Consider the following 57671-nt stretch of genomic DNA (forward strand, 5'->3'; position numbering starts at 1 on the left):
TCGCGCCGCTGGCGCATCGCGTCGCCATCGACATGCCGCGTTTCGGCTTCTCCACCTCCGAAGCGCTGGAGCGCGGGCGGGACGTCGACACCGTCCGTGGCTTCCTCGGCAGCCAGGGCCCCTCGGCGTTGTTCGACCTGCCCTGGATGCCGATCTATCTGGCCTTCATCTACTTCCTTCATCCGATGCTCGGCGCGTTGACCTTCGCGGGCGCGCTCGTCCTCGTCGTGCTCACCGTGGTCAGCGAAGTCATGACCCGCCGTCTCATCGTGTCCACGCGCAAGGCGGCGACGGAACGCAACGGCATCGCCGACTGCAACGCGCGCAACGCCGAGGTGCTCAAGGCGATGGGCTTCGCAGGCCGCGCCGTCGGCCGCTTCAACGAGGCCAATGCCGAGCATCTCGATCTGCAGACGAAGGCCAACGACATCACCGGCGGGTTCGCCGCGGTTTCGCGTGTGCTACGCATGGTGCTGCAGTCGGCCCTGTTGGGGCTCGGCGCCTACCTCACCATCAAGGGTGAGCTTTCGGCTGGCGCCATCATCGCGGTCTCGGTCGCCTCGGCGCGCGCGCTGGCCCCCGTCGATCTCGCGATCGGCAACTGGAAGGCCTTCATCGCCGCGCGGATGGCCTACCAACGGCTGCGCGAGACCGTCATCGCGCTCGCCTCCGCCGACGAGCCGATGCGGCTGCCCGATCCGACCGCCCGTCTCTCCGTCGAGAAGATCACCGTGGCGGTCCCCGGGACCGGACAGGTGGTGCTGAGCGAAGTCGCCTTCGAGCTCGAGGCCGGCCAGGCGCTCGGCATCATCGGCCCCAGCGCCGGCGGCAAGACCACGCTGGTGCGCGCGCTGACCGGCATCTGGCCGGCGCTGCGCGGCAGCGTGCGGCTCGACGGCGCCGACCTGACCCAGTGGCGCGAGGACGACCTCGGCAGGCACATCGGCTATCTCCCCCAGGAGGTCGCGCTGATGGACACTACCATGGAGGAGAACATCTGTCGCCTCGAGCGCCAGCCCGACTCCCGCAAGGTGATCGCGGCCGCCAAGGCGGCCGGCGTCCACGAGATGATCGTCAGGCTGCCGGAGGGCTATCGCACCAGGTTGGGGCCGCAGGGCTGCGCGCTTTCCGCAGGTCAACGCCAGCGCATCGCGCTGGCGCGCGCGCTTTACGGCAATCCCTTCATGGTGGTGATGGACGAGCCCAACTCCAATCTCGACGGCGAGGGTGAGGCGGCGCTCACCGCGGCGATCGAGGGCATCCGCGCTCGCGGCGGCGTCGCCATCGTGATCGCGCACCGCCCGAGCGCGCTGGTGGCGGTCGATCTCGTCGCCATCGTCCAGGCCGGCCGCATGGTCGCCTTCGGCAAGAAGCAGGACATCATGACTCCTGTCCTGCAGCCTTCCGCGCTAACCCCGGCCGGCACGATTCCCGTAGAAGCCCAAATGCGGAGGCCTGCATGATCAACGTCCAGGCCACCCGCAAGTCCACCGTCGAGACTGCCCCCGGCCGCGAGGACTACGAAGAGAAGCAGGATCGCAGCCGCCGCTTCGTGCCGCTGATCTTCTTGCTCATCGTCGGATCCTGCACAGCCTACCTCAAGAGCTTCCTGCCAATGAAGCTGGGGGCCAGCGAGGACCGTGAAAAGGTCCGCGGCTCGGGCGAGGAGGAGAACCTGAAGGAGGACGCGCTCGCGGCGGCCGAGGAGCCCGCGGAGGAGCAGCCTGAGCCGCCCCGGTCGTCGGGCTGGACCGAGGAGGGCAGGATCGTCGCGCACGCCGAGGAGGAGCGCGCCGTAGGCGGCGGTGCGACCGATTTCAGCGCCCAGGCGCGCACCGACAAGCCCGAGCTGAACAACAAGGGGTCCGGCGCGAGTCCGAAGGTCGCCAACGACAACCACCGGCCTCGCCAGGAGGACTCCGGCTCCGGTGGTGGCAGTGGCGGTGGCGGAGGAGGTGGCGGCGGAGGAGGTGGCGGCGGCGACAGACCGCGCGACCCGCCGGCGCCGGATCACCGCAACCGCGCGCCCCGCGTCTCCGGCGCGGTGCATCTTCCCGACGTGGTGGCCTGCCACGGTCTGGCGATATCGATGGCGGCGCTGCTGGCCGGCGCCACCGATCCGGACGGCGACAATCTGACCGTGGTCGGCATCTTCTCCTCCTCCGGCTCCCTGGTCCGCACCGAGGACGGCTGGGAATTCGACCGCGCGCCGAACATGCTCGGCGAGGTCAAGCTGACCTACGCGATCAGCGACGGCTCCCACATCGTCATGCAGACAGCCTACTTCAATGTGGTTGAGGCGCCGCCCATCGTCGGGACCGAGAGCGACGACATCCTGCTCGGCACACAGTGCGCCGAAACCATCGCGGGACTCGGCGGAGACGACAACATCGACGCCAGAGGCGGCAACGACCGGATCTCGGGTGGGGCCGGCGACGACCATATTTTGGCGGGCGCGGGCCACGACGTGGTCTATGCGGGCGACGGCAACGACACCGTGTTCGCGGGCACGGGCAACGACGTGGTGTTCGGCGGCACCGGCGACGACCGTCTGTGGGGCGACGAAGGCGACGACACCCTGCTGGGTGAGGAGGGAGACGACCACCTCGACGGCGGCGCGGGCCGCGACATTTTGCTGGCGGGAGCCGGCGACGACACCCTAGAGGGCGGTGACGGCCACGACCATCTCGACGGCGGCGAGGGCGCCGACCGGATGTCCGGCGGGAGCGGCAACGACATCATCGCCGACGGCGGCGGAAACGACGTCGCCACCGGCGGCGCGGGCAACGATATCGTAATGGCGGCCGCCGATGCCGCGGACGACGGCTTCGCCGGCGGCGCCGGCGTAGACACGCTGGACTATTCATCGGCTACGCGTTCGATCAGGGTGGATCTGGGCTCGGGTACCGCCTCCGGCACTGACATCGGCAACGACGCGATCGCGGAGTTCGAGATCGTCATCGGCGGCGCGGGCGACGATACCCTCACGGCCGCTGGATCGGCTTCGGCCTCGATCGACGGCGGCGGCGGAAACGACGTCGTGGCCGGGGGCGCCGGCGACGACACGCTGACCGGCGGGACTGGCAACGACACGATCTCGGACGGCGGCGGATCTGATACGGTCGCCGGCGAGGCCGGAAACGATCTGGTTCTCGCTGGGGCCGATGCCGCGGACGACAGCCTCGACGGCGGTGCCGGGACCGACACCCTCGACTATTCCTCGGCCATCAAGAAGATCGCCGTGAATCTCGCCTCGGGCCGAGCCTTCGGTGAGGATATCGGAGAGGACGCGATCGCAGAGTTCGAGATTGTCGTCGGCGGCGCGGGCGACGACGTCATGACGGGGAGTGCGGGAGCCGACACTCTCGCCGGCGGGGCCGGCAACGACATCATCGCCGACGGCGGCGGAGCCGACAAGGTGGACGGCGGCAGCGGCGACGACGTCGTGCTGGCGTCGGCCGACGGCACCGACGACGCCTATGATGGCAATTCGGGTCAGGACACCCTCGACTATTCGGCGACCACCGTCACCGTCACGATCGATCTGCGCAGCGGCACCGCCGTGGGACGTGAGATCGGCAAGGACCTGATCGATGGCTTCGAGGTGATCATCGCGGGCTCCGGTGACGACGTGATCATCGCCGGCAGCGGCGCGGTGGTCCTGACCGGCGGCGCCGGCGATGACTGCTTTCAGTTCCAGCGCGGTGATGACGGCGCTCAGCAGCAGGACGTGGTCAAGAAGATCACCGACTTCACAATCGGCGACAAGATCGTGGCCGCGACCTATCAGATTACGATCAAGGAAGGCTGCGACGCCGAGGAGCAAGTCGCTGACCTGTTTGAACAGATCTACCTCGACGAGAACCACGGCGGCCACAATCGCCAAGTGCGCTTCCGCTTCGAGGAACTCGCCGAGGGCAAGTACACCGCCATCGACGTCGATTACGGCAACGACGACGCAGACGGCATGACGATCGAAGTCGCCGGTCACCACCATCTGCAATTCTCGTCGATTCATTCCTGAGGTGAAGCCATGAAGCATGTCGCTGCATCTGAATTCGCCCGCTTGGAGCATCCGGCTATCGACGCGCCCCGCGAACGGCCGTTGCGGCTGTGGCCGCGCATCGTCGCCGGCCTCGTGCTGAGCGCGCTACTGGTCGCCGGTTGCGGCGGCTGGGCCGCCTGGGCGATGTTGGAGGGCGCGGTGGTCGCCGCCGGAACGGTCAAGGTCGACCAGAACCTCAAGGAGGTGCAGCACCGCGACGGCGGCATCGTCAAGACACTGTCGGTGCGCCAGGGCGACCAGGTTCGCGAAGGCCAGGTGCTGGCGACCCTCGATGACGTCCAGATCAAGGCCGAGCATCTGATCGTGCGCGCGCAGCTGGTCGAGGCGCTCGGGCGCCGCGCCCGCCTGGTGGCCGAACGCGACAACCTGACGTCCGTCGAGTTTCCCGGCGACATGCACGCGTTATTCCCTTCGACCGCCGGATCGGTGATCCACGGCGAGGCCCGTCTGTTCGCCGGCAACAAGACCGCGCGCGACAGCCAGAAGGAACAGCTCGAGCTCAGCATCGCCCAAACCGGCGAGGAGATCAGGGGCATGGCGGCCCGCCTCGCCGCCAAGGAGGAGGAAGGTAAGCTCGTCGGTGCCGAGCGCGAGAAGCTGCAGTCGCTCTTCGAGCGCAAGATCGTCGAGTACCAGCGCGTTTATACCTCCCAGCGCGACTACGCCCGCATCATGGGCGAGCAGGGCGAGATCCAGGCGAGCATCGCGCGCGCCAAGGTGAGGACCAGCGAGATCCGCGTGCAGATCATCGCCGTGGACCAGAACGCCTCGACCGAGGCCCAGAAGGACCTGCGCACAGTGGAGGCGCGCATCGCCGAGCTTCAGGAGCGCAAGCTCGCCGTCGAGGACCGGCTGTCGCGCACCGAGATACGTTCCCCGGCGTCCGGCTACATCAACGAACTGTTTGCCTACACGGTGGGCGGCGTCATCACCCCGGCGGCCAAGATCGCCACCGTGGTGCCGGAGAACGCCGACCTCAAGTTCGAGATTCGCATCTCGCCGGCCGACATCGACCAGGTGAGGGTTGGACAGCCGGCGCGCATCCGCCTCTCCGCCTTCAACCGCGCCACCACGCCGGAGCTGAAGGGCAAGGTCGCGATGGTGTCGCCAGCCTCGGCCCGGGATCCGTCCAACGGCCAGGAGCACTACATCGCCCACGTCCGCCTGCTTCCGGCCGAGGCGGACCTGATCCAGCACAAGGGACTGAAGCTCGTTCCCGGCATGCCGGCGGAGGTCTTCGTCTCGACCCAGGAGCGCACCGCGGCCTCCTATCTGGCCAAGCCCGTCATCGACCAGATGACACGCGCCTTTCGGGAGCGCTGAGGCATGACGAATTTCCCCGCCGACACACCGAGGAAGGCATCGACGCCGAGGTGGCCGCCGGGGTTCCTTACGTTAACCTTTCAGCGAAGGGGAGCGTCGGGAGCCGCGAACCGGCGACATTCGGCGGGGGTTCGGAGGCCTTCCGGCCCAGCACCGCAGCCCGGGCATCTTGCCACACCTCCGGAATATCCAAGGACGGATTCCACGAATTGGTATTTTCTTTCGGGCTCGGGGATTTTTCTTTCCTCGTGAATGCCTTGGAACCGTCGTTCTCCACCGGCGGAAGTTTTAATGATGGCTCTTTTGGGTGGGTTTGATGAGCGATATTACGATCGCGATTGTCGAGGACCAGCCTTTGATGATGACGGCCCTCACGACCTTTCTTTCGGCGTCGACCGATTTCAAGATCGTCGCCTTCGGCGTCACCGCCGCCGACATGATCCGGCTGGCCCGTTTCCATGTCCCCAGGCTGATGATTCTGAGCCCCTCCGTCCCCGACGAGACCTACGACGCCATCCGCACGATCCGCAACGTCCTGCCTGCGATCAAGATCGTCGCCTACACCTCCCAGCACGGCGTCGACCATGCCGTCCGGGCGCTCGACGCCGGCGCTCACGGCTACGTCCTCAAGCGCTCCTCGGCCGACGAGTTGATGGCCGCCGTCCGGGCCGTGCTGAAGGATGAGACCTATATTACCCAGGGCTTTGCGGTCCGGGTGATCGACGCGCTCCGCAACACCGACGTCCGCCACCGCGTCGCCGAGGCCATCAAGCTCAGTCAGCGCGAGGGGCAGATTGTCCGGCTGCTGCTGCGTGGCATGACGAACAAGGAAATCGCCGCGACGCTTCGCATCACCGAGAAGACGGTCAAGCACTACATGACCGAGCTGATGCAGAAGATGCAAGCCAGGAACAGGGTCGAGGTCATCATCGCCGCCCAGAGGATGTCCGAGTACCGACTCCAGTCGCTCGACGCCTGAAACAGGAAAAGGATTCGCGCTGCCCGCTCCGGCCGGTTTAGTCCTTCGCCCGAATCCTGTTCGTATCGCTCCCGGCAGCGGACACCTACCCTGCAGCGTCGGAACCGGAAATTCCGGGCCGAAGAAGGCGATATGCGCCGACAAGACCGAGCCCGATCGGAGATCCCGTTTTTCGTCTGGAAAACGGGATCTCTCTCTCGTATCGATCAAACTGCAGAAGTCTCGTTTGCTGGAGAAATAACGCGTTCGGTCCTGGTCGGGTTGCTATCCCGACGTTGCTGAACTGGCTGCCCGTTCGGGTGTAGATGCCCGTACCGGCGTTGAGCTTGATCGAATTCTGACGATCGATCGGCAGCGCGACAGTAAAACCCGTACGCATGGTCTCTTGTTCGTTGTCGCCCTTCTTGCCGTCTACGGTGGTGCGGAGGCTTCTGAAATAGGTGCCATCCAATGAAATCCATGCGCCGGAGAGTGAAACCCCAGCGCAGGAGCTAGGCCAAGGAAACCGTAAACTCGGAATGCCGTCTGGGGGAGCGTAGGTAGCGGTCTCCCGCTAACAATTCCCCCGAGGGGGATCCGAGCCTGCCATGGCGGGCTCATAGCTCAATGCCAGCAGACGATCGCCCTTAACCGCGACCATCCGCAACGGCATGTAGGTTAGCCAACCGCTTAAGTCACGAAGGGCGAAGTTCGCTCGGCAGTGGCGCGTCAGGCGTCGGCGATCAGTGAGGCGATGTCCTCGAGCGGACGCCGGCTGAAGTCCTTCGCGAGCTCCCCTAAGATCTTGTCTCTCAGGTCGCGATTGAAGTGCTTGCGCATCTCTCCCAGGATTCTGGGATCGGAGACGACGACCAAGTGTTCGATGGTTCCGTCAAGGCTGAGCTTGTTCAGGAAAGCCGCCGTCGCTGCCGCGAAGTCGTCCTCGACGAGCCGCCTCCCGTCGGGGTTGGCTGAGCCGGAACGATGCCGCGCACCCAAGCCCGAGTGGGCGGACTGAGGCGGAGCCGCCGTGATCTCGACCAAGTGGACCCCAGGTTTCACGCCTGTATTGTGGAACAGGCGGATCGTCTCGCCGTCAGCGACAGCTACTGTCGCACCGGTAGGCAGAATCATCGAAAGACCTCCCGTTCACGATCCCGCACTGACACGGCGGGCTATGTACTTGTCAGCCGGCGTGTTGCTGCGTCTCTTAAGCTCCCGGCACGGAACTCCTCAGAGCAGGGCAGTACAACGATCGCCGTAGGAAGCGGCGCGGCGCGCACGGCGATCTTGGCGGCCGAGAAGTCGGTGTGCTGGGGAACGCCTTCCCGGCCGGTCGACGATCACTCGAAGATTGAGTCCTTGGCGGTCGAAAGGAAAATCACCTCTCGCTATGGAGTCGATAGCCGACCGTTATCGGAATGACTGAAAGACGCTTGGCGCCGCGGCGGGACTACGGCGCTTCCCTCTGCGAGCACTCGCGCAAGCGGTCGCCGGAAGCCCCGCCTTTGCCGAAGCTTGTTCGAAGGCAGATGGAAGCTTCGGCCCGGATGCCTCGGTACTCGTCGCGACATTGGAAGCGCGCGCACCCTTCGCGATGTCGGGACGACCGGCGCAATGTTCCGCGGCGTTTGCCCGGCGTCGTCTCGACGCGGGTCGGCTACGTCAAGAACTTCGCCCACCGCAACCGCGCTACGCACGCGGCAGCGATGGAGATCGCGTCCGGTTCGACCAAGACGAGCTTCAGCGACCGGAAAGAGTTCTTCTGCCAGATTTCCCGCGCGCCGTGGTCCCCGCCCTTAGGGGAACGTCAGGCCGAATGCAGCCGGATCGGGCTGCTCGCCTTTCCGGGGGACCAAGAAGCGTTCCAACCCACCCGGCACGAAGCTGAGCAGCAGGGTCGCCTGGTCGCCGACCACCTCGATCGTATGCGGCACACCGCGGGGAAGAGCCGCGTAGGCGCCTGGTCCCACCTCGATACGGGCATCGCCGACCCGCGCGATTAGCTTCCCTTGCACCACGTATAGTAGCTCGTCCTCGCGCGTGTGGGTGTGTAGCGGCGGTTCTTCCCCGGCTCGCACCGTCCACAGGACAGTGCCATATTCGCCTCCGGACTGGCTGCTCTCCACCTTCATCTCGACGCTCGAGCCTCCGCTCGAGGTCACTGTCTCGCCGCCGTGCGGCACCGTGAGAACCGGCTTGTGAACTGACATTGTAACCTCCTGATTGCGCGTCGGATGAGCCCGGCACCGTGCAAGCATGGAATTCCGTGCGGCGAATTGGAAATGACGTCACGCCATGAAATCAATAGCTGCGCGTCATGATGGCGGTTCGCTTTCCGCATCGGACTCGCGTGCATCCGACGTTGACTGCTCGAGCAGCTCGGTCAGCATCCTGATGGCCTCCGTTGGCTTCAGGACTTCGCTCACGTAGCTGTTCGATCTTCTCATGCAGCAATCTGAGCTTCGCCCTACATTGATCCGGTAGTCGCTCCCTGCGGCTTTGCGATCGATATCTTGCTGCTTGTTCTGGCTTAGCATGATGATCAGCGCTGCGTTGCCGCCTGGGCGCGCGGCGTGCCGATAACGGTCGGCTATCGACTCCATGGCAAGAGGTGATTTTCCATTTTTCGGTGCTGGACCCAATCTTCGTGCCGTCGTCGCCCGCCCGCGTGTACAGGCCGAAGTTGGCGTACTGTTGGACGATCGCAGGCCAGGAGTTTCCCAGATGCTGATCAAATATTCATCCGACATTTCCTTTCCCGGCGAGGTCGAGAGCCCTCTGCCGGAGGATGTCGTCGTGCTTGCGGGCCGCGCCGGCGTCGCGCTTGGGGTGCAGCGCCCACTCGGCGTGAGAGTGCGGAGCGTCAGCGGTCACGGCAGCGGTGTGATCGCGTCCAGGCGCGTGGAGATTCCGGTCGTCGGGGGCTACGGCGAGATCTCCGGGGTCCTGTTCCGAACCGCCCCACGGTCAAGCACGCGCCGCGTGGCCTTCGCCCGCGGTTCGGAGGGGGAGAGGTCGATCGGGGACGTGGCGCAGTTCGTCGTCCACGACATCAACAACCTTCTCGCCGTGATCAGCGGCGGCCTGCGGCTGCTCGAGTGCCGGAGCGACGCCGCTTATCGAGAGGCGATCGTTGGCAAAATGCAGGAGGCGATTACGCGAGGCGTGTCGCTCAGCCGCCAGCTCCTCGATACTGCGCGACCATGCCGCAAGTCGATCGACGGCTTTGTCGCAGGCAGTCGTCTCGCAGCGATCGCGGGTACGCTTGACTGGGCGTTGCGCCCGGACATCACTGTCCGCACCGAGATCGCGCCTGACTTATGGACCTTCAATGCCGACCCGGAAGAGCTGTACTTTGCGCTCCTGAATCTCTGCCGAAACGCAGACGATGCCATGCCGGCCGGCGGCACGATCACCGTCGCGGCGCGGAATGTCGAGCCGTTTAGCGCGGACCGCGGGTTCATTGAGATTGTCGTCGCCGACGAGGGGGAGGGCATGTCTGAGGAGGTCCTGTCGCAGGCGTTCCTTCCGTACTTCACGACAAAGGCGGCTGGCGGCGGCAGCGGACTCGCGCAGGTTCGGCGCTTCGCCGAAGGGCGGAGCGGTGCGATCAGTATAGAGAGCGAGCGAGGTGGCGGCACGCTGGTCCGCCTCTGTCTCCCGCGTGTCGACGATGCGGGGGGCCGGAGCAGCTTTGTCGGTACGCGGATCACGCGCACGCCGTCATCCAAAACTCCCCGCGGTCAGTGACTACCGCGGTGTGGCGGGAAGGCCGGAGATGCGGAAAAGCGGGAACGCGCCCGCGGGGGCTTCCCATCCGGCGAATCACCGTGAATGCGACGTATGGTCGGGCCACTTCGACACCGAATCGACTACATCGCGGCACTCTAGGAACGAGATAAGACTATGTTTTCCGTGATTTTCGAAGCCCTCCCCCATAAAGGGAAGTGGGATAACTACCTCGACAACGCCAACATGCTGCGCCCCGAGCTGGAGCAGGTCGAGGGCTTCGTCGACAACATCCGCTACAAGAGCCTGACACGCGAGGGCTGGATCCTTTCGCTTTCGAACTGGCGGGACGAGAAGTCGCTCGTCCGTTGGCGCATCCGCATGCGCCATCACGAGGTCCAGCAGAAGGGCCGCGATGAAATACTCGCAGGCTACCACCTCCGCGTCGGTCAGATCACTGCCGACAATAAGGTGCCCGTGGGTTACGCCCTCAGGGAGCAGCGGCTCGATGAGACCGAAGTCGGGGAGGGGCTGACAGTCACGCTGATCAACGCGACGCGCCCCGCGGAGTGGAAGCAGACCGACAATCCGTACGACTGCGCGGAGTGGCTCGGACTGAACCCTTGGGCCGCCGACTTCACGTCCTGGGACATCTTCGAAGCAGTGCTCACGCCTGGCGACCTGATTCTGCTCATGTCCTGGAAGGACGCCGCCGCAGCGCAGGCTTACGAGGACGCTTCCGCGCCGGATGACAAGGCAAGGGTTCGTAGAGTGCGGATCGTGCGCGACTACGGGAAATACGACCGTCGCGAGGCACCTCAATACTTCGAAGATGCCAAGGGCGGCGAGACCCTCCATGCCTGACGCCGCTCCGTCGGGAAGGGCCATGCTGCCACGAGAGTTCGACTCTGGGTTCGCTATGCCGCCCAGTCTCGCGTTTAGCCAGGCTTGGTAAGAAACAGACGATTGGCGGTTGACGAATTATCGTTGAGGCTTGCTCCGCTAGCTGTCGCACGATTGATTTCTGCACTGACGAAGGTGACGAACATGGGTACGCGGCGGCGCCGCCGCCCGTTCGGTACTCGCCCATCTCGCATGCACTAACCTGGCTCTCAGAAACTCCTGAAAGCGTGTCCGTGCGTCCTAATCAATAGGCCGAGCCGTTCCAACCTGCGCAGGCAAGTCGCATCTACTTCCCATGATCGCGACGTGCCTGTCACGCCGTCGATTGCAAAGGCTTGTCTCTATCGACAGTCGCACCTTGACGGAGAACATAACAACCCATGGAGCTTCATCAGGTTCGCTACTTCCTCGCCGTCGCGTCCACGCTCAACTTCACCCGCGCGGCCGAGCAGTGCAATGTCACGCAGCCCGCGTTGACCAAGGGGGTGCAGAAGCTCGAGCAGGAACTCGGCGGCCAGTTGATCTACCGCGAACGCCAGCTCACCCAACTCACCGATCTTGGAAAGGAGGTCCTTCCGATGCTCGAGCGCACACTGGCCTCGGCAGAGGCGGTGCGTCGCCGAGCCCAGGAGTTCCAACGCAAGGACGTTGCGCCACTGAAGATCGGCCTTGCCCCCTCCATCTCGGCGTCGCTCGTCCTCGATCCGATCGCGGAGATCGCAAAGTTCGTTCCTGGACTTCACGTCGAGCTGCGCGAGGGCGCGGCGAAGAAGCTCGTCGACCTCTTGCTTGAGGGTGAGATCAACGTCGCAATGGTTGGGGACGTGCAGGATGTGCCCGCCCGCATCGATGACTGGTCGCTGTTCGAGGAGCGCTACGTTGTGGTTCTCGCGCCGACGCACCGGCTCGCAAATCGTCCCTCGATCGGCATCGACGACCTCCGCGAGACCATCTTGCTCGAACGCGCCGACTGCGACGTGGCCCCGAAGATCCAGAAATCGTATTTCCCCGAGAGCCCGCCCCAGCTTGGCCACTGCAGCGGTCACGACCTGCACCTGCAGCACATGGCCGCGGCCGGCCTTGGCGTGATGCTCGCGCCCGAGCACATGCCGCGCCTTCCGACGCTCAAGACCATCCCGCTCGAAGGCAACCTGGTTTCACGGGAGGTACGCCTACTGGCTGTGCAAGGGCGCCGCTACTCCCCGGCGCTGGACGCATTCGTCAAGGTCGCGCGGCTTCGCGACTGGTCGGTCGAAGCCCCCGACCGGGGCGTGCCGCACGCAGCGGTCCCGGTGGTGTCGAGGGCGCCCGCATGACCACGACACGCACGCCGACGGCCAGCCGCTTCCAGCCAATCGATCCTCAGCCCGATGACTCCCAACCGATGTTAAATCAAACCAACAAGACACTCGCCCGGATTCGCACCGAGTTGTTGACGACGTTCAGCGCTGCGGATTGGGAGTCATACAACCACCTCGTGCGCTGGCTCCGAGATACAGACGTGGCATCGCACGCTCTGAAGGTTGGAGATGACGCGCCGAGCTTCCTCCTGCCGGACGCTGATGGCCGTCTCCACTCCTCCGAACGGCTGCGCCGCAAAGGACCCCTCGTCCTGAGTTTCTTCCGAGGCGGCTGGTGTCCTTTCTGCACCGCTGAGCTTTGCGCCCTGCAGGCTGCAAAGGATGAGTTCGAGAGCATCGGTGCGACCCTCGCAGTGGTGACACCCGAGACGAGGGACTTCCCGCGGCAGCTCAAGCGGAGCCTAGGCTTGGACCTGAAGGTGCTCTCCGACGTCGACTATGGCGTTGCCATGTCGTATGGCGTGCTGTTCCGGGTGCCCGACGAGACCAAAGCGCACTATTCCGGGCTAGGATTCGACTTCGGCGCCCGGCACGGGTCACCGGAGTGGATGTTACCTATTCCCGCGACCTATGTGATTGACGCGGAAGGCCGGATCCGCAGCGCATTCGTCGAGCCGGACTTCACGATACGAGAGGAGCCGACGCAAATCCTGGCCTCGCTGCGCCAGGCCGCTTCCACGTCCGAGTGAGGGCAGTAGAAGGTGGGGAGCAATATCCGGGCAAACCTGGCGATGAGCCAGTTTGAAGTGCCCTTCGACGACCGCGCACTCGCAGTTGCCTACTACGACGTAAGACGGTCGGGTCGGCGCTCACAGCGCTCACGTACGACGATATCTTCTGCTTATCGAATACATGTCCAAAGAGAATTTCTAATTTTGTCGGCCGAGTCCGATCTTTAGGGCTGGCTAGGCCGAGCGCGCGGTTGGCCACACAGCGATTGAAGCAATGATTGAAGCCGTTTCACTGGATCAGAGTGCACAGCGCGCGAGCGGTAGAGGAGATCCCCATGAAACTATCGAGGATTATCGGCCTCGCTGTTGCCGTCTCCCTGGTCACCGGCGCCGTGGCAGCGCTCGCGCAGATCAACGGAGCGGCTCCGGCCGGCCCGACCGCGAACGTGGTAGACGGCGCTGGGCACCTGCGCGTGCCGGCGGACTACCGAACCCTCTACCAAGCGCTCGGCACCTGGGCGATTGCGGCTGAGAGCGGCCAGGGCTCGAATGAAATCCACGCCGTGTACGCATCCCCGGGGGTGATCGACGGCTACCGGAAGACGGGGCATTTTCCGGACGGCGCCGTTCTGGTGAAAGAAGTCTTCGCGACTTCGACCAACGAGATGACCACCGGCACGGTAAGCCACGCCGACAAGCTCAAGGGCTGGTTCGTCATGGTGAGAGACAGTAAGGGAACGCACCCCGGCAACCCGTTGTGGGGCGACGGGTGGGGATGGTCGTGGTTCGACGCGGACAAGCCGCTCAAAACCACCTCGACGGACTATCGTTCCGATTGCCAGGGGTGCCACCTGCCTGCCACGGCCACGGACTGGATTTATGTGAATGGATATCCCGTGCTGCGTCACTGACTGACGTTCAGAGTAAAAACGAGCGGATGGAGTTCGACGTGTCCCTCTCGGTCTATGACATCACGGTCCCTGTCATGGTGCACGGAGTGAACGTGATGGACGACTATCTCGACCACGCCCAAGCACTCGAGCGGACCAAGGGATATGAGCCTGGAAGGATCCTTGGCGAGCGGCTCGCGTCCGACATGCTGAGTTTCGGAGAGCAGATTTCTGTAAGCTGCAATAAGGTCGACGCCCACATGGCGAAGCTGATGCAGCGCGACGCGCCTGCTCCCCACAACACCCTCATGATGTACCCGGCACTGAAGGGGCGGCTCCTCGAGACGCGCGGCTTCCTGCAAAACGTGCGGCCGGACGAGATGGACAACGCGCAGTCCCGCACATACGAACTGACACCGCCTATCGTGCGCGGGTGGTTCGGTGGCGACGACTACATCCGGCACCTGGTGCTGCCCGACTTCTTCTTCCACATCGCGATTGCGCACGCGATCCTTCGGCACCTCGGAGCGAAGATCGGGAAGCGCGACTACCTCGGCAACCTCAGTCAGCAGAGCGGAGGTGACTACTCGTGAGCGGCAGGCGCGGTGCGCGACACGAGCCGAAGCCTTCAAGGTTCACGCCGGAAATTGCATACTGATGGGTGGCGTCGACGGTCTGACGGCGGCTCAGCGCCGCTGGTTAATGCTCTGCATCTTGCTTGGACTTGGTCTAAGTTCCCTCGGAAGCGCGATCGTGAATATCGCCTTGCCAAACATCTCGCGTTCATTCGCAAGCAGGGACGCCGCGACCGTTTGGGTCGTGAATGCCTATCAGCTTTCGGCAACGGTCTGCTTGTTGCCCGTTGCAAGTCTGGTCGAATCACTCGGTCTGAAGCGCGTTTATACCGCCGGCCTGGCTATTTTTGTTTTCGCGTCGTTGGGTTGCGCGTTCGCTCCAACATTGCCGATGCTGGTGAGTGCGCGCCTAATTCAGGGTGCCGGGGCAGCTGGAGTTTCTGTGGCCGGCATGGCATTTGTACGCGTGATTTATCCGCATCACATGGTCAGCAAGGGCTTCGCGTTAGTCGCATTAGCAGTGGCGATACCTGGAGCATTGGGCCCCACCATCGCGGCGGCAGTACTTGCCGTGGCAAAATGGCCCTGGTTGTTCTTGGTGAATGTGCCATTCGGCCTCACTGTTCCACTATTTATTGCTGCTGCACCACCAGACGTTCGGGTTGCGCGCTCTCTCGATCTGATCGGGACCGCTCTCAATGCGCTGGCGTTCGGGCTTTTCGTCGTCGGTGTCGGCACGCTGGGTACTGGCGATGGGCGCATTGCGACGGGAGAGATCGTGGCAGGTCTCTTCTGTCTCAGTCTCTTCGTTCGACAACAGCTCCGGCACCCTATGCCAATGTTGCCATTCGATCTTTTCCGTATACCTCTGTTTACCCTATCGGTGTGGACATCCGTCTGCTCCTATGCCGCACAAATTCTGGCTTACGTCTCCTTGCCGTTTCTATTTGAGACGAGGATGCATCTTTCGGCCGTGGAAACAGGTCTTCTTCTGACAACCTGGCCGTTCATGACTGCAGTCACGGCCCCAATTGCCGGCCGCTTGACGATCCGCCACCCCGCTTCGGTGATCTGCAGCATTGGTTTGGCGTTGTTGGCGGTCGGTTTGCTCCTGATGATCTTCTTGCCGACATCTCCGGCGAGATGGGATGTCGTATGGCGACTGGCTCTTTGCGGTATCGGCTTTGGTCTTTTTCAGACCCCGAACAACACGGCGATGATGACGGTTGGACCCGTAGGGCGCAGCGGGGCCGCAAGTGGGATGAATGCCTCGGCTCGCTACGTCGGATGGTCACTTGGTTCCGCGTTGGTCTCGCTGATCTTCGGCTTGGGCGGAGACCAAGGCGCCGTCTTCTGTCTGGTCGCCGGAATGGCCTTCGCTCTGACGGGAGTCGCTACCAGCAGCGCTCGTCGGTTCAGATAGCGTCCAAATGCGGGACGCAGCACCTCGTCGGAGGTCGTCCGGCGATATCTGCGCCATGTGCTCGCTGCTGCAGACAAACGTGGCTTGCGACAAGTCGCCGCAAAGCTCGTGGCTCGAGATCAACGATCAGCCATGACGCTCCGCTGAACACGGCTTCCGGTAAGTTCAGGGTGTCTGCCAGATTTAGTGAAGTATCGAATTCGGTTGAATTCCGTGCTTTCTAAGTTGCGTCCGCTTTCGCCATGACCGGTGTCAGGGTCATCGAGGCCGCAAAGGCGCCGCCGATCGAGGTCGCGGCGGCTATGGCGAGGCCGACTTCGTAGCCGGACGAGAAAGACGCGACGCCGGCGGCAAGTGCCACCCCGGCGAGCTGCGCAATCCGGCTCGCCGCATTGTTGATGCCGGAGGCGAGTCCTTCGTCGGCCTGATCCACACTCGACATGACCGACGCGGTGAGCGGCGCCACGAGCACAGCGAAGGACAGGCCCAGTAGGGTCATAGGTCCGATCACGCCGAGCATCAGGGATTCTTTCTCGCCAAGCGCCATCAGGATATAGGCGAGTGCCGCACCTAGCGGTCCCGCGATGAGCATGGCCCGCGCGCCAATCTTGTCTGCCAGCCGGCCGAAGAGATTTGACAAGAGCCCCACGCCAAGCGTGAAGGGTAGGAATGCGAGCCCAGCGTCGGTCGACGACAGGGCGCGGCGATCGATGAGCTCAAAGGGGAGCAGAAAGAACATGATCGAAACCCCCGCGTAGACCATCAGGGTGACAACGTTCAGCCCGAGGAAGGCGCGGTTCTCCGCCAAGCGAGGTGGCGTCATCGGGTGTTCGCTTCCGCGCTCCCAGAGCGCGTAGAAGGCGAGCCCGATAATGCCAAGCCCGGTGACAATCACGAGCACTGTGCCCGACGGGGCTGAAGCGTCCGCGGCGGCCTGAACTTCACCGCGGCCGATTTGGCTAAGCGCCCAGGCAAGCGCCCCGATCGCCGAAGCGAGGATCGCGGCGCCAATCACGTCGAATCCGCGCTGAATGCGACCATCCTTCGGCGCAAAGACCAGCAGAACTCCCACTGCCACGAGCGCGAGCGGCGGGTTGATCCAGAACACGGATGGCCAGCCAAAGGTCTCGGTGAGCCAGCCGCCCAGGACAGGACCTCCGGCGGTGGTGAGAGCCGACGCTGCGGCCCATACGCCGATCGCTCGGTTCCGCTCCGCGCGCGGATAGGTGGCCCCGATCAGGGCGAGGCTGGCGGGGGTAACGATCGCTGCGGCTACCCCCTGCGCGACGCGGGCAGCGATCAGCCAGGCGGGCGAAGGCGCCATCGCGCAAGCCGCGGATGTCAGACCGAACAGCACGCAACCGAACCAGAGCATGCGCGCCTTGCCATAAACATCCGCGAGGGCGCCGCCGATCAATGTCAGCGAGGCGAGCGCCAGCATATACCCGTTGAGAACCCATTGAACCGAGGCAAGGTCCGCCGCCAAATCTGAGCGCAATCTCGGTAACGCAACTGGCAACGCTGTCGCATCGATGAACGCCATCGAGGACGCGAGCACACAGGCCGCGAGTACCATGCGCCGGCACCGAGGCGGCGCTTCCCGACCGAGCTCTCGCGGGCAAGGTTCTGCGTCGATAACGCCGCGGCTGCATCCCTCTACAAACGGCTGCGCCTCGTTGCGACACGCTCGCCGTCTCTGGTTCGCAGGATTGGTCATTCGAGTCTTATTTCGGGTTGAAAGTGGTTCCGACAGCCGTCTCATACGGTGGCGGTCGGACCCCGGTGAAGGAAATTATCTCTCGCCATAAAATCGATAGATAATCGTTATTGCCTTGCCGCGCGGCGGCATGCCGTCGCGGCGTTCGCAACTTGCCTTGATTTACCAATGGCAGAGAAGACCGTCGCACCACTATTCCCCGCTGCAATGGAAACCATACATGCCGGCTATTGGAGAATGTTACTCCGCGCTGCCATCAATGGGTACCGCTCGCGGATTTTGTCGAGGGCTGGACAACTGAGATCGTGGAGGCGCCGTCCCATCTTCGCTTTCGGAACTACCTCATGGTCGCTGGCAAGCGATGCCGAACCGGCTTTTGTCGCTGGAACGTATCCAGCAAAGGAGCAAATAACTGAGGAGACAACTCACATGAAGGCAATCGCCGTAACGGACCAGGCCGCGGGAACGGCCGGGATGAAGCTGGTGGAGCGGCCCGAACCGCGGCCAGCGATAAACGACATCGTCGTTCAAGTTCATGCATCGGGCTTCACTTGGGATGAGCTGACGTGGCCCCCGATGTGGACCGATCGCCTCGATCGTGACCGAACACCGTCGATCCCTGGGCACGAGCTGGCCGGAGTCGTCACCGCTCTCGGTTATGGCACGACGGGATTGTCAGTGGGACAGCGGGTGTTCGGCCTGACGGACTGGTATCGCGACGGCACCTTGGCGGAGTATGTGGCCGTCGAGGCACGCAACCTTGCGCCGCTGCCGGGCGACGTCGACTTCACGGTGGGCGCGAGCCTGCCGATGCCGGGTCTGACTGCGTGGCAAGGACTGTTCGTGCACGGCCACCTTCAGTCGGGGCAGACCGTCCTTGCGCACGGTGCGGCTGGCGTCGTCGGTTCGATGGTGACGCAACTCGCACGTGAGGCCGGCGCCTACGTCATCGGCACCGGACGCGTTGCCGACCGTCAGGCGGTGCTCGACTTCGGCGCGAATGAGTTCGTCGACCTCGAGAACGACGCTCTGAAAGATGTCGGTGGCGTCGATCTGGTTTTCGATATCTTCGGCGGCGACATCGCGAAGCGGTCCGCAAGCCTGATTCGAGCGGGAGGAGCGCTGGTGACCATCGCCGGGCCGACCGAGGCGCGGCCCGCCGACGGCTTGGCGATCGACTTCGTTGTCGAGTCCGATCGCGCCCAACTGGGTGAGATCGTCCAGCGTCTGCGGGACGGACGACTGCGGACGAACATCGGCACCGTCTCGACCCTCGATGACGCCATCGCCGCCTTCAATCGGACCGAGCGACGCAAGGGGAAGACAATCGTTCGCGTTCGCCCGTGAGAACTTGGGGCGGAGAACGGTTCCGCGCTCCTCGTCAGCACGGCACGCATCCACGTTTAGGCGTCGTTCGGCCGTGGCCTCCGGCGGCGCGGCGCGGGCAGGAGGCGACGGCGGTTCATGGCAAGCCTGCTTGAGGTTGAATTGATGTTGCGAAAAGTGATCCGCGAACGGACACGGCAGTTCGGCTTCGGCTGCCGGCCAATGAGCCCGCGCGCCGCGAAGCGCGCCACCTGACATGACGGCCAGGTCGTGAGCAGCGCGTCCCTGACCCTGACCGATCGCGGCCTGGCGCTCTCCGAGCCTAAGGCCGTCGGAGCGCAGGGCAGCACCAAGGTGCTCGCCGCGTCGAGCCTGGGCAGCTGCCTCGTGTTCGTCAGCGGCGCCGTCGTCACGGTCGCGCTCGCGGCGATTGGCCGAGACATGCGCCTGTCGCCGCTTGACCTGCAGTGGGTCATGGACGCCGAGCTCCTTCCGCTCGCGGCCCTGACCTTGGTAGGCGGCGCTCTGGGTGATCGGTTCGGACAGAAGCGGATATTCCTCGCGGGGATCGCTCTCTATGGCCTGGGCGCGGCCGTAATTGCTTTCGCGCCGAGCTTCGCGCTGCTCATCGGCGGCCGCTTCCTGCAAGGTTTGGGCGAAGCTGTGATCCTGCCCAACGGCCTTTCCGTGCTCGGGCGGGCCTTTCCCGCCGACAAGAAAGCCCGTGCGATCGGCATCTGGTCCGCCGCCGCAGCGGTCGCCAGTGGCGTCGCGCCCGCGATCGCGGGCGCGATCATTGATCACGGATCCTGGCGGACGGCCTTTCTGATGCTCCTGCCCATCGTCGCCGGCGCGTTGGCCTTCGGCACGGCGTGGATACCCAAGGACTCCTCGCCCAGCTACGTCCGGATCGACGTCTATGGCGCGGTCCTTTCGACAGTCGGGCTCGGCTCGTTGGGCGCGGGGCTGACGAGCCTGACCAACGGTGCCGGTCCGACCCTTTGGCTGCTCATCACTCTGATCGTCGGTCTGGGCGGCTTAGCCGGCCTTATCGTCACACAGCGGCGGCTAGGCGAGAATGCCATGCTGCCCCCGTCGCTCTTCGCCTCGCGGTCGATCGTCGGCGCGAACCTGTTCACCGCACTCCTCTACGGTCCGTTCACGGTCATGCTAACCTTGATCCCGTTCGTGATGATCCGAGGCGCGCACCTGCCGACGCTGGTGGCGGGCCTAGCCTTCCTTCCTCTGCAAGTGCTGATTACGGTGGTCTCGCCGCTCGCCGGTATGCTCTGCCGCGTGTCCGGCAGGCGCCTGCCATTGTTCGCCGGCAGCGCCGTCGTCGCCTTGGGTTGCATCATGGCGCTCCGTATCGGTCCGAACGCAACCTATTGGGCGGACATCTTCCCCAGCATCCTGTTGTTGGCGCTTGGCATGAGCCTGGCGATCGCGCCGTTGACGACGCTCGTCCTCACCTCCGTCGAGTCCGATCGAGTCGGAACCGTGTCTGGTGTCAACAGCGCAGTCTCACGCGCCGGGTCGCTGTTCGCTATCGCATTGCTCGGCGGTGTGCTGCAGCAAGGCGGTCATCATCTGTTTTGGGGATTCCACATGGCGATGGTTGTCGCCGCCGTCGCCTGCGTTCTCGCCACGCTCGCGGTGTTCATCATCGAGCCGGGGGCCCCACGTCGACTTCATCCCGCGAGACTGACCGTTCGGTGTCGGCAATCAGCAGGCCGGCAAGGTCGAGAGGGAACAATGAAGAACGAATACCAAGCTCTAGGCAGAAGGAGAAACTCATGAAGATCCGGACCATTGTCGCTGTCACCTGCGCCGCCTTCTCGATAGCCGGCCCGATCCGCGCCCATGATCGCGAAGCGGAAACCGTCGCGAAGAAACTCGAGGCGGCCATTCCCAATGTCCCTGGCAAGTCGCTGCTCGCCCTGGAGGTCGATTACGCGCCGGGCGCGGCATCCCCGCCCCATACCCACGCGAAGTCGGCTTTCATCTACGCTTATGTCATCTCGGGCGCGATCGAGTCGAAGGTGAACGACGGCGAGAAGCGCATTTATCGGGCAGGCGAAGGCTGGTCGGAGCCGCCGGGTGCAACCCATTCGATCAGCCGCAACGCGAGCAAGACGAAGCCGGCGAAGCTGCTCGCTGTTTTTGTCCTCGACACCAATGACAACCCTCTGACGACACCCCTCAAGTAACGTACTCACTGAGCCTGGCACGAATTCACGGTGAAGATATCGGCCGCGAGTTTACCTCGGCCGCTATCCGCCGTGTCACCGAAAGCGGAAAATATGCTTCACGTGAATGACCGCATCGACGCTGTTGAAAATGCATTTGCCCGAGACGTCGTCGGCGGCTTATCCGCTGATGTGAAGACGCTGCCGAGCCGTTGGTTATACAACGAGCGTGGATCTGAACTTTTCGAAGAGATAACGAGGCAGGATGAGTATTATCTGACCAGAGCCGAAACGTCGATCTTGCGAGAGCGGCAGCGTGACATCGCCGATTTTGTAGAGCCTGGCGCGGTTCTCATCGAGTATGGTGCGGGAGCCGGCGTTAAGACGGAGCTTGTGTTGGCGGGCCTGCGTGACCCGCGAGGCTACGTGCCGATCGATGTCGCCGATGCTTTCCTTGCAGAAACGTCCAGGAGGATCGCTTCGCGCTTCCCGTCGCTCTGGGTCCGCCCCATCGAGCGCAATTTCCTGGATGCATTTGAGGTTCCGTTCGATGGCTCCAGCGGCGGCAGGACAGGATTTTTTCCTGGCTCGACGATGGGGAATTTGAACGCGAGCGAGGCGAAGACCTTGCTGATGCAGATGGGGCGACACTTAGGCAAAAACGGACGTGCCATCATCGGTGTCGATCTCCAGAAAAACGTAGATACGCTTCTGCGTGCTTACGACGACAGCGCCGGTGTGACAGCCGCTTTCAACCTCAACCTCCTTGAGCGGATCAACGCCGAACTGGGCGGCGATTTCTGTTTAGAGCGGTTCAAGCACGTGGCGCGCTGGAACGAGATCGAGAAAGCAGTAGAGATGCATCTGGTCAGCGTGTGCGATCAGCACGTTACCCTCTGCGAGCGCGCGTTTAGTTTCAGAACGTCGGAAAGCATTCATACTGAGAGCTCCCGAAAATATACTGCGGAGAGCTTCGAGCGGCTTGCCCGCTCCGGCGGATGGAAGGTTGTCGAGCTTTGGCAGGACGCGGGCGGATTATTCGGCCTGTTCGGGCTCATTCGCTATTGATCTGCCGATGATGCGGCACACCAGGTCTTCCGAAACCAACGTGAGAGTTGCGGTGTAAAGGAAAGCGGCATGGAACAGTCCCCCCAGATCGGCGACAGGATCACCGACAAATCAGCATCGCCCGACGACAGCACTGTCCGAGACTGGATCGGGCCGAAGGCGTTCGGGCATTGGGCCGAGCTGCGAAAATGGATCGAGGCATACTACCCCGATGTTTTCGTGCCGGATTGGCTCTATCGTGGCAAGAAGCGTGGTTGGTCCCTGCGTTACAAGAAATCCAAGGCATTCTGCACGTTCCTGCCGGAATACAGGCTGTTTTCGGTCGAGGTGGTCTTGGGGGCAGCAGAGCGAGAGAAGTTTGAGGCGCGGCGTTACGGGTGGCGCTCGCAGCTGGTGAAGCTTTACGATGAAGCCCGAACATACCCAGACGGAAAATGGCTGAAAATTGCTATCTCATCCGCAGCCGATCGGCATGACGTGACGGAGCTTTTAAGTCTGAAGCGTCCGCCTCCGCGGTCGCGCGATTGAGACGCTCGCGCTGCTCCGGCGCGATGGTGGTCCTCCAGATGAAATAGACACGCGCCTTGAACACCTTCTTGTGCGACGGGGCGACGACATCGTTCTCGCTGGTGATCTGGCGGCCTGGAGCGATCCCTTGAGTGCTTTGTCGAGGAGCTTTGGCGCCGTGGCGACAAACGGCGACAGTCTTCGCGCCAACCAAAAGCCCGGACGCGTTCCCAAGAATCCTTCCCGGGTGCGTCCGAGCCTTGCGTGATGCTCGCATCATAGAGGCTCCTCAGAGATCGTAGATGCGAATGGATTGAGTTCAGATCGATCCAGCCGGCGCAACGGCAGGAAAGTCCTTCTCGGGATCGAACACGTTGTTGAAAAAGTTCGTCAGAGAGTACATGGCCACCAGCGCGACTATCTCGATGACGTTGGCATCCGTGTAGCCTGCGTCGCGGACGACTTTCAGATCGGCGTCACTAACCTTGCCGCGGGTCTCGATGACTCTACGCGCAAACTGGATGGCAGCGTCCCGCTTCGGGTCGCTGGCATGGCCCTTCCGAGCGAGAGTGATTTCATTGGCGGGCAGCTTGGCCATATGATTGGCCGTAAAGCTGTGAATCGTCAGGCAGTAGTCGCAGCCATTCACTTCGGAGACAGCGAGGCCGATGCTGTCGCGCGTCTTCACGTCTAGCGCCTTGCTCAAGGAGCCAAGCAGGGCGGCCCATGAGTTGAACGCGATCGGGCTTGCCGCGAATGTCGCCATCATATTTGGGGTGAACCCGATGTTCTTGGTGAACATATCGAGGGTCGGTTTCGAATCCGCCGGCACTTGTTCCGGCTTCAGAGCTGTAATTCTTGGCATCATAATCTTCGCAGGTTCTCGGTTTCACTGATCACTAAATGAGGTCCAACACATCGGCCACCGGGCGACGCGGCTTCTGCGGCCAGTTTCCCGGACGCTCCGCTCCTACGGACAGCAGCATGACCGGGACTTCGTCCTCGGCCAATCCAAAATCTCGGTGCACCGCTTCGGCATCGAAACCGATCATCGGCGTCGAACCCAGGCCCAGCGATCGGGCCGCATAGATCATCGCCGCCGCACCGAAGGCGCCGGTGCGCACTGCTTCGTCGCGCTGGCGCTGCGGGTAGTCCTTATAGAGATCGCGTGCGGGGATTTCCCAATCCGGTATCAACTTTGCCGGCATGATACCCGCCTCCACCACCGGCGCCAGGCGGTCCGGAATTACACTGGAATCAGCCAACTGGCCGCAGATGATAAAGGTAACGGCGGCTTCAGTGATCGCCGGCTGCTTCCAGGCGATCGGACTCAACCGAGCCTTGGCTTCAGGCGTGCGTACCGCGATGAAGCGCCAGTTCTGCAAATGGAAGGATGTCGGCGCAGTAGTGCCGATTCGCACCAGCTCGCTGATTTGGTCATCGCTCAAAGTGGCGGCAGGGTCGTAGTATTTGGCGGAGCTGCGGCTCAGGATACATTCGATGACGGCATTGGTCATGGCGATTCTGTTGGTCATGGTGATTCCTGTGCGTTAGGGGATGACTTGAGATAACGAGTGCTTTCGCTCTCTTTGCTCGAAATGCCGCAGGGATGGAGCCCGTCTGGCATCTCATGCCCGGGGGCCGTGGTAGTTTCCTGGGTTGCGGCGCGTCTGGTAGGACGTGACGGCCGCGTGCATCGAATGTGGGTCGTTCACGGACGAACGCGGATGATCGTCTTCCCGCCGATCCGCTTTGTTGGATTGAAGGCGGCGACGGCATCTTCGAGTGTCGTTACGTGGCCGACGTTCGTGCGCAGTCGCCCGTCGCGAACCCGCCGGACGATCTCACTCAGTTGGGCACGATCGGACTCGACGACGAAGTCGACCGCCAGGCCATCGGCGGGCCGCGCCTCGGCCGGCCCGACGATGGACACCAGCGTTCCTCCGGATCGAACCAGGCGCGCGGAGCGTTTCCTGATGTCGCCGCCAATGAGATCGAACACCAGGTCGACCGGGCCGATGTCGTCTAGAGCGTCGTTCTCCAGGTCGACGAACTCATTCGCGCCGAAGTCGAGCGCCTTCTGACGGTCGGCGGCGCGTCCGGTGCCGATGACATAGGCGCCGGCCTCACGCGCGAGTTGCGTCACCATCGACCCGACTGCGCCGGCCGCGCCGTGCGCGAGGACGCGCTGCCCCGCCTGAAGGCGGCCGTGCACGAACAATCCCTGCCACGCGGTCAGACCCAAGACCGGCAGGCTCGCGCCCACCGTGAAGTCAACGTCGCCCGGCAGCGGCGCCAGGTTGCGTGCCTCGATCGCCACATACTCGGCCAGTGTGCCATCGCGATACCAGTCCGCGAGGCCGAACACCCGCTGTCCCACCGACAGGCCCGTCGTGCCATATCCGAGAGCGGTGACCACTCCGGCCAACTCGTGCCCGGGAATCGACGGTGTCCGGTCACGATCGAGGCGATCGGTCCACGTCGAAGGCCACGACAGCTCGGTTCCAACGAATCCTGACGCATAAACTTGAACGACGACGTCGTTTATTGCTGGCCGCGGTTCGGGTCGCTCCACCAGCTTCATCCCGACCGTTCCCGCAGCTTGGTCCGCCACGACGATTGCCCTCATCGCCAACCTCCTCGTGTGTGGTATGTCGTCATCTTCCGAATTGCCTTGCGGGCGACCAAAAATACGATCGCCAAATTCGACGGTCCAATGACCTGTGGCTATGGAATCGATGCCATCGACGCGAAAGATCAAAGCGCGTCGGCAGTGAACGTCGGGACGAATGCCCCGCGAGGGATGATTTCCGGGCACTGAGGACGCAAGAAAGAGCTGCAATGCGGGTTTGATCGGCTGCGATGCGCCGGTGCGGTGATCGACCGCACGAGAGACGCTCAATCCGGAGTGATATTCGGGATCGGGAGTTGAGCCAGATCATCCTCGTAGCTGGCCTGAGTGCTTGGGCTGTGGCCGGAAGCAGTAGCGCCGAGGCGCGTGTTGATAGCGGCGCCGATGCCGAGAATCTTGCCAACGGGGCAGAGGTTTGCGGCTTCCAGCAGGAGCGCGCGCTGATGAGCATCGAGTTCTCCTTCCAGCACGAGGGTGCGTGCGAACGAATCTCGTTCGCCCAGAGCGCCATGGCGGAAGCTGACGCTCACTTCCAGCCGCTCCAGCGGAAGTCTCTGGCGTCGAGCCTGAAAACGAATGCTCATAGCGGTGCATGCGGCGAGAGATGCGCTAAGGAGGTCGTAAGGATTGGGACCAGAAGAAATGCGGCCGACGCCATCCGGGCCGCCGACAGTAAAATGAGAGCCGCCGACACGGCATACCAGTGCACCAGGATTGGTGGGGTCGCTTGCGACAACAACTTCGCGGATCTTGGTCATGACTAGGTCCCGATTGTTCGAATGATCGACCACCGGCTTCGACGAGCGTGAACGCAAGCAGGCAGCGCAGAACAAGTCTTGCAGATAGCGCGAGGTCTCAGCGCGGCGTCCGCTCCGGCCGGCGCGTTCAGCACTTAAATCCGGCAACCATTCGGGTAAAGCTATCATGTCCATAACCGCCGGGAATGCTTCGGGAGTCGGTGCCGAAGCTCCGCGACGAGAAAATCCGTGAACCCGCGCGCCGGGCTTGACGGTCTTCCGCTCGCGACGACGCATTGACTTCCATCGAGGCGAAGTCTCGGTCGGAGAAACAACGCGCGGGAATGGAAATCATAACGGTCGGACATTTCTCAATTGAAGGTCGGCGACGTAGTTTCACCCTGCAGGGCGGGGCGGAGTGATGGCTCGTGCGCGATCGGCGGGTGCCGGAATTCCCGACGTACTTAGGAAAACACTGCGGAGAAGAGAATGCTGCTGCCTCGTCGACCGGTTCCCGAACTGCGCGTGCCGACCCTTGCTCATGGCGAATTTGATCTTGCTGCCGACGCGCCGAAGCTGTTTACGCTGATATGCTTTTATCGCGGACTCCATTGCCCGGTCTGCCTCAAATATCTGCGCGAGCTGGAATCGCTGATACCCGAATATGAGCGTCGCGGTACAAAGGTCATCGCTATCAGCTCTGACGTTCGCGAGCGCGCTCAGGAAATGGCAAACAAGGTCGGCGCCAGCTTGCGATTCGGATATTCACTGCCGCTGGCGGTTGCTCGCAAGTGGGGTCTCTATATTTCGTCGTCGCGTGGAAAGACATCGATCAACATCGAAGAGCCGTCACTGTTTTCGGAGCCCGGCGTATTCCTCGTCCGACCGGATGGTACTTTGTACTACGGCGCTGTTCAAACAATGCCGTTCGCACGTCCGTTGTTCTCGGAATTGCTTCAAGCGATCGATTTCGCTATCGCCAGGGATTATCCGGCGCGTGGCGAGTATGACGGCCCTCTCTGAGCGGCCGTCGGCTTAGCTACCGGCACACCCGCGAACATGAAGGCCGCTGCGCGGGAGCTACTGCTTGATTCTCTGTTCGGTCCGGCTGTTTCGGGTATGTTTGATCTTACCGGCTCTGACCGAGCGCGACTGGGAATTTCCCGCAGAATAAGACGTCGCGGTTTCGAGTGCCACGCGGCCTGCGGCATTCCTCGCGACGGCATCGCGCTCGCGCGGCGAGCAGCAATAACGACCGTTTATCGAGTCCATGGCGAGAGGTGATTTCCGTCGCCGGCATTGCAAGGCCATTCTCCAAAGCATCGTCGAGCCTAAACCTGCGGTTCTGCGATCAAAGCGCGGATCACGATGAAAGCTCGAGAGCGCAGTGGGTCGATATGCGAAGCAACGACGTAATCTAGATCATCGCGCTGGGTTCTTGGAGAGACGGAAGTGAGTATGACTGATAGAATGGTGCAATCGGCTCCGGCACCTCAGCTCGATCGCGGTTCGTTTTATCGCTTTCCACGATGCTTCGTCGCACCGATCGGTCTGCTGTTCGCGCTGGCGCTCGCGGGCTGCGACAAGAAGGCACAATCGCAGGAGGCTGCGCCTGCACCGCCGCTGGTTACAGTCGCGCAACCAGTCAAGCGCACGGTCACTGACTGGGACGAGTTCACCGGCCGCTTTGAGGCGATACAGGAGGTTCAGGTCCGTGCCCGCGTCGGTGGCTTCGTCAACAGCGTCGAGTTCACAGACGGTGCGATCGTTCATGCCAGCGATCTGCTCTACATCATCGATCCGCGCCCGTTCGAGGCGGTCGCCTCACAAGCGCAGGGCCAACTCGACGACGCGCGGGCCAAGGCTGAGCTTGCCAAGCGTGAACTCGACCGTGGGCTGAACCTGGTCCAGACGAGCGCAGTTTCGGTACAAGTCGTCGATCAGCGCCGTCAGGCCTTACAGGCGGCTTATGCGGCCGAGACGCAGGCCGAGGGTGCGCTGAAGGCCGCGCAGCTCAATGTCGAATTCACCCACGTGCTGGCGCCGATCACCGGCCGCGTCAGTCGCCATCTGGTGACCCCCGGCAACCTCGTGCAGGGCGCCGATAGCGGCGCGACGTTGCTCACCTCGATCGTGTCGCTCGATCCGATTTACATCTATTTCGACGTCGACGAGGCGACCTATCAGCGCAACAGCAGGCTGTGGTTCGAAGGCAAGCGGCCAAGTTCGCGCGATACGTCAAATCCCGTGCAGGTGACGCTGACCGGCGAGACAAAGCCCTCGCATGTGGGGAAGATGGACTTCCTCGACAATCGACTGGACATCTCGACTGCGACGCTGCGCAGCCGCGCGATTGTCCCGAACAAGGATCTCTCGATCCTCCCGGGGCAGTTTGGCCGCGTCAGGATCATCGGCTCGTCGCCCTACGAGGCGCTGCTGATTCCGGACGCCGCTATAGCCACCGACCAGTCGCGCAAGATCGTGTTCGTGGTCAAGGCAGACAACACGGTAGATGTAAGGCCGGTGATACTCGGGCCGCTCGATGGGGGGCTGCGCGTGATTCGCGAGGGCCTCATGCCGGGGGATCAGGTCATCGTCGACGGGCTGCAGCGTGCCCGCGTCGGCGCCAAGGTGACACCGAAAATGGCGCAGGCGCCGGCAGACGACAAGACTCCGGCGGGTGCCAAGCCATGAATCTTGGAAGGCTTTCCATCAACCAGCCAATCTTGGCGATGGTACTGTCGATCGTGCTTGTGATCGTCGGCACGATCGCCTACCAGACGCTGCCGGTCTCGGAATATCCGCAGGCGGTGCCGCCGACCGTCACCGTCACCACGCAATATCCCGGCGCCTCAGCGCAGACCGTATCCGACACGGTGGCAGCCCCGATCGAGCAGGAGATCAACGGCGTCGAGGACATGCTGTATCTCTACAGCCAGGCGACCTCGAACGGCCAGCTCACCATCACCGTCACCTTCAAGCTCGGTACGGACCTCGACAAGGCGCAGGTACTTGTGCAGAACCGCGTCGCGATTGCGCAGCCGCGGCTGCCGGACGAGGTGCAGCGCAACGGCGTCGTAACCCGCAAGAACTCGCCCGACATCCTGATGGCCGTATTCGTGCTGTCGCCCGACGACTCGTTCGATCAACTCTACATCTCCAACTACACGCTGCTGCAGGTGCGCGATCAGCTTTTGCGGCTCGACGGCGTCGGTGACATCCAGATGTTCGGCGCGCGCGACTACTCGATGCGAGTGTGGCTCGATCCCGACCGGATCGCTGATGTCGGCCTGACATCGGGCGAGGTGCTGGCGGCGATCCGCGCCCAGAATCTGCAGATCACCGGCGGACAGATCGCTGAGCCGCCGATCGCCGATCGCGCGCTCCAGCCGAACCTCGTCTTCACTGGCCGCCTCAAAGATATCGGGCAGTTTGAGGACATCGTGGTGAAGGCCGGTTCCGACGGCCGCACCGCACGTCTGCGCGACGTCGCGCGCGTCGAGCTCGGTGCGCTCTCCTACGCCACCAGCAGCCGCATACTGCGCAAATCGGCCGTCGCAATGGTGGTGACGCAACGGCCCGGATCGAACGCGCTCGCCACGGCGAAGGCAATCTCCACCACCATGGCGAAGCTGAAGGAGAGTTTTCCGAAGGGGCTCGACTACAATATCGGCTACAACCCCACCGAATTCATCGCCCAATCGGTCCATGAGCTGATTAAGACGGTCTACGAGGCGATGGCGCTGGTCGTCATTGTGGTGCTGGTGTTCTTGCAGGGATGGCGGCCTGCGATCATCCCGATCATCGCGATCCCGGTGTCGCTGGTCGGCACCTTCGCGGTGATGGCCGCGCTTGGATTCTCGATCAATAATTTGACGCTCTTCGGTCTGGTTCTCGCGGTCGGCATCGTGGTCGACGACGCCATCGTGGTTGTCGAGAATGTCGAGAGACATCTCCAGCACGGTATGAGCCGGCGCGAGGCGGCGCTCAAAACCATGGAGGAAGTCGGCGGCGCGCTGGTCTCGATCGCACTCGTGCTCTGCGCGGTGTTCGTGCCAACAGCTTTCCTGGGCGGCATCTCCGGGCAGTTTTTCCAGCAATTCGCCGTCACCATCGCAGTCGCGACCGCGATCTCCTGCTTCTGCTCGCTGACACTGTCGCCGGCACTGGCCTCCCAGATTCTTACGCCACACGAGGAGAAACGTCCGCCGGCGCGCTGGAACGTCATTGCGCGCGGCTGGGACGGCTTCACCGCGCTGTTCAACCGCATCTTCGATCGCCTAGCGCGCGGCTACGCGGCCACCGCCGACTTCGTGATCCGGCATACGGTGGTGATGCTTGTGATCTATCTCGGGCTGATCGGCAGCGCCGGCTGGCTACTCGCCACCACCTCGCAGGGCTTCATTCCCGCGCAGGATCGGGGTTACCTCATCATCTCGGCGCAATTGCCAGGCGCCGCGTCGCTGGCGCGGACCGCTGCGGTGGTGCGCGAAATCGAGCGGATCGCGCTGGATACGCCAGGTATCGTCCGTGTCGGGGCGTTCAGCGGGTTCTCCGGCGCGACGCGCACGCAGGCCGGCAATGCCGCAGCGCTGTTCCCGGTGTTCGACGTGCCGGAGGCGCGGCAGAAGAAGGGATTGACGGCCAACGCGATCACGGCCGATCTACGCAAGCGGCTGTCGGCGATCCAGGGCGCTTTCATCATCGTCATTCCACCGCCCGCGGTGCCAGGCATCGGCACCGGTGGCGGCTTCGCCATCCGCATCCAGGATCGACAAGGGCGCGGTCCCGAGCTGCTCGCAGCGGCGACGGACGAGCTCGTCGCCGCCGCGCGTAAGTCGCCAAATCTGACCTCGGTGTTCTCGCCTTTCACGGCGAATACGCCGCAGCTGTTTGTCGATATTGATCGTGTCAAGGCGCAGAAGCTCGCGGTCCCCATCGCCAACATCACCGACACGATCGAGACCTACTTCGGTTCGACCTATGTCAACGACTTTAATTTGTTCGGACGTACCTATCACGTCACGGCGCAGGCCGATCTCCCATTCCGCAAGGAGACTTCCGATCTCGCGCGGCTGCGTACCCGGAACGCCGCCGGCGACATGGTGGTGCTCGGCAGCGTCGTTGACTTCAAGGACATCTCGGGACCCGATCGTGTGGCGCGATACAATCTCTACTCGACGTCCGAGGTACAAGGTGAGCCGGCGACGGGCGTAAGCTCGGCCACGGCGCTCAGCACCATCAAGCGATTGGCCGACGAAACGTTGCCGAGCGGCTTTTCTCTCGAATGGACCGACCTGTCCTATCAACAGGTGATGGGTGGCAATGCCGGCCTCTATGTGTTCCCGATCTGTGTGCTGTTCGTCTATTTGGTGCTGGCAGCGCAATATGGCAGCTGGACGTTGCCATTCGCGGTGATCCTGATCGTGCCGATGTGCCTGTTCGCGGCCACCATCGGGGTGCGCATCATGGGTCAGGACGTCAACATCCTAACCCAGATCGGCTTCGTGGTGCTGGTCGGACTTGCGGCCAAGAACGCGATCCTGATCGTCGAATTCGCGCGCGATATCGAGCTTGAGGGCAGGTCGCGGCTGGAGGCTGTCATTGAGGCCTGCCGGCTCCGCCTGCGGCCGATTCTGATGACCTCGTTTGCTTTCATCCTCGGCGTGCTGCCCCTGGTGGTTTCTACCGGTTCGGGCTCGGAGATGCGCCAGGCGGTCGGCGTCGCCGTGTTCTTCGGCATGCTCGGCGTCACGCTGTTCGGCCTGATCTTCACGCCGATTTTCTATGTCGTGGTGCGCAACTTCGCGGAAGGCACGAACGAGGGCAGGCCAATTCAGCCGAACGCGGCCGCGGCCGCGGCGGAATGAGCTGCGTTGGCCGCGGTGCGCTATGACGTTGGCAGCCCCAGCTTAGCAGCCGCTGGGCCGCTGCCGCGACGCCTATTCGACGGCTCACGCATTTCACGTATAGTCTAGCGGCGGATCGAGCAATCCCTTGCACCGTCGAGCGACGCCTTCTTGGCTCGCCGCTCGTGGTCGTCGGCAAGAGCCTTCAGCTGAGCCGCAATCACGTGGTCCGTCATGGCTTTGGCAGAGCGAAGCAAGGTCTTCGCTGTCCTCAAATATTCTTTGCCTCGCTGTGAGATATGAAGCGTCATGACGCCCTCGCGTGGTTTTCGGGCGACTGGTCGAAGCGTGTTGGAACCAGCCCATCCAATTGTGCTCACCTTGGTGGCGTGCCCTGAAGCGATCGACGCATCTCGGACCTCCTGGCCTGCGATCGTTCAACAGAACGCCGACTTCGGCCGGTATCGAGGATGGGGGCGATTGGTTGCAGATTGTGTTCAAGCCAGTTGAAAGGAAAGTCACCTCTCGCCATGGAGTTGATAGCCGATCGTTATCGGAACGGCTGGGGCGCGCCTGGGATTCTGCGGCGAGAGAGCGGCGCTCGTTCCACGGGATTTCGATCGAGCGGAACTCTCGATCCATTGCTTTACCGGCGAATTTCGCGGCAATAAGGCCGGCTTCTGCGAGGGGGATCCCTATAGCCGTATCCGGTCGGACCGGGGATCGGCTGGCATTTCTCGGGCGACGGAGTACGATTTCTCCCGGCGGGGGAGAAACCGCGCGTGTGGCGCGCGAAGCGCTTGATTGGCCGACTTCAGGCCGAAGCCCGACGCCGGAGTCTGACAGATGGTGCGGCAGTCGCTGAACGTCGCATACTCGGATGGTAGTTCCCAGGTGTTGTGGGAGGATGGCGAGCGCGTGTTTAGCCGCGGCTGGCGAGTGGACGACAATGGCAACCGGCTCGCCGTCCTGCTCGTTGCTCCTGCCGCCGATCACCCGTCCCGGTCAAGACTCGATCGTCTCACGCACGAATACGAGCTGAAGGATGAACTCGACGGGCCATGGGCGGTGCGGCCGCTGGCCCTCATGCGCGACGCCGGTCGGACCGTGCTAGTGCTCGATGATCCAGGCGGCCAGCCGCTCGAACATTTGCTCGGTGAGCCCATGGAGGTAGCGCGCTTCCTGTGCTTGGCTATCGCCGTTACCTCAGCCTTGGGCAAGCTTCATCAGCGCGGGCTCATCCACAAAGACATCAAGCCAGCTAATATCGTGGTGGACTGCGCGGATGGACACGTGCGTCTCACCGGGTTTGGCATCGCATCGCGCCTGTCCCGCGAGCGGCAGGCGCCCGAGCCGCCCGAGACCATCGCCGGTACGCTCGCTTACATGGCACCCGAACAAACCGGGCGGATGAACCGCTCGATCGACGCCCGCAGCGACCTCTATGCCCTCGGCGTCACGCTGTACCAGATGCTCACGGGCGTGCTGCCCTTCACGGCGGCCGATCCGATGGAATGGGTGCACTGCCATATCGCAAGACGACCGGCGCCGCCCAGCGAGCGGTTAAAGAGCCTCCCAGGCTCCGTCTCTGCGATCATTATGAAGCTGCTCGCCAAGACTGCCGAGGAGCGTTACCAGACGGCTGCAGGCGCCGAGAGCGATTTACGGCGCTGCCTCGCCGAATGGGAAACCCGAGGCGATATCGACGAATTTCCGCCCGGGGAACATGACACTCCGGATCGGCTGCTGATCCCCGAGAAATTGTATGGTCGGACAGCCGAGATCGATACCCTGCTTGCCTCCTTCGACCGTATCGTTGCCGGCGGCAGGCCGGAGTTGGTCCTCGTTTCCGGATACTCCGGCATCGGCAAATCCGCGGTCGTTAACGAGCTTCATAAGCGGCTTGTTCCGCCCCGCGGTCTTTTTGCGTCGGGCAAGCTTGATCAGTACAAACGCGACATCCCCTACGTCACCCTTGCGCAGGCCTTTCAGAGCCTGATCCGCCCTCTCTTGAGCAAGACCGAAGCGGAGTTGCGGAAATGGCGGGAGGCGCTGCTCGAGGCGCTCGAGCCGAACGCTCGGCTCATTGTCGATCTCGTTCCGGAATTGAAGCACATCATCGGCGAACAGCCACCGGTCCCCGAACTGCCGCCACAGGACGTGCAGGGTCGCTTTCAGCTGGTGTTCCGGCGATTCATCAGTGTATTCGGGCGACCGGAACATCCGCTCGCCCTGTTCCTTGATGATCTCCAATGGCTCGATGCAGCAACGCTCGATTTGCTTCAGGATCTGTTGACCCGGCCGGATGTACAGAACCTGTTGTTGATTGGCGCTTACCGCAACAACGAAGTCGATCCCGTCCATCCGCTGACACGCAAGCTTGAAGCGATCCGCCAAGCCGGAGCGATACTACACGACATCGTATTGGCGCCCTTATCCTGTGAAGATCTGGGACAATTAATCGCGGATTCCGTTCACAGCGAACCGGAGAAAATCGCGCCGCTGGCACAGCTGATTCACGAAAAGACAACCGGCAATCCGCTTTTCGCTATTCAGTTCATTTCTGCGCTCGCCGACGAAGCATTGCTCACTTTCGATTATGACGAGGCGCGATGGTGCTGGGACCTGAATCGCATTCACGCCAAAGGTTACACCGACAATGTGGTGGACCTTATGGTGGGGAAGCTGAACCGTCTGTCCGCGGAAACCCGGAACGCACTGCAAAAGCTCGCCTGCCTGGGCAACGACGCAGGGTCCGCCATGTTGCGGATCGCTTACCAGGACTCCGGGGAGGAGATGCACGGGCAGCTTTGGGAAGCGGTGCGAGCAGGGCTGATCTTTCGTTCAGAGGATTCCTACAAGTTTCTCCACGACCGTGTCCAGGAAGCGGCCTACTCCTTGATTCCGGAGGAATCGCGTGCCGAAGCTCATCTCCGAATAGGGATGCTGCTCGCAGCGCAGACCCCCCCAGAGAGGTTGGAGGAGACGATCTTCGAAATCGTCAATCAGCTCAACCGCGGCTCGCATCTCATCACGTCAACTGAGGAGCTTGAGCGGGTCGCTGAGTTGAATTTCATTGCAGGTAAACGCGCAAAGACCTCGACGGCATATGCCTCGGCGCTGAACTACCTCGTCTCCGGCGTAGCACTGCTGCCAGGGGACTCCTGGGAGCGCCAGCACGGCCTGATCTTTGAGCTGGAGTTGCACCGGGCCGAATGTGAATTCCTCACTGGTGCACTGGCGGAAGCCGAGCAGCGCCTGGCGATGCTGTCGGCCCGTGCTGCAACGACGATCGAACGAGCCCGCGTGACGTGCCTGCAGGTGGATCTTTACACGACCCTGGATCAGGGCAGTCGCGCGATCGCAGTCGGTCTCGACTATCTCCGCCACCTGGGTGTTGACTGGTCGGCGCACCCGTCGGAAGACGAGGCAAGGTGCGAGTATGACCGGATCTGGTCCCAACTCGGCTCCCGCGCGATAGAAACCCTGATTGATCTGCCTTTGATGAGCGATCCCGTATCGCTCGCGACCCTTGATGTGCTGACGAAGCTCGGGCCGCCGGCCCACTATACAGATGCGAAACTACGTTCGATGGTCATCTGTCGAGCAGTCAATCTCAGCCTCGAGGGCGGCAATTGTGACGGCTCGTGCTACGCCTATGCAGTGCTTGCCAGGCTTGCTGGACCGGAATTCGGCGACTACCAGGCGGGACTTCGATTCGGCCGTCTCGGCTATGAACTGGTCGAACAGCGCGGGCTAAAGCGCTTCCAAGCCAGGACCTATTTGAACTTTGGATACTTACTCATGTTCTGGACGAGACATGTCCGGGAAGGTCGTGATCTGCTGCGACGTGCGTTTGAGACAGCAAACCAGATAGGTGACCTCACTTTTGCGGCGTACTACTACACCCACCTGAACACGTATCTTCTCGCGGCGGGCGATCCGCTCGATATCGTGCAGGTCGAGGTCGAGCATGGTCTTGCGTTCGCGCGGAACATGCGGTTCGGCTTTGCGATTGACTCCATTGCCGGCCAGCTAGGGCTGATCCGGACACTCCGCGGTTTGACGCCGATTTTCGGTTGCTTTGACGATGGGCAGTTCAACGAACTCCTACTGGAGTCTCGTTTCCGCAAGAACCCGGATCTGGCGTTGGCCGAGGGCTCGTATTGGACCCGCAAGCTGCAGGCACGTTTCTTTGCCGGCGACTATGTGGGTGCCCTCGAGGCCTCATTGAGGGCGCAACAGCTGCAGCCGACATCAGCGTCTTTTTTCGAATGCGCGGAATATCACTTTTACAGTGCGCTCTCCAGAGCGACATCCTGCGAGTCCGCGGCGGCCGGCCAACGGCAGGAGCATGTCGAGGCACTGGCTGCGCACCACCGACAGCTCGAGGTCTGGGCGATGGTTTGCCCGGACAACTTCGAGAACCGCGCCGCACTCGTCGGGGCGGAGATCGCCCGGATCGAAGGACGCGCGCTCGATGCCGAACATCTTTACGAGCACGCTATCCGCTCGGCACACACGCATGGCTTGGTCCACAACGAGGCGCTCGCCAACGAAGTCGCCGCACGCTTTTATGCCGCACGCGGGTTCGAGAAGATCGCACATGCCTATCTGCAGGACGCGCGGTACGGATACATCCGCTGGGGAGCCGACGGCAAGGTGCGCCAACTCGACGAGTTGTATCCGCACCTCAGGAAGGAAAAGCCAGTTGCAGGCCCCACAAGCACGATCGGGGCACCCGTCGAACAACTGGATCTATCTACGGTTATCAAAGTCTCGCAAACCGTGTCGGGCGAGATCGTCCTGGAAAAGCTGATCGACACGCTGATGCGCACGGCGATTGAGTACGCGGGTGCCGGGCGAGGTCTGTTGATCCTTGCGGTCGGCGATGGGTACCGGATTGAGGCGGAAGTCACGATCAGCAATGATATGGTGACCGTCGGTCAGCGACAAGCAGGTGTAACCGCTGCAAATCTACCGGAGTCCATTCTACACTACGTGATCCGGACAAAAGAGAGCGTTCTTATCCACGATGCCGCCGCCGCGAACCCGTTTTCCGCCGATGAGTACATCCATAAGCATCACGCCCATTCAATTCTCTGCCTGCCGTTGCTCAAACAAGGCAGACTGGCCGGCGTACTCTACCTAGAAAACAACTTGGCGGCCCACGTTTTCACACCCGACCGCGTCACAGTCTTGAAGGTGCTTGCGTCGCAGGCGGCCATCTCGCTCGAAAATTCGCGGCTTTATGACGACCTCGCGGATCGGGAAGGGAAGATCAGGCGTTTGGTCGACGCCAACATCATTGGGATCCTCATTGCCGATCGCGAAGGACGGATCCTCGAAGCGAATGACGCGTTTCTACGCATCGTAGGATATGACCGTGCGGACTTGGTTTCGGGCCGCGTGCGCTGGACCGAGCTGTCCCCGCCCGAATGGCGCGAGCGGGACATACTGACTCAGGCAGAACTGAACTCAGCCGGAATAGTTCGACCCTTCGAGAAGGAGTATGTTCGGAAGGACGGCAGCCGCGTTCCCGTGCTTATTGGCGCTGCTCTGTTCAAGGAAGGAGGCGACGAGGGCCTTGCATTCGTGCTCGATTTGACGGAGCGAAAGCGCGTCGAGGAAGCGCTTAGCCAGGCACAAAGACTCAGCCGCACCGGCTATTGGATCTACAACGCCACAACGATGCGTTACCTCTATTGGTCGGACGAGAGTTACAGGATCTGGGGGTTTGATCCGTCGCAGGGCCTTCCTAGTCGGCAAGGTATTTGGGAACGTATTCACCCAGAGGACCGCGACAGAGTGTGGGGCGCGGTTCAGGAGGCCGTGCAACAAAAGAGAGACTTCGTGGCCGAGTTCAGACTTCTCCTACCCGATGGAACAATCAAATGGGTCGAAGGAACCAGCTATCATGTGTTTTCGCCCAGGGGCGCGCTGGCTGAGGTTATCACCACAACCGTCGATGTGACGGAGCGAAGGCGGGCGCAGGACGAACGTGAAAAGCTGCGTCAGTTCGAACTGGATTTCGCCCACATGAACCGCGTGAACATGATGGGAGAATTGGCGGCCTCGCTGTCTCACGAAATTCTGCATCCGATCGCTACCGCTCGTAACAACGCCCGCGCAGGGATGCGCTTTCTGGAGATGAAACCGCCAAATCTGGATGAGACCAGGGAAGCGCTTGCTTGCGTCGTGAGGGACACTGACCGCGCCAAGGATATCGTCGGACGGATGCGTGATCACATCAAGAAAGCGCCTCTGCGAAAGGAGCGTTTTGATCTCAATTCGGCTATCAACGAAGTGATTGTACTGGCGCAAAGCTCAATTCACAGGAATAGCGTTTCGGTCCAAACGCGGCTCGCAGATGGACTGCTTCCGGTTATGGGGGATTGCGTTCAGCTGCAACAGGTATTGCTGAACTTGATCCTGAACGCGGCCGAAGCGATGGGCCTGGTTGAGGAAGGGGCGAGAGAGCTATTGATCAGCACCAAAGAGGGTCAGACCGGCGCCCTCGTGGCCGTACAGGATTCGGGGCGGGGCATTGATCCGGAGAATTTCGATCGAGTCTTCGACGCCTTTTACACCACGAAGTCCGGTGGAACAGGGATGGGGTTGTCGATATGCCGTTCCATCATCCAAGCACATGGAGGCAAGTTGTGGGCGGAAGCGAACGAACCCCGCGGCGCCGTATTTCAGTTTACCCTGCCGGCGGACAACGGCTCATGAATTATCTTCAATCGGCGTACCCGACCGCAGAGCCGAGTGCACGCATCGCTCGAGAATGTCATCGTCCACTGGCTTGCTGAGATAGCAAATAACCCCGTCCTTCAGAGCCTGATCCCTGACAACCTCATCGGGGTAGGCGGTAACGAGGATCGTTGGGATTGCATACCCTGTATCGACCAAACGCCGGTGCAGCTCGACTCCGGTCATTCCGGGCATGTTAACGTCAGTGATCAAGCAGGCGGTTTCAGGCAGAGCCCGCGATGCCAGGAAATCGGCCGCCGACGAAAACGCTTCGACAGTATAGCCCAGCAGCATTATTAGCTTTCGCATTGACTCACGATGGGGCTGATCGTCGTCGACGACGGATATCAGTGTACGATGCAACATAGCGGCTTCCAGGCACTTCCGCCGGCCGGCGAGGCAGCGCCTCGCGCTGCATGCAACGTAGTGTCTCGGACATCCCTCAATAACGCAATGTCGGCGTTCCTAAGCGATGGTTTAGGCGTCCGGCTATCCGCTCAGGCAAAATATTCTGTTCATCTCGATAGATTGTGCGTAGGGTGTGCCGGACTAGGCAAGAATGCGCTTCCCCAACGCAGGATACCGGGAATGGGTGAGGCAAATCCCAGTGTCTTGGTTATCGATGATGATCCCGAATTTCGCGATTCGGTCGCGCGACTGTTGCGGACAGTCGGCTTGGATGCCCGACAATTTTCGTCTGTTCCCGATTTTCTCGAGGCCGATCCGCCGGATGGTCCTACTTGCCTGGTGCTCGACGTAAGAATGCCGGGGCGAAGCGGTCTCGATCTTCAGAGCGAACTTGTCGCCGCAAACAGGCAAGTGCCTATCATCTTTATCACAGCCTACGCCGACGTGCCGATGACTGTGCAAGCAATGAAGAGCGGTGCGATAGAGTTCCTTACAAAGCCATTCCGAGATCAGGATCTGCTTGACGCCATCGATGCCGGACTCACTCGCGATCGTGCCCGACGTGAGAGTGACAGGGTGGTGGCTGCAATAAGGCGGCGCCTCGACACGCTCAGCCCCCGCGAGACTGAGGTCATGCTCCATGTCGTGGCTGGTCGCCTGAACAAGCAGATTGCCAACGATATCGGCATCGCCGAGTCCACGGTGAAAGTGCATCGCACTAACCTGATGCGGAAGATGAAAGCGCGTTCGGTCCCGGAACTCACCCGGATGGCGGACTGCCTCAATATAAAACTACTGCAGCTGCAGAACTTCTGAGCCTGAAAGGCGTGCCATCAGCACTTCCGTGCGAGGGTGCCGTCTACTCGCAAATCGCGTCCACCTCATTTCGCCGCGCCGCTGATCCTCTCCTTTAGGGGCCGATCCGGCCAACGGATTCGGGGCGCGAGGTTTACGTTCTCACTTCTAAGCGATCGCTTAGCACAAGCAGCGACAAGCGAACCTCATCACACCTCCGCGTAGTCGACCGAGGCGCCCCTATCCGTCAAAATGCGGCCGTTGACGGTCACCGAGTTCGCCTTCCCCCTCTTGGTGAACGACCACGAGCGCCCGAATCCGGGCAGGGCGACGCAAGGCCTGTCGGTAGAGACAGCCGCACCTTGACGGAGAACATAGCAGCCCATGGAGCTTCATCAGGTTCGCTACTTCCTCGCCGTCGCGTCCACGCTCAACTTCACCCGCGCGGCCGAGCAGTGCAACGTTACGCAGCCCGCTCTGACCAAGGCGGTGCAGAAACTCGAGCAGGAGCTCCGCGGCCAATTGATCTACCGCGAACGCCAGTTGACGCAGCTCACCGACCTTGGAAAAGAGGTCCTTCCGATGCTGGAGCGCACACTGGCCTCGGCAGAGGCGGTGCGTCGCCGAGCCCAGGAGTTCCAACGCAAGGAAGTCGCGCCACTGAAGATCGGCCTCGCCCCATCCATCTCGGCCTCGCTCGTCCTCGATCCGATCGCCGAGATCGCAAAGTTCGTTCCCGGACTTCACGTAGAGTTGCGTGAGGATGTGACGGAGAAGCTCGTCGACCTCTTGCTCGAGGGGGAGATCAATGCCGCAATGGTCGGCGACGTGCAGGACGTGCCCGCCCGCATCGACGACTGGTCGCTGTTCGAGGAGCGCTACGTCGCGGTTCTCGCGCCGACACACCGGCTCGCAAACCGTCCCTCGATCGGCATCGACGACCTCCGTGAGACCATCTTGCTGGAACGCGCCGGATGCGACATCACTCCGAAGATCCAACGGTCGTATTTCCCCGAGGAACCGCTCCACCTCGGCCACTGCAGCGGTCATGACTTGCACTTGCAGCACATGGCCGCCGCTGGCTTCGGCGTGATACTCGCGCCCGAGCACATGCCGCACCTTCCGACGCTCAAGACCATCCCGCTCGAAGGCGACCTGGTTTCGCGGGAGGTGCGGCTACTGGCAGTGCAGGGGCGCTGCTACTCGCCGGCGCTGGATGCGTTCGTCAAGTTCGCTCGCCTTCGCGATTGGTCGGTCGTCACTCGGACGGCGTGAAATCGTCGAATGCGTCCAGCGCCCGGAAGAACATGCGGCGCATGCGTTCACTGCGGTTGGTTCAAAAGCCATCCAAATGCGCTACGCGAACAATGCTGCCTTCCCAAGCTGTCCCTGACCTCGACAGCCGGACACTGAGCCACCACCGTCGGACTCGCGGTCGACGCGCCACGGTTACCCGCTTCCGTGGCGCCCGACGACTGGAATGGAAACGATAACGACCGGGCATTTCCAATGGTTGACGTGCCGGCCTACGCCTATTGCTTGTCTAACCGGATTGGCCCGTGCCGGAGTGCTTGCTGGCACAGGATTGCGTAATCTCTCTCTTGGGTGGATGCACTTTCCGCGTCGCAAGGACCCGCTCAAATAATCGACCAGAGGAGTCTCCGATGTCGTTTCGCTTCATCACCAAGTCTATCCACGCCTACCTGATTGACTATCCTGTCGCGTTCGTCTTGATCGCCGCACCGTTCGTGCTGGGGCTCGGTCAAAGCGGACCGGTTGCAGTCGAGCTTTCGGTCGTCGCCGGTGTGGCCGCGCTGCTCTTGGCCTCCCTGACCGACCATCCCACCGGGATCGTCCACATCATTCCCTACTGGCTGCACCTTTGGGTCGATCGGGCCGTCGGGGTGGTCTTTGTCATCGCACCGTTTGCCTTCAAATTCACAGGGCTCGACGCCTGGTACTACTGGGTCCTCGCTGCGGCTGTCCTGTTCACGACGTCAGTCCTGAACGCGCCTGAGAAGCCAGTTGCGATTCGTCCGGAATTGGGCAGGCGCGCAGCCGGCTGAAAGCTGCGATGGCGTCGTCGAGACGTCGCCAATGTTCGTCTGCAGCCGTCCATAGGACCTCGGGGGAGCGACAATAACGATCGCCTATCGACTCTATGGCGATAGGTGATTTCCCCCGCCGGCGTTGCAGGATCACTCTCCAAAGGCATGGTCCGATCAATCTCGGGATCAGGAGCTGCGATAGCGCCACATCAGCGATGGACGCTGATTGAACGATCCAAATTCTGTGAAAGAAAAACGACACTGATGTCCCACGAAGCCTACGATATTGTCATTGTTGGTGCAGGCGCAGCCGGTTGCGTCGTTGCGAGTTATCTTGCCGAACACACCGATGCGTCGATCGCGTTAATCGAGGCGGGCGACATGGATCGCGATCCGTTCATCCACATCCCAGCGGGCTTCGCCAAACTTCTGGCCCACGACCGGCATGTCTGGAAATACGAGACGGTTCCCCAGCACGGGACGAAGCGAGCATATCGTTCAGGCAAGGTACTCGGCGGCGGCTCCTCGATCAATGCGATGTGCTACGTGCGTGGTCAGATTCGCGATTTCACCGCGTGGCAGGACGCGGTCGGCGACACCGGAAAATGGTCGTATGAAGACCTGCTTCCCGTCTTCATGGCGCAGGAGGACAACGACACCTTCCACGACGAGTATCACGGCATAGATGGTGGCCTGGCGGTCCAGTTGCCCAAGGGCATCAATAAGCTGAACCAATATTGCCTCAAGGCATTCCAGGAATATGGGATTCCCTATAATCCCGACTATAACGGCAAGAGTCAGATCGGCGTCTCGCCGGTGCAGTCGACGGTCGGAGACCAGCGCCGATGCAGCGCGGTCGACGCTTATCTGCGTCCGCACCTCACTTCGGGCCGCGTGGTCCTGCTCACCGGCAAGACCGTCGTTCGCGTCCTCGTCGAAAACAAGCGGGCTGTGGGCGTTGAGTTCATGGACACGAGCTTGAAGAGGATCATGGCGAACGAAGTTGTGCTGTCGGCTGGCGCCGTCCACAGCCCGACGATCCTCATGCACTCTGGTATCGGTCCAGCCGAGCAGCTGCGCCAGCACGGTATCGCGGTGATCGTCAACTCTCCGGAGGTGGGCGAAAATCTCCAGGATCACCCGATGGTACCGGTCCGTGTCTATGTAAAGGGTGATCTCGGCTATCAGGCTGCCGCGCAGGGCCTCGGCAGCGTGAAGGCGGGCCTGCGCTATCTCGTCACGAAGGACGGCCCGGCGTCGGGTAATGGCATCGAGACGGTGACACACTGGAATCCATCTGATTTCGCCGGCGAGCCTACGATCCAATGCTATCACGCTCCGATCGTCTTGAACGAGCAACTCGGCCCGGCGGGCGACCGCTCGGGCATCACTTTCGAACTCGTGGTGCTTCAGCCTAAGAGCCGCGGCTGGGTGCGGTTGGCCGACAGTGACCCGACGTCAATGCCCCTCATCAACCCGAATTTCGTTGGCGAAGAGGAAGACCTGAGGGCCGCGGTGGAATCAGTACGCGCGATCCGCAAGGTCATCGCCCAGGAGTCGTTGGCGCCGGTGATCGAGGAAGAGATGGATCCCGGCCTGCACATCCAGTCGGATGCGGAGATCCGCGAATGGGTGAAGCGCGTCGTGACGACAATGTGGCACCCGGTCGGCACCTGCCGGATGGGCCAGGATGCACGAGCGGTGGTTGACGCGAGGCTCAGGGTCCGCGGCGTCGACGGCCTGCGGGTAATCGATGCCTCGATCATGCCGAACATAACCAGCGGCAATACCAACGCTCCGACCCAGGCGCTTGCGCGCCACGCTGCGACGATGCTGGTCGAGGATCTGAAACGCACCTGAGGAGTTCTGGCGCGAGCAGGCGAGGCCGGCCTCCGGCCCACGCCGGCCGGGAAGCCGCGCGGGAGCTGACACCGGCCATGAGCGTCCAAAGCGTATAGAAAGGTTCAGGTACCTGGCTCTTGCAGTCGTACTCGCGATCGGCATCTTTCTGGTCGATACCTTGTCATCACTGCAGTTCGCGGTGGCCTCGCTGTATGTTGTCGTCGTGTTGGTAGCTGCCCAGGATCTCGATCGCGGAGGCGCTGTCATCGTCGGCATAGTCTGCGCACTGCTTACCATCCTCAGCTATATTCTTACGCACGGCTTCGTCCCCAATGGGACCGCAGCGTTGCGATCCAGTGTTAGCCTGATCGCGCTCTTGGTCACGACAATGCTCGTGCTCCATAGACTTTCCGCCAACCAGCGCGTCAAGAAAGCAGAGCGCGAACGTATGAACCTGGCGCGCTTCTTCCCGCCAAGCATCGCTGAACAGCTCATCAAGGCGAGGACCCCTCTTTCGTTTACGCGTTGTCAACGTGCAGCAGTCCTGTTTGTCGACATCGTCGGGTTCACTGACTTCTCATCCAACAGGCCTCCGGATGTCGTCGTCCAGACGCTGCGACACCACTTGCGTATGTTCAGTGACGTGGTGTTCTCCCATCAGGGTTCGATCGACAAGTTCCTGGGTGATGGGTTGATGGCCTTTTTCGGCTCGCCGTTGACCAGCCTGCGCGACGCCACCAACGCTGCGGAGTGTGCGATCGAGCTCATCAAATCCGTCGATTCTTGGAACCGACGCATTGAGGCAAGAGACCAGTCGCTCCGTATTGCCGTCGGTATCCATTACGGCGAAGTCATCTATGGAGACGTTGGCAATGAAAAGAAATTGGAACTCACCCTGATCGGTGACACCGTGAATGTCGCTAGTCGGGTTGAAGCCCATTGCCGGGTATTGGAGGCTTCGGTGCTCGTCACCGGTGAATTCATGGATGCATTGTCTGCGGAAGGGAGCGCAGAACTCGCCACTGCGTTTCGCGACGAAGGCGCACACATGTTGCGTGGCCGAAGAGATCCGGTCCGTCTTTTCAGTATTCGCAGGCTGTCGTGCGAGCAGGCCAGCTGCCCTTGCCGGTTGCCTCGCCTGCGGAACTCATTGAAGCACGGTGAGAATCGGCAAAACCAGGCCCACTCGTCTAGTTGCAGAGCCTTTAGATGTCGTGGGGGGCCGGTGGACCTTGCTTATCGTACAGGAAGCGCGATGCTTAGGGTGTCCATCGTAGAGCGCATAACGCCTACGAGCGGATCGCACCTCGTTCTCAAATATCCTTCCGTACTTCGCCCTCCTTGGCGATCCGCCGATGGTCGCTCGGATCTCGATTGTACGCCTTTCGAAAAGCCCGCACAAAACTCGAACGGCTCTCGTACCCCGCATTAAGAGCCACTGCGTCGATCGACATCGTCGTTGTCGTCAAATCGATCGCGGCCTGGCGCATTCTCAAGTGTCGTAAGACAGCCATCGGGGATTGTCCAAAAATGTCCGAGAAGCGCGCCATGAACGCCGAACGACTCAATCCTGCACTGTGTGCCAAGCTTTGAACTGAATGGGCGGCTCCTGGCCGCGCCACCATATCTGCAAACGCACGAGTGACCTGCCTGTCGGCAAGTATCGAGAACCGTTCAGTCCACCGTCGGGATGACTTGAGCGACCGTCGTACCAACGAGACAACGATCTGCCTGAGCAGAGAAGCTGTCATGGCTCCAACGCCGACCTCTTGCTGTAGCAACTCGTTCATTGCTTCGCGAAGCTTGAGATCGATCCTGTCCGCCGGCTCGAATTGCTCGATGACCGGTTCGCGGAGTTCTCCGAACAGCCTCACAGACTGACCAAAGGATGCGTTAAAAAAGCCGCATATCTGGACGATCTCTGGTTGCTCTTTCGGCACTGCGACGCGGAGGATGCCTTCTTGACGAGTCCAGCAGTCTCTCGAAATGAGCTTCGGAGCGCTACTTCCACCGTCAACCTCGATCATGAGCGGAGTGTTTGGCGGCACGATGATGAGTAAATGAGGGCTCAACGGTATCGTCGGCCCGCCATCAATTGATAGACGTCCCATGCCACTTAAGTTGTAGTGGATCCCGGGTACGTCAATCGTCCCAAATTCGACTCGATGGCCTCGCGGCACCAAAATCTCGGTCATGGCGATGACATCTATGTCGAGCGCCTGCATTAAATTGTTGAGGTCTGTTGTAGACAATTTGACAGTGGCGCCCGCGGGCGGCGAAACGTTCTGCCCGACGAGAGCCTGTTTTGGAATCGATTTCGAATTATGCATGACTGCGGTGGCTCCTACTAACGGCTACCGGCACCGATAGTGCTCCGAAATCTGTTCTCCGAGGATTAGCGGGGGCGTCGCCATGCCGTTCGTACCACGGAACCTCGCCTCTCGCCATTCGGCGAAATTTGGACTTGCGGAGAACGCGAATGTTCCAATAGCCATTATGCTCCGGGACTTTAGTTCCCGACCGTCATCCCGTGCGTGCTACAACGCGCGCGGGATGACGGGAAGGATTAAGACGACGACTTCAACGAGTTCGTATCGATCGGCAGGCTGCGCACACGCTTGCCTGTTGCGGCGAAGATCGCATTGGTCACGGCAGCACTGACAATGGCCGTCGGGGCTTCACCAACGCCACCCGGAGCCTCCGCGTTCTTGATCAAGTGTGTCTCCACCACCGGTACCTCGTCGATGCGCATCGGCAGATAGCTGTCAAAATTGCTCTGCTCGACCCGACCATCCTTGAAGGTGATTGACCCATGGAGCGCGGCGGTGAGGCCGAAAAGCGTGCCACCCTGAACCTGCGCTTCGATTGTATCTGGATTAACGTACATTCCGCAGTCGAGCGCACAGACGATCCGCTTGACTTTGACGGAGCCATCGGCCGCTACTTCGACCTCGGCGACCTGCGACGTGTAACTTCCGTATGCGAATTGCACTGAAATTCCGCGGCCATGCCGCGCGGGAAGGGGGGATGCCCACCCCGCTTTTTCCGCCGCAAGCGATAAAACAGCGAGTGCTCGCGGATTGTGGCCAAGCAATCCCTTGCGGTAAGTGACGGGATCCTGCTTCGCGGCATGAGCGAGCTCATCTATGAAGCTTTCGACCACAAAAACATTGTGGGTCGGTCCGACGCCGCGCCACCAAGACGTCCGGACACCAGGGGGCTCGACCCGCACAAAGTCGACGTGGATATTGGGCAGCGCATAGGGCGGCTCGGCCGCCGCTTCGACGGCATCGGGGTCCAATCCGTCCTTGACGTAAGGGGGATAGTAGCGAGCCATGACTGAGGAGCCGGCGATCCGATGCGTCCAGGCAACCGGCTTGCCGGTCGCGTCAAGTCCGGCCGACAGCCGATCGAGATAGTACGGCCGATACAAATCGTGCTGGATATCTTCCTCGCGACTCCAGATCACCTTCACCGGGCCATCGACGTGCTTGGCGATCTTGACGGCCAGCACCGTGCCATCGGCCTCCAGCCTTCGGCCGAAGCCGCCGCCAATCAGATGATTGTGAATTTTGATTGCGTCCTTTGGCAGGCCGGTGAGTTCGGCCACCAGTGACTGCGTGATCGTAGGCGCCTGCGTCCCGACCCAGATGTGGCAGCGATCCTTCTGCAGGTGGACCGTGCAGTTCATCGGCTCCATCGCCGCATGGGCCAGGAAAGGCACCTGATAGATGGCGTCAACCCGTTGCGTCGCGGCCGCAAGGGCCTCCTCTGCATCACCATCGTTACGGGCAACCGCGCCTGGTTTTTTGGACTCCTCCTCCAACTGCTTGACGATATCGGCGTTACTGACCTTGCCGTTCGGCCCATCGTCCCACGTGATGGCGGCGGCCTCGAGCCCCTTCTTCGCTGCACCCATGTGATCTGCCACCACGGCAACAGCTTCATCGACGTTGACCACCTCCCGGACGCCCTTCACCGCCAGCGCGGCTTTCTCGTCCACCTTTTTCACTTTGCCACCGAGCACCGGCGAAATAGCAACCGCTGCAACCCTCATACCCGGCAGTCGCGTGTCGATGCCGTAGAGCGCGCGCCCGTCGACCTTTATCGATGAATCCACGCGCCTGGCACGCGTGCCGATCAAGGTGAAATCCTTCGGATCCTTCAATTTGACGTTTGCCGCCGGCGGCACAGGCAATTTCGCCGCGGCCGTCGCAAGTTCGCCGTAGCTTAGATGCTTTGCGCCTGACGCATCGAAGACGATGCCGTCCTTGGCGCGGCAAGTCGCCGGATCGACATTCCAGCGCTTTGCGGCTGCCCCGATCAGCAGACTGCGACCTACTGCGCCTGCCTGACGCAGCGGTGTCCAGAACGCTCGGACAGAGGCGGAACCACCTGTATTTTGAATGCCTATGATCGAGTTGACGTAAAGCGCGTGATTTGGCGGCGCATGCTGAACCTGAATTTGGTCAAGCGTCACCTCCAGTTCTTCAGCGAGAAGCATCGAGAGCGACGTGTAGACCCCCTGTCCCATCTCGACCATCGGCATGACCAGCGTCACGGCGCCCGTTGGATTGATCCGTATAAATCCATTCGGCGCGAAAGTACCCGTGACCTCGTTTTCGACCACCTGCACCTGCGAAGTGGACGCCGCGAAGACGGAGCTCGTGCTGGCGCCGGTCAGCGAAAAGCCGAGCAGCAAACCTGTGCCCTGAAGGAAGGCGCGACGTGACACGCCTGTTTCTTCGGCTACCTGCTCCCTCAAAATCGGTCCATTCATGATCTCAAACTCCAGCAGCCAGCCTGATCGCGGCGCGGATGCGCTGATAGGTGCCGCATCGGCAGACATTCCCCGACATGGCGGCGTTGATGTCGCCATCCGTCGGCTTCGGCATGTCTTTCAGGAGCGCCGCCGCCGACATGATCTGGCCGGATTGGCAGTAACCGCACTGCACCACCTCGAGCTCCAACCACGCCTTCTGTACGGCTGCGCCCTGCGGCGTCTGGCCGATCGCCTCGATCGTGGTGACCGCGCTGTCCCCAATGCTGTCGATCGTTGTCTGACAGGAGCGGACCGGCTGGCCGTCGACATGCACAGTGCAGGCGCCGCACAGCGCCTGGCCGCAGCCGAACTTGGTTCCGGTCATGCCGAGCACATCGCGCAGCACCCACAGCAATGGAACGTCACCGTCGACATCGACCTCATGGGGTGTACCGTTGATTTTCAACGTGAATGCCATGCGTGCCTCCTGAGCGCGTTGGGAGTGAGGAGTGAGTGGACGAGCACCCACGCATTGGTCGTCCTCGACAGGATCAAGTCGCCCGATACGGCCTATTCCGGCAGATGCGACGGATTGAGGTTGCGCGGGGCGTTACTCGATGAATCTCCGATAGCGACGCCCATTGATCGCAGCGCGGGACGAAATCTTCCAATAGCCGGCATGTATGGTTTCCATAGCAGCGGGGAATACTGCTGCGATGGTGCTGTCCGCCAAAGGCATCGCACTGCGCGGCGAGCGGGCGCGGGCTCATTCAGGTTCGACAATTGCTTCCAAGAGCGAAACTGACGCGCGCATTTGGCGCATTGATCGGCGGCGCGAGCGTTTTGAACGAGCTCGCGCATGCGTACCAACGCGAAGGGCTAATAAAGAGGAAGTGAGTAAGCGTCGATAATGATTGATTTGTACCGATCCGTCGAAACAACGCAGATGGTCGAATGACAAGTAAGTCCACGAACAGGTCGATGATGTCAGACATCTTGAAGAAAATCGAAGCCTATAAGCGCGAGGAGATTGCCGCCTCCAAGCGTGCTCATTCTTTCGCGAGCATCGATGCACGCGCCAAGGCGGCGGCGCCACCGCGCGGCTTCGTCCGTGCGATCAAGGAAAAGCATGGCGGCGGTGACTATGCGCTGATTGCTGAGATCAAGAAGGCTTCGCCATCGAAGGGCCTCATCCGCGCCGATTTCGATCCGCCGGCCCTGGCAAAGGCGTACGAGGCCGGGGGCGCGGCCTGCCTCTCGGTGCTGACCGATACTCCGTCGTTCCGGGGGCATCTCGACTTCATGGTCGCGGCGCGCGCGGCGACCAATCTGCCGGTGCTGCGCAAGGATTTCATGTTTGACACCTATCAGGTCGTCGAAGCCCGCGCTCACGGCGCGGACTGCATCCTGATCATCATGGCCGCGCTCGATGACGCCGCCGCCAAAGATATTGAGGACGCCGCCATCGCGCTTCAGATGGATGTGCTGGTCGAGATCCACGACAGAGCCGAACTCGAGCGGGCGCTGAAACTCCGCTCGCCGATGGTCGGCGTCAACAATCGCAATCTCCGTACCTTCGAGACCACGCTCGCGACCAGCGAGGCGCTGGCGCCGCTTATACCGGAGGAGCGGCTGATGGTCGGGGAAAGCGGCATCTTCACGCCGGACGATCTGGGCAGGCTCGAGCGTGTGGGAATGTCGACCTTTCTGGTCGGCGAGAGCCTGATGCGTCAGCCCGATGTGACGGCGGCAACCCGCGCGCTGCTGGTGCGGGACACGCCGGCGACGGCGGCGGGAATACGTTCCAGTCGAGTCGCGCCATCCTCACAATAAGCGACTGCATGACCAAAATTGCGGGAAGATGCGGACCTTCAAAACGGTAGTCCAAAGGCGCCTGCGATCGCTGCACGAAGCCGTGTCGGCTCAGGCGACCTCACGCCAGCCGAAGCCGAGGTCGGCATATGGGGGTAGAGCGGGCCAAAAGAGCTAAGTCTTTACAAGCTCAATGAGATTACAAACGACGAAAATCTAGGGGGTCTGCTGCGGGTCCCCGACTTGAGCCTACCGTTCGACGAGCTGCCGGGTTCAGGCGGACGATCGGAGCGAATATCGCAGATTTGCGTCGTGTGTGGAAAGGCGGTAGCGGTCTCCTGACTCGAACCCCCGACGCTAGTCGTCGACGCACCTGCGTTAAGGCCGGTTACGCAGGGGCCGTTGTCGTTAGTAGTGCGACGAATATGAGGGGCAGGTGGAGGCGCGAAGGCGGCTAATGACTCCATGCCTTCATTGTGCCGCGAAGCCACAGCGCCGAGACTTGCCCGGTTAGCTGACCACCGATTGACCACCAAACCGCCCTGAACAAACAGCGATAAAGGTGGTCAACCAGGAGCGAAGTTCACTGTTTTTGTTGAACTTTTCGGTTGCTACTTACGTTCGGGACACAAGGGGCGCGCGTGCTGGCCGCGCGATCAAGCGATTTACATTTCGGCCATAACGTATTGATTTTGCTAGTGCTGTTTTGGTTGCCTTTTACAGCTAAGTGCCTGAAATCTCTTTTAGAGAATGAGACTCTTAATCAGCGGGTCCCAGGTTCGAGCCCTGGTGCGCCCACCATAAATCCTCTTGCGAGATCAAGCGTCTAAGGTCTCACCTGCAAAGACAGAGTGAGAACTTTTAGAGACATTTCGCGCCGTTTAGACGCCCTCGTGCGCCAAACGTTCTGCTGCATCACCAGATCGGTTGTTTGAACGGTCGCTTCCGGCGTGCGCCGCGTCGTCCAAGCGAGGACATTCCCCAGTGCTGACTTCAGCTTTGTGTCGCTGCTGGCATTGAATGAGGGACGAGAAATGTCCCTTGTCCCTCTGAATGAGAGCGGGCGTTCAGAGGCCCATCCTTACGGGGTACCGGAATTTCAACCAGTTCTACCGTTGACCTCGTTGTAGAGCGCAAGCACCTGTGCCCCGTCCAACAACTCGCGGCTCCAACTCAGGGGTTTTAAATCGACGTCTTCCCAATCGAATGGTTCATGAGTTCGGCCATTGTAGGCGACAATGAATTTTGGGATTCCTTCTGGAAATCCGTCGGGATCAGATCGGTTCGAGGTCACCAGATAATTGGGCTCGATGCCTTTCCCTGTTATCCCGATCCGAACGAACACCGCGCCATGCTGCTTTTTGCAAACAACCATGTTTCGGAGCATTCCACTCAGGTAGGGATATGGCTTACGCAATGTTTGGACGTATTCTGCCAAGGAAGCAAAGTTCACCACGACACCACTTTAGCTAATGCTGAAACCGTGGTTGTCCTCCAAATGCCTGATAACCTTCTCCAAGGCCCGCATTATCAGGAGCTGGTTCGCTCCGAACGCATAGTATCCGGTAACCGCTACCTGAGCGGATAGCGAGCTATCTGCATTCTTCCGCTTGATTTTGTTGCCGTCCGAGTCGACGAATGTGATCGGGTACGGGAAGTGACGGCCTTCGCCTTCAAAGACCCCGTTAGGTCCCCAGTTTTGCGTTTTTGCGTTGTAGCATTCCCGACCGATGATCCTCTCTAACTCTAAGAGCAGGTGAAGGCGGCTTTTCGTAATCTTTTTCATTTGCTTCCCGTGCACAATCACAGGCGCAGAGCCTAGACTGCGTACTGCCACCTTAGTCAATCATCCGAAAGCAGCAGGTTCCGCGATGCAAGTTCGGCGGCACCGTTCCGCCGGCGCCCACGTGCGGTTAGGCTTCAGACGCTCTCGGTTAATGAAAGCGCTGGGTTCACCAACGTGTTCGGCAGCTGAACTAGCCTCCCGATGGTGGGCTGACCGCGTCAGGAAAGTTTTAAACGGACTAGGTATTTCCTCCAGCGCTGCGCTGGGACAGACATCGCGATGAATACGGCGCGTCGGCAATGGCAGCTTCGACCTGCCGTAAGCGGTGCGCCCGCTGGATAAGGTTTGACGTCTGAGGAACCGCTGCTCGTGACAGACCAGGAGCAAAGCCTCGCTGGCTGGGCGGCCGGCTGGGCGCAATTGGGCATGTGGTCGCTTCGGTCCCCGCGCTCTGTATGCGCTCCGGCTCCCGAGCGAACATATCCGCCGGTGCTCGACGACGGCGGGGCATCAGACGACTGAAAAGCGATCCAGCTTCGAGGAGAGCCGGCCATGAGATCCGCCATTAAGCGCCGCCTCATTGCGATCGAGCTAGAGGCCCTGACCTCCGAAGTTGAGCTCATCGAGCGAGAGTGGCAGGATCACCGTGTGGCGGCCAAACCGTCTGAAGCTGGTAAGAGCCCTCAAGGCGAGCTCAACAAGGCCACGAAGGACCAAGAAAACGAGCCCCCTTCAGCAGTCCACCCCATGAGTAAAATGAATCCCGAGTAGGGGCTCCGCGGTTGGGAGCCCCCCTCGATCGGCGTCCTATTTCACCTCAGCTTTGCAATACGTCGCGGTGCTGACCAACGGATACTGCCTTCCGAGACTGGCTTGATTTCCAACCATGCAGTCCCAGCCCGTTTTGTCATCGGACATGGCGGTCTTCCGAAAGGTGGGGCGATGACTAGTTGTATCTGCAGGCGGATAGGCCACGAAGCATCCACCACTTACAACATTGTATCCTTTGGCGATAAGATCTGGATCTTTGGCAGAAAGCACCGTATCGGCTGCCCAATTGTCCTTTGATATGGAGCGACTTTCACAAACGAGAGACGTCCGCCGCGCTGCGGCTTCCGCCAATTTGGTCTTCGCGGACGCAACCTCCTCCCTAAGCTCGGCAAACTCAGCCATAGGCACTTGCTGCAATCGAACCGCAGGCATTGGAATCGAGATCGATCTCGCTGGTGTAATAAAAACGATTGTTAGGTTGTCGGAGAATTGCTTTCCGCCGGCGTCCTTCTCAAATTCACGCTGGCAAATTACAGTGACGTTTTGAGTGTCGATCTGGAAGCTTTTTGATCCATCAATCGCCACCGTTCCAGCTTTGTCGTCAGGCACGTATGCGGTGCAAGTTGCTTTGCCAGGTCCAACCACTTCGACCTTTTGGAACGTCAATGCGGGTTTGCTCAAATATTTGAACTGGGCAACTAAGGCTGTAGCATCGCCAATTGTTCTAAAAGACGATTGCAAATTCGAGTTCTGCAGTGTCAGGCAATCGGTGATAGCCGCCAGTGTCTGATCATGGACTTTTTTGTGATGGTCGAAACCTTTGCGGATGCGATACTGAGTCCGTAGCCGGACTTACATGTTTTCTCTTGCAGAGTTTTGATTTCGGTCGCGTCTTTTGCGTAGCTTCCGCTGATAACCTTATAACTCGCCTTTATTCGTTGGCTGTTCGCGGAGCTGTTTTCCTCAAACTTTTCCGAACAGAAATCGTCTTGAGTTATGGCCAAAGAGTCAGCTTGGCTGCCGGCGGAAATTGTGTCGTATCCTAGCGAAGCCAAATCAAAGCACGTTTGAGCGAAGCACGATGCAGGAAAAAAGAAGATAGCAAGTATTGTCGCAACTAGTTTCACGGTGACATCCTTTTCGCAGAGGAGTTTGGATCAACGAAAGATTGCATCGTGATCAGCTCCGCCAAAGAAGTCGATTCCCGGAAAAATCTCCCTCGGCGCGACAAACCGCCGCAGTAGTTCTCGGCTGTCGTCATCGCCCAGGGTTTTTTCATTTCAGGCGACAGAGCAAGGCGCGTCTCGTGCGACGCTTTTGGTGGTCGGACATCGCACCGTGCGTCGACTTGGCGATGTTCGCGAGATGTTCTTGCTGGTTCGCATCACCATCGCGCTCGTCGGCAAGGCGCACGACCAAGCGTTCGCGTCGTACAAGCTGAGGTCGGAGCGGCATTCGATGTTCAGCGATGTGCATCTCGCATGGTCGCCAGTATCGTCCATGACTTGTCGCACGCCCACAAGAGCGTCGCGTTTCGTCGCAGTTGTGACGTTTCGCTGGCCGACGTCGAGGATGTCCCTGGCGAGATGGGCGCACAAAAACGCTGCCAGCGCCGTGACCATCATGTAGACCGAGACTGGCCAGCTCGCGTCGCCACTCCACTGCACCAGCAGCGTCGAAATCAGTGACGTAAAGCCGCCGACGACAGCGCCGCTGACTTCTTTTGCGAAGACGAGACCAGTGTAGCGGATCCGCGTGTCGAACAGCTCCGAATAGAACGCCGCGATGGATCCGGAGATCGATGCGACGCCGAAAGACAAGCCGACGATGCCTCAGTTGATTTCCGAATTACGGAATTTCAAAGAGGTGGCCCGGGCGGAATATGGAAAGACGTCTTACCTAAACAGCGGCGGACTGTTCTGCGGCGCAACACCCTCGCCGGGCCGCTCGATTGCTGCCGCCGCCGTCAAGCGGGCGATGACACAGCGCGCAGATTGACGGACGCGTCTTCATAATCGCGTTTTCGCCGACCCGCATGCTGCTCCTTACCTGCAGCTCCTTGATCTGAATCAGGGAGCATCGCGCCAAATTTGGGATGCTCGGCACACGACGGGGATTGGCTGCCTAGAGGATTTCTACGTAGTGGCTTATACTGATTGCGTGGTCAGTGTGTCGCGGCGGTAGGCTAAATTTATCGGAGAGTTGTCTGCATATGCCAGGAAACTAGCGGTGCGAAAGTTAGCACTGCAGGAAGGCGAGTGTATCATGTCCCTTCAGGAGACACCGGTCAGCCGACATGTTCGAAATGCCTCCGGAGGATCGAGGCATGCGCGCAAGGCGAATTCCGAACGGCTCGCTCTGCAGGAAGAAGTTCATCGTCAAATTGCGTCGGAGCTTCACGATTCAACGTGCCAGCATCTGGTGGCGGCGAGCCTCATTCTGATGCAAGTAAGGAGTGCGCTAGGCGATCCTCTGAAGGCGACGAGACATTGCGATCAGCTCGACATCTCGATCGATCGCGCTATGAAGGAATTGCGGTCTCTCACATATCTGCTTCACCCTCAGGACCTGTTTGAAGGAGGGCTCAGGACGACAATCGAGCAATTCGCAGAAGGGCTCGCAGCCCGAACGCCGCTGAATATTGAGGTCTCGATATCGTCCGCGGTCGACGGACTGCCATACGGGGCGCAGCGAGCGTTGCTGAGAATTGTTCAGGAGGCCCTGACGAACGTTTACCGCCACGCCAAGGCGACACAGGTCGTCATAACTATCGGGACGAGGGACAGGAAGTTCAAGCTCGAGGTCCGAGACGACGGACAAGGCATGGTCGCTGCAGATGGCGCATGCCGCTTTCGTCCGTGGGCACCCGGAGCGGGAATCCGTATCATGCGAGCTCGATTGCAAGAGATGGGAGGGCAGCTTGAGATATTATCGGTACCCACAACGCTGCGGCGCGGAACCATCCTGCGCGCGACCTTTCCATGCGCTCTTGCGCGCGAGTGAGATGGCCCGGTTGGAGATGCTGCTGAAACGCAGCGCCCATAGCTCGTCCAGGTTCTCTTGCGACAAGATCATCGAGGCAGCCCTCTCATGAAACGAATTCTCATTGCTGATGATCATGATGCTGTTCGATCCGGGCTACGGGCGGTCCTCGAGCAGCGGCCGGGTTGGATGATTGTCGCCGAGGCGTCCGACGGAAGATCGGCATTTGAGGCCGCTCTCAAAGAGCGGCCCGATGTTGCGATCGTCGACTTCTTCATGCCGCGCATGACGGGACTGGAAATAACTCGAGGAATAAAAAAACATCTCCGCGAAACTGAGGTGCTGATCTTTACCGCGCACGAGTCCGGAGTGCTGGCTCAAGAGGCGCTTCAGGCGGGTGCGCGCGCGTTCCTGGTCAAGTCGGACGCAAACAAGCTGCTGTTGGCTGCCGTTGAAGCGCTAATGGCACGTAAGCCATTCGTTGGCGGACGATTTTGTGGTCAGTCGGGTCGAGAAGACGAAGCCGGCGAGGGGCATGTGAAGCTGTCTCCGCGAGAGCGGCTCGTTGTCAAGCTCGTGGCCGAGGGGTACAGCAACAAGGGTATCAGCGCGATGCTGAGCTCAAGCGTGAAGACCACGGAAACGCATCGGGCGTCGGCCATGGGAAAACTGGGGGTCAATTCGATAGCTGGACTGGTCCGCTACGCGATCAGAGCTAAATTGATTGAAGAGTGAACGAAATCAGCGGCTGCCGGCCCGCCGCGCTTCGCAACCGATCGCGGCGGTGAAGCAGAGCTGATCGCTGCGGAAGCACAGCTCTGTCCTTCCCCGTCCGCGAAGGGATCGCGGACGGTCACCTCCACCGCCACCCGCAATGGCGGCGACCGCGATGCCACCAGCAAACCCAACGGCGCCTGCGCGGTCGCGGCCGCCCCCAACCGGGGCCATGCGGAGGACCCCACTGCGCCTGCGTTGCGAGATCCGTGGTGATCGCGGCCCGTCCCAGATTTGCGGCGACCGGCATAGCCTCCGCTGACGAAATGAAACGAACGCCGATTGCGCCGACAGCTGCGGCGGCGACGGCGCCCTGCGCAGGCACGACGTGTGGGAGCGTTCATTGTTCTTCTCTACTTGTTACGCAGTTTCAAGCACGGACTACGGTAGCGGGGAACGGCAACGCCGGCATCCGTCGAAACCCTGAGCAACAGGCTCGCAGTATTCCCGCCGTCCTGGATACTCGGGTCACGTGGTTTGCGCCGGGACCCGTCGTGCCTTCGCGCGCTCGCGCAGGCGTTGAAACGTGACGTAGAGCATCGGCACCATAAAAATCCCGATTGAGCTTGCGGCGAGCATGCCGGCAAAGACAGCGGTCCCGACCGCCCTGCGGCTCAGCTCGGCGGCGCCGGTTGCGAGTACGAGCGGGAGGAGTCCGAGAATGAAGGCAACCGAGGTCATCATCACCGCGCGGAACCGCATATGCGCCCCCTGGATCGCGGCCTCCGCAAGCTCTGTGCCGGCTTCCCGTCGTTCCTTCGCGAATTCCACGATCAGGATGCCGTTCTTGGCGGCAAGCGCGATCAGCACCACGAGGCCAATCTGGCCGTACAGATCGAGATTGAGGCCGGCGATTTTAATACCGATATATGAGCCTAGAACGCCGACAACGACGGAGAGCAGCACCGGGATCGGGATCACCGTGCTCTCATACAGCGCCACCAGGAACAGATAGGCGAACAGCACGGCGAGCGCGAGCACCACCCCGGTTTGTCCTGCTGCCTGTTGCTC

At 61.3% G+C, this 57671-nt stretch carries 48 protein-coding genes (2 of these 48 only partly in view); 31 read left to right on the top strand and 17 right to left on the bottom strand.

The genetic code is table 11. From position 1 onward, the window contains the following. From AB7Z56_RS10770 to AB7Z56_RS10785, 4 genes are all read left to right on the top strand, one after another. On the top strand, positions 1-1463 hold the 3' portion of the coding sequence (locus tag AB7Z56_RS10770; RefSeq protein WP_063981733.1) for a type I secretion system permease/ATPase. It extends 295 nt beyond the left edge of the window; 1463 of the gene's 1758 nt are visible here — the last part of the coding sequence; its start codon lies off the left edge, out of view; the stop codon is at positions 1461-1463. Then, complete coding sequence (locus tag AB7Z56_RS10775) at positions 1460-4024, top strand: calcium-binding protein (protein ID WP_063981734.1); 2565 nt, start codon at positions 1460-1462, stop codon at positions 4022-4024. The genes AB7Z56_RS10770 and AB7Z56_RS10775 overlap by 4 nt, the downstream gene beginning before the upstream one ends. Before the next feature lie 9 nt (positions 4025-4033). Beyond that, on the top strand, positions 4034-5389 hold the full coding sequence (locus tag AB7Z56_RS10780; protein WP_063981735.1) for an HlyD family type I secretion periplasmic adaptor subunit: 1356 nt from the start codon (positions 4034-4036) through the stop codon (positions 5387-5389). A 316-nt stretch (positions 5390-5705) separates the two neighbouring features. Beyond that, a complete protein-coding gene (locus AB7Z56_RS10785) occupies positions 5706-6368 on the top strand; it encodes a LuxR C-terminal-related transcriptional regulator (protein ID WP_063981736.1) in 663 nt (220 codons plus the stop codon). 85 nt (positions 6369-6453) lie between these two features. On the opposite strand, the gene AB7Z56_RS10790 is transcribed toward AB7Z56_RS10785, so the two are convergent. From AB7Z56_RS10790 to AB7Z56_RS10805, 4 genes are all read right to left on the bottom strand, one after another. Then, positions 6454-6819, bottom strand: coding sequence for a hypothetical protein (locus AB7Z56_RS10790; RefSeq protein WP_063981737.1), 366 nt, complete (start codon positions 6817-6819; stop codon positions 6454-6456). A gap of 257 nt (positions 6820-7076) precedes the next feature. Beyond that, the gene (locus AB7Z56_RS10795; RefSeq protein WP_063981738.1) at positions 7077-7481 is read right to left on the bottom strand and encodes a baeRF12 domain-containing protein; all 405 of its coding nucleotides are present in this window, start codon (positions 7479-7481) and stop codon (positions 7077-7079) included. Between the two features lie 665 nt (positions 7482-8146). Continuing rightward, positions 8147-8560 (bottom strand): cupin domain-containing protein, encoded by a 414-nt coding sequence (locus tag AB7Z56_RS10800; protein WP_063986168.1) that lies wholly within the window; start codon positions 8558-8560, stop codon positions 8147-8149. A gap of 105 nt (positions 8561-8665) precedes the next feature. Next, positions 8666-9100 carry a DUF1003 domain-containing protein gene (locus tag AB7Z56_RS10805; RefSeq protein WP_245328573.1) on the bottom strand — a complete coding sequence of 145 codons (435 nt, stop codon included), beginning with the start codon at positions 9098-9100 and terminating at the stop codon, positions 8666-8668. On the opposite strand from AB7Z56_RS10805, the gene AB7Z56_RS10810 reads away from it, so the two are divergent. The 7 genes from AB7Z56_RS10810 to AB7Z56_RS10840 all read left to right on the top strand — a co-directional run bounded on the left by AB7Z56_RS10810 (position 9075) and on the right by AB7Z56_RS10840 (position 15902). Continuing rightward, positions 9075-10100, top strand: a complete 1026-nt coding sequence (locus AB7Z56_RS10810; protein WP_245328574.1) for an ATP-binding protein — start codon at positions 9075-9077, stop codon at positions 10098-10100. The two genes, AB7Z56_RS10805 and AB7Z56_RS10810, sit on opposite strands and share 26 nt — an antisense overlap. Positions 10101-10256: 156 nt before the next feature. Further along, positions 10257-10943, top strand: coding sequence for an antibiotic biosynthesis monooxygenase family protein (locus tag AB7Z56_RS10815; RefSeq protein WP_063981740.1), 687 nt, complete (start codon positions 10257-10259; stop codon positions 10941-10943). Positions 10944-11362: 419 nt separating this feature from the next. Beyond that, positions 11363-12298: a LysR family transcriptional regulator gene (locus tag AB7Z56_RS10820; protein ID WP_063981741.1), complete on the top strand. Its 936-nt coding sequence runs from the start codon at positions 11363-11365 to the stop codon at positions 12296-12298. Next, complete coding sequence (locus AB7Z56_RS10825; RefSeq protein ID WP_063981742.1) at positions 12295-13032, top strand: peroxiredoxin-like family protein; 738 nt, start codon at positions 12295-12297, stop codon at positions 13030-13032. Before AB7Z56_RS10820 ends, AB7Z56_RS10825 begins: the two co-directional genes overlap by 4 nt. 317 nt (positions 13033-13349) lie before the next feature. After that, complete coding sequence (locus AB7Z56_RS10830; RefSeq protein ID WP_063986170.1) at positions 13350-13925, top strand: cytochrome P460 family protein; 576 nt, start codon at positions 13350-13352, stop codon at positions 13923-13925. Positions 13926-13963: 38 nt separating this feature from the next. Further along, positions 13964-14497: a DUF1993 domain-containing protein gene (locus AB7Z56_RS10835; RefSeq protein WP_063986171.1), complete on the top strand. Its 534-nt coding sequence runs from the start codon at positions 13964-13966 to the stop codon at positions 14495-14497. A 64-nt stretch (positions 14498-14561) separates the two neighbouring features. Then, positions 14562-15902 (top strand): MFS transporter, encoded by a 1341-nt coding sequence (locus AB7Z56_RS10840; protein WP_063981743.1) that lies wholly within the window; start codon positions 14562-14564, stop codon positions 15900-15902. Between the two features lie 220 nt (positions 15903-16122). Here the strand turns inward: AB7Z56_RS10840 and AB7Z56_RS10845 are convergent, their stop codons facing one another. Continuing rightward, a complete protein-coding gene (locus tag AB7Z56_RS10845) occupies positions 16123-17478 on the bottom strand; it encodes an MFS transporter (protein WP_063981744.1) in 1356 nt (451 codons plus the stop codon). A 570-nt stretch (positions 17479-18048) separates the two neighbouring features. Between AB7Z56_RS10845 and AB7Z56_RS10850 the strand changes: the two genes are divergently transcribed. From AB7Z56_RS10850 to AB7Z56_RS10870, 5 genes are all read left to right on the top strand, one after another. Beyond that, entirely contained in the window at positions 18049-18966 is a 918-nt protein-coding gene (locus tag AB7Z56_RS10850; RefSeq protein WP_063981745.1) for an NADP-dependent oxidoreductase, read from the top strand. A 249-nt stretch (positions 18967-19215) separates the two neighbouring features. Then, entirely contained in the window at positions 19216-20745 is a 1530-nt protein-coding gene (locus tag AB7Z56_RS10855; RefSeq protein ID WP_441256227.1) for an MFS transporter, read from the top strand. Then, positions 20742-21155 carry a cupin domain-containing protein gene (locus AB7Z56_RS10860; protein WP_063981746.1) on the top strand — a complete coding sequence of 138 codons (414 nt, stop codon included), beginning with the start codon at positions 20742-20744 and terminating at the stop codon, positions 21153-21155. The genes AB7Z56_RS10855 and AB7Z56_RS10860 overlap by 4 nt, the downstream gene beginning before the upstream one ends. A 93-nt stretch (positions 21156-21248) precedes the next feature. Then, complete coding sequence (gene egtD / locus AB7Z56_RS10865; protein WP_063981747.1) at positions 21249-22202, top strand: L-histidine N(alpha)-methyltransferase; 954 nt, start codon at positions 21249-21251, stop codon at positions 22200-22202. A 69-nt stretch (positions 22203-22271) separates the two neighbouring features. After that, the gene (locus AB7Z56_RS10870; RefSeq protein WP_063981748.1) at positions 22272-22730 is read left to right on the top strand and encodes a DUF3788 domain-containing protein; all 459 of its coding nucleotides are present in this window, start codon (positions 22272-22274) and stop codon (positions 22728-22730) included. A 298-nt stretch (positions 22731-23028) separates the two neighbouring features. Here AB7Z56_RS10870 and AB7Z56_RS10875 read toward each other — a convergent pair whose 3' ends face one another. The 4 genes from AB7Z56_RS10875 to AB7Z56_RS10890 form a co-directional block, all read right to left on the bottom strand. Next, entirely contained in the window at positions 23029-23574 is a 546-nt protein-coding gene (locus AB7Z56_RS10875) for a carboxymuconolactone decarboxylase family protein (RefSeq protein WP_063986173.1), read from the bottom strand. A 34-nt stretch (positions 23575-23608) separates the two neighbouring features. Then, the gene (locus tag AB7Z56_RS10880) at positions 23609-24244 is read right to left on the bottom strand and encodes a nitroreductase family protein (protein WP_063981749.1); all 636 of its coding nucleotides are present in this window, start codon (positions 24242-24244) and stop codon (positions 23609-23611) included. Between the two features lie 176 nt (positions 24245-24420). After that, positions 24421-25338: an NADP-dependent oxidoreductase gene (locus tag AB7Z56_RS10885; RefSeq protein WP_441256228.1), complete on the bottom strand. Its 918-nt coding sequence runs from the start codon at positions 25336-25338 to the stop codon at positions 24421-24423. Positions 25339-25607: 269 nt separating this feature from the next. After that, positions 25608-26099, bottom strand: coding sequence for an OsmC family protein (locus AB7Z56_RS10890; RefSeq protein WP_187387969.1), 492 nt, complete (start codon positions 26097-26099; stop codon positions 25608-25610). A gap of 468 nt (positions 26100-26567) precedes the next feature. On the opposite strand from AB7Z56_RS10890, the gene AB7Z56_RS10895 reads away from it, so the two are divergent. The 3 genes from AB7Z56_RS10895 to AB7Z56_RS10905 all read left to right on the top strand — a co-directional run bounded on the left by AB7Z56_RS10895 (position 26568) and on the right by AB7Z56_RS10905 (position 31948). Further along, positions 26568-27101, top strand: coding sequence for a peroxiredoxin-like family protein (locus tag AB7Z56_RS10895; RefSeq protein WP_135214187.1), 534 nt, complete (start codon positions 26568-26570; stop codon positions 27099-27101). A 447-nt stretch (positions 27102-27548) separates the two neighbouring features. Then, entirely contained in the window at positions 27549-28772 is a 1224-nt protein-coding gene (locus AB7Z56_RS10900; RefSeq protein WP_441256823.1) for an efflux RND transporter periplasmic adaptor subunit, read from the top strand. Then, positions 28769-31948: an efflux RND transporter permease subunit gene (locus AB7Z56_RS10905; RefSeq protein ID WP_441256229.1), complete on the top strand. Its 3180-nt coding sequence runs from the start codon at positions 28769-28771 to the stop codon at positions 31946-31948. The genes AB7Z56_RS10900 and AB7Z56_RS10905 overlap by 4 nt, the downstream gene beginning before the upstream one ends. A 104-nt stretch (positions 31949-32052) precedes the next feature. Here AB7Z56_RS10905 and AB7Z56_RS10910 read toward each other — a convergent pair whose 3' ends face one another. After that, the gene (locus AB7Z56_RS10910; RefSeq protein WP_063981754.1) at positions 32053-32238 is read right to left on the bottom strand and encodes a hypothetical protein; all 186 of its coding nucleotides are present in this window, start codon (positions 32236-32238) and stop codon (positions 32053-32055) included. 535 nt (positions 32239-32773) lie between these two features. Here AB7Z56_RS10910 and AB7Z56_RS10915 point away from each other — a divergent pair. Then, positions 32774-38659 carry an AAA family ATPase gene (locus tag AB7Z56_RS10915; RefSeq protein WP_441256230.1) on the top strand — a complete coding sequence of 1962 codons (5886 nt, stop codon included), beginning with the start codon at positions 32774-32776 and terminating at the stop codon, positions 38657-38659. Here the strand turns inward: AB7Z56_RS10915 and AB7Z56_RS10920 are convergent. Beyond that, on the bottom strand, positions 38654-39046 hold the full coding sequence (locus AB7Z56_RS10920; RefSeq protein ID WP_441256231.1) for a response regulator transcription factor: 393 nt from the start codon (positions 39044-39046) through the stop codon (positions 38654-38656). The genes AB7Z56_RS10915 and AB7Z56_RS10920 overlap by 6 nt on opposite strands. A gap of 222 nt (positions 39047-39268) precedes the next feature. Here AB7Z56_RS10920 and AB7Z56_RS10925 point away from each other — a divergent pair, with 222 nt between their 5' ends. From AB7Z56_RS10925 to AB7Z56_RS10945, 5 genes are all read left to right on the top strand, one after another. After that, complete coding sequence (locus tag AB7Z56_RS10925; protein ID WP_063981757.1) at positions 39269-39904, top strand: response regulator transcription factor; 636 nt, start codon at positions 39269-39271, stop codon at positions 39902-39904. 363 nt (positions 39905-40267) lie between these two features. Further along, positions 40268-41158, top strand: a complete 891-nt coding sequence (locus AB7Z56_RS10930) for a LysR family transcriptional regulator (RefSeq protein ID WP_441256232.1) — start codon at positions 40268-40270, stop codon at positions 41156-41158. Positions 41159-41547: 389 nt separating this feature from the next. Beyond that, on the top strand, positions 41548-41949 hold the full coding sequence (locus tag AB7Z56_RS10935) for an SPW repeat domain-containing protein (RefSeq protein WP_063981759.1): 402 nt from the start codon (positions 41548-41550) through the stop codon (positions 41947-41949). Between the two features lie 246 nt (positions 41950-42195). Beyond that, the gene (locus tag AB7Z56_RS10940; RefSeq protein ID WP_441256233.1) at positions 42196-43791 is read left to right on the top strand and encodes a GMC family oxidoreductase; all 1596 of its coding nucleotides are present in this window, start codon (positions 42196-42198) and stop codon (positions 43789-43791) included. Between the two features lie 160 nt (positions 43792-43951). Then, on the top strand, positions 43952-45205 hold the full coding sequence (locus AB7Z56_RS10945; RefSeq protein WP_441256234.1) for an adenylate/guanylate cyclase domain-containing protein: 1254 nt from the start codon (positions 43952-43954) through the stop codon (positions 45203-45205). Here AB7Z56_RS10945 and AB7Z56_RS10950 read toward each other — a convergent pair. From AB7Z56_RS10950 to AB7Z56_RS10960, 3 genes are all read right to left on the bottom strand, one after another. Further along, positions 45087-46103, bottom strand: coding sequence for a helix-turn-helix transcriptional regulator (locus AB7Z56_RS10950; RefSeq protein WP_283017331.1), 1017 nt, complete (start codon positions 46101-46103; stop codon positions 45087-45089). The genes AB7Z56_RS10945 and AB7Z56_RS10950 overlap by 119 nt on opposite strands. Positions 46104-46339: 236 nt before the next feature. Then, positions 46340-48553 (bottom strand): molybdopterin cofactor-binding domain-containing protein, encoded by a 2214-nt coding sequence (locus AB7Z56_RS10955; RefSeq protein ID WP_441256235.1) that lies wholly within the window; start codon positions 48551-48553, stop codon positions 46340-46342. A gap of 4 nt (positions 48554-48557) precedes the next feature. Continuing rightward, the gene (locus AB7Z56_RS10960) at positions 48558-49013 is read right to left on the bottom strand and encodes a (2Fe-2S)-binding protein (RefSeq protein WP_441256236.1); all 456 of its coding nucleotides are present in this window, start codon (positions 49011-49013) and stop codon (positions 48558-48560) included. 506 nt (positions 49014-49519) lie between these two features. Between AB7Z56_RS10960 and trpC the strand changes: the two genes are divergently transcribed. The 3 genes from trpC to AB7Z56_RS10975 all read left to right on the top strand — a co-directional run bounded on the left by trpC (position 49520) and on the right by AB7Z56_RS10975 (position 52904). Continuing rightward, positions 49520-50368, top strand: coding sequence for an indole-3-glycerol phosphate synthase TrpC (trpC, locus tag AB7Z56_RS10965; RefSeq protein ID WP_441256824.1), 849 nt, complete (start codon positions 49520-49522; stop codon positions 50366-50368). 1192 nt (positions 50369-51560) lie between these two features. Further along, the gene (locus tag AB7Z56_RS10970) at positions 51561-51935 is read left to right on the top strand and encodes a hypothetical protein (protein WP_354123522.1); all 375 of its coding nucleotides are present in this window, start codon (positions 51561-51563) and stop codon (positions 51933-51935) included. A gap of 750 nt (positions 51936-52685) precedes the next feature. Beyond that, the gene (locus tag AB7Z56_RS10975; protein ID WP_354113642.1) at positions 52686-52904 is read left to right on the top strand and encodes a hypothetical protein; all 219 of its coding nucleotides are present in this window, start codon (positions 52686-52688) and stop codon (positions 52902-52904) included. Between the two features lie 36 nt (positions 52905-52940). Here the strand turns inward: AB7Z56_RS10975 and AB7Z56_RS10980 are convergent, their stop codons facing one another. Then, positions 52941-53645 carry a hypothetical protein gene (locus AB7Z56_RS10980; RefSeq protein ID WP_354123521.1) on the bottom strand — a complete coding sequence of 235 codons (705 nt, stop codon included), beginning with the start codon at positions 53643-53645 and terminating at the stop codon, positions 52941-52943. Positions 53646-53662: 17 nt separating this feature from the next. After that, complete coding sequence (locus AB7Z56_RS10985; protein WP_354123520.1) at positions 53663-54031, bottom strand: hypothetical protein; 369 nt, start codon at positions 54029-54031, stop codon at positions 53663-53665. A gap of 658 nt (positions 54032-54689) precedes the next feature. On the opposite strand from AB7Z56_RS10985, the gene AB7Z56_RS10990 reads away from it, so the two are divergent. The 3 genes from AB7Z56_RS10990 (at position 54690) to AB7Z56_RS11000 (ending at position 56621) form a co-directional block, all read left to right on the top strand. Further along, on the top strand, positions 54690-54902 hold the full coding sequence (locus AB7Z56_RS10990; RefSeq protein WP_354131776.1) for a hypothetical protein: 213 nt from the start codon (positions 54690-54692) through the stop codon (positions 54900-54902). A 267-nt stretch (positions 54903-55169) separates the two neighbouring features. Beyond that, positions 55170-55907 carry a sensor histidine kinase gene (locus AB7Z56_RS10995; protein ID WP_354123518.1) on the top strand — a complete coding sequence of 246 codons (738 nt, stop codon included), beginning with the start codon at positions 55170-55172 and terminating at the stop codon, positions 55905-55907. Between the two features lie 87 nt (positions 55908-55994). Next, positions 55995-56621, top strand: coding sequence for a response regulator (locus AB7Z56_RS11000; protein ID WP_063981767.1), 627 nt, complete (start codon positions 55995-55997; stop codon positions 56619-56621). 507 nt (positions 56622-57128) lie between these two features. On the opposite strand, the gene AB7Z56_RS11005 is transcribed toward AB7Z56_RS11000, so the two are convergent. Beyond that, positions 57129-57671: the 3' end of an efflux RND transporter permease subunit gene (locus AB7Z56_RS11005; protein WP_354123517.1), read on the bottom strand. The gene runs 2586 nt beyond the window's last position; the window shows 543 of its 3129 coding nt (coding positions 2587-3129); its start codon lies beyond the right edge, outside the window — the gene reads right to left on this strand; it ends in the stop codon at positions 57129-57131.

This window comes from Bradyrhizobium sp. 482_C4_N1_8, from assembly GCF_052075965.1.
Taxonomy (GTDB): domain Bacteria; phylum Pseudomonadota; class Alphaproteobacteria; order Rhizobiales; family Xanthobacteraceae; genus Bradyrhizobium; species Bradyrhizobium barranii.

Bases quoted from the DNA above. Each gene is read 5' to 3' on its own strand.
- AB7Z56_RS10975 (WP_354113642.1), top strand. From the start codon at position 52,686: ATGAGATCCGCCATTAAGCGCCGCCTCATTGCGATCGAGCTAGAGGCC.
- AB7Z56_RS10795 (WP_063981738.1), bottom strand. From the start codon at position 7,481: ATGATTCTGCCTACCGGTGCGACAGTAGCTGTCGCTGACGGCGAGACG.
- AB7Z56_RS10800 (WP_063986168.1), bottom strand. From the start codon at position 8,560: ATGTCAGTTCACAAGCCGGTTCTCACGGTGCCGCACGGCGGCGAGACA.
- AB7Z56_RS10915 (WP_441256230.1), top strand. From the start codon at position 32,774: ATGGTGCGGCAGTCGCTGAACGTCGCATACTCGGATGGTAGTTCCCAG.
- AB7Z56_RS10955 (WP_441256235.1), bottom strand. From the start codon at position 48,553: ATGAATGGACCGATTTTGAGGGAGCAGGTAGCCGAAGAAACAGGCGTG.
- AB7Z56_RS11000 (WP_063981767.1), top strand. From the start codon at position 55,995: ATGAAACGAATTCTCATTGCTGATGATCATGATGCTGTTCGATCCGGG.
- AB7Z56_RS10820 (WP_063981741.1), top strand. From the start codon at position 11,363: ATGGAGCTTCATCAGGTTCGCTACTTCCTCGCCGTCGCGTCCACGCTC.
- AB7Z56_RS10905 (WP_441256229.1), top strand. From the start codon at position 28,769: ATGAATCTTGGAAGGCTTTCCATCAACCAGCCAATCTTGGCGATGGTA.
- AB7Z56_RS10785 (WP_063981736.1), top strand. From the start codon at position 5,706: ATGAGCGATATTACGATCGCGATTGTCGAGGACCAGCCTTTGATGATG.
- AB7Z56_RS10780 (WP_063981735.1), top strand. From the start codon at position 4,034: ATGAAGCATGTCGCTGCATCTGAATTCGCCCGCTTGGAGCATCCGGCT.
- AB7Z56_RS10885 (WP_441256228.1), bottom strand. From the start codon at position 25,338: ATGAGGGCAATCGTCGTGGCGGACCAAGCTGCGGGAACGGTCGGGATG.
- AB7Z56_RS10810 (WP_245328574.1), top strand. From the start codon at position 9,075: ATGCTGATCAAATATTCATCCGACATTTCCTTTCCCGGCGAGGTCGAG.
- AB7Z56_RS10815 (WP_063981740.1), top strand. From the start codon at position 10,257: ATGTTTTCCGTGATTTTCGAAGCCCTCCCCCATAAAGGGAAGTGGGAT.
- AB7Z56_RS10920 (WP_441256231.1), bottom strand. From the start codon at position 39,046: ATGTTGCATCGTACACTGATATCCGTCGTCGACGACGATCAGCCCCAT.
- AB7Z56_RS10925 (WP_063981757.1), top strand. From the start codon at position 39,269: ATGGGTGAGGCAAATCCCAGTGTCTTGGTTATCGATGATGATCCCGAA.
- AB7Z56_RS10935 (WP_063981759.1), top strand. From the start codon at position 41,548: ATGTCGTTTCGCTTCATCACCAAGTCTATCCACGCCTACCTGATTGAC.
- AB7Z56_RS10870 (WP_063981748.1), top strand. From the start codon at position 22,272: ATGGAACAGTCCCCCCAGATCGGCGACAGGATCACCGACAAATCAGCA.
- AB7Z56_RS10895 (WP_135214187.1), top strand. From the start codon at position 26,568: ATGCTGCTGCCTCGTCGACCGGTTCCCGAACTGCGCGTGCCGACCCTT.
- AB7Z56_RS10970 (WP_354123522.1), top strand. From the start codon at position 51,561: ATGAGTTCGGCCATTGTAGGCGACAATGAATTTTGGGATTCCTTCTGG.
- AB7Z56_RS10995 (WP_354123518.1), top strand. From the start codon at position 55,170: ATGTCCCTTCAGGAGACACCGGTCAGCCGACATGTTCGAAATGCCTCC.
- trpC (WP_441256824.1), top strand. From the start codon at position 49,520: ATGTCAGACATCTTGAAGAAAATCGAAGCCTATAAGCGCGAGGAGATT.
- AB7Z56_RS10940 (WP_441256233.1), top strand. From the start codon at position 42,196: ATGTCCCACGAAGCCTACGATATTGTCATTGTTGGTGCAGGCGCAGCC.
- AB7Z56_RS10880 (WP_063981749.1), bottom strand. From the start codon at position 24,244: ATGACCAACAGAATCGCCATGACCAATGCCGTCATCGAATGTATCCTG.
- AB7Z56_RS10950 (WP_283017331.1), bottom strand. From the start codon at position 46,103: ATGCATAATTCGAAATCGATTCCAAAACAGGCTCTCGTCGGGCAGAAC.
- AB7Z56_RS10830 (WP_063986170.1), top strand. From the start codon at position 13,350: ATGAAACTATCGAGGATTATCGGCCTCGCTGTTGCCGTCTCCCTGGTC.
- AB7Z56_RS10840 (WP_063981743.1), top strand. From the start codon at position 14,562: ATGGGTGGCGTCGACGGTCTGACGGCGGCTCAGCGCCGCTGGTTAATG.
- egtD (WP_063981747.1), top strand. From the start codon at position 21,249: ATGCTTCACGTGAATGACCGCATCGACGCTGTTGAAAATGCATTTGCC.
- AB7Z56_RS10900 (WP_441256823.1), top strand. From the start codon at position 27,549: ATGGTGCAATCGGCTCCGGCACCTCAGCTCGATCGCGGTTCGTTTTAT.
- AB7Z56_RS10775 (WP_063981734.1), top strand. From the start codon at position 1,460: ATGATCAACGTCCAGGCCACCCGCAAGTCCACCGTCGAGACTGCCCCC.
- AB7Z56_RS10860 (WP_063981746.1), top strand. From the start codon at position 20,742: ATGAAGATCCGGACCATTGTCGCTGTCACCTGCGCCGCCTTCTCGATA.
- AB7Z56_RS10910 (WP_063981754.1), bottom strand. From the start codon at position 32,238: ATGACGCTTCATATCTCACAGCGAGGCAAAGAATATTTGAGGACAGCG.
- AB7Z56_RS10930 (WP_441256232.1), top strand. From the start codon at position 40,268: ATGGAGCTTCATCAGGTTCGCTACTTCCTCGCCGTCGCGTCCACGCTC.
- AB7Z56_RS10990 (WP_354131776.1), top strand. From the start codon at position 54,690: ATGGATCCGGAGATCGATGCGACGCCGAAAGACAAGCCGACGATGCCT.
- AB7Z56_RS10845 (WP_063981744.1), bottom strand. From the start codon at position 17,478: ATGGTACTCGCGGCCTGTGTGCTCGCGTCCTCGATGGCGTTCATCGAT.
- AB7Z56_RS10890 (WP_187387969.1), bottom strand. From the start codon at position 26,099: ATGACCAAGATCCGCGAAGTTGTTGTCGCAAGCGACCCCACCAATCCT.
- AB7Z56_RS10960 (WP_441256236.1), bottom strand. From the start codon at position 49,013: ATGGCATTCACGTTGAAAATCAACGGTACACCCCATGAGGTCGATGTC.
- AB7Z56_RS10805 (WP_245328573.1), bottom strand. From the start codon at position 9,100: ATGTCGGATGAATATTTGATCAGCATCTGGGAAACTCCTGGCCTGCGA.
- AB7Z56_RS10875 (WP_063986173.1), bottom strand. From the start codon at position 23,574: ATGCCAAGAATTACAGCTCTGAAGCCGGAACAAGTGCCGGCGGATTCG.
- AB7Z56_RS10825 (WP_063981742.1), top strand. From the start codon at position 12,295: ATGACCACGACACGCACGCCGACGGCCAGCCGCTTCCAGCCAATCGAT.
- AB7Z56_RS10850 (WP_063981745.1), top strand. From the start codon at position 18,049: ATGAAGGCAATCGCCGTAACGGACCAGGCCGCGGGAACGGCCGGGATG.